The organism is Micromonospora sp. NBRC 110009, from assembly GCF_030518795.1.
Classification (GTDB): Bacteria; Actinomycetota; Actinomycetes; order Mycobacteriales; family Micromonosporaceae; genus Micromonospora.
Map to the genome: position 1 here is coordinate 3,776,216 of NZ_CP130427.1, position 55,118 is coordinate 3,831,333.

The 55,118-nt window shown below is 73.5% G+C and carries 55 protein-coding genes and 1 riboswitch (2 of these 56 running past the window's edge); of the genes, 31 read left to right on the forward strand and 24 right to left on the reverse strand.

Annotated features, from left to right (window positions below; all coding sequences use genetic code 11):
- Both era and Q2K19_RS18135 read left to right on the forward strand, forming a co-directional pair.
- A protein-coding gene (gene era, locus Q2K19_RS18130) for a GTPase Era (RefSeq protein ID WP_302772604.1) crosses the window boundary here: on the forward strand, positions 1–155 show its end. Its footprint begins 748 nt before the window's first position; the window shows 155 of its 903 coding nt (coding positions 749–903); the start codon falls outside the window, past its left edge; the stop codon is at positions 153–155.
- A gap of 189 nt (positions 156–344) precedes the next feature.
- A complete protein-coding gene (locus tag Q2K19_RS18135) occupies positions 345–1,511 on the forward strand; it encodes an acyltransferase family protein (RefSeq protein ID WP_302762479.1) in 1,167 nt (388 codons plus the stop codon).
- Between the two features lie 35 nt (positions 1,512–1,546).
- Here Q2K19_RS18135 and Q2K19_RS18140 read toward each other — a convergent pair whose 3' ends face one another.
- The gene (locus Q2K19_RS18140; protein WP_302762480.1) at positions 1,547–2,344 is read right to left on the reverse strand and encodes a DUF4097 family beta strand repeat-containing protein; all 798 of its coding nucleotides are present in this window, start codon (positions 2,342–2,344) and stop codon (positions 1,547–1,549) included.
- 102 nt (positions 2,345–2,446) lie between these two features.
- Here Q2K19_RS18140 and recO point away from each other — a divergent pair, with 102 nt between their 5' ends.
- The 5 genes from recO to Q2K19_RS18165 all read left to right on the forward strand — a co-directional run bounded on the left by recO (position 2,447) and on the right by Q2K19_RS18165 (position 5,515).
- Positions 2,447–3,322 (forward strand): DNA repair protein RecO, encoded by an 876-nt coding sequence (gene recO, locus Q2K19_RS18145; protein WP_302762481.1) that lies wholly within the window; start codon positions 2,447–2,449, stop codon positions 3,320–3,322.
- A gap of 8 nt (positions 3,323–3,330) precedes the next feature.
- Positions 3,331–4,131, forward strand: coding sequence for an isoprenyl transferase (locus Q2K19_RS18150; RefSeq protein WP_302772606.1), 801 nt, complete (start codon positions 3,331–3,333; stop codon positions 4,129–4,131).
- A gap of 69 nt (positions 4,132–4,200) precedes the next feature.
- A complete protein-coding gene (locus tag Q2K19_RS18155) occupies positions 4,201–4,386 on the forward strand; it encodes a hypothetical protein (RefSeq protein WP_091269936.1) in 186 nt (61 codons plus the stop codon).
- Positions 4,387–4,526: 140 nt separating this feature from the next.
- Entirely contained in the window at positions 4,527–4,751 is a 225-nt protein-coding gene (locus Q2K19_RS18160; protein WP_302762482.1) for a thioredoxin reductase, read from the forward strand.
- Positions 4,748–5,515 (forward strand): pirin family protein, encoded by a 768-nt coding sequence (locus Q2K19_RS18165; RefSeq protein WP_302762483.1) that lies wholly within the window; start codon positions 4,748–4,750, stop codon positions 5,513–5,515. Before Q2K19_RS18160 ends, Q2K19_RS18165 begins: the two co-directional genes overlap by 4 nt.
- Positions 5,516–5,581: 66 nt before the next feature.
- On the opposite strand, the gene gndA is transcribed toward Q2K19_RS18165, so the two are convergent.
- Positions 5,582–7,024, reverse strand: a complete 1,443-nt coding sequence (gene gndA / locus Q2K19_RS18170; protein ID WP_302762484.1) for an NADP-dependent phosphogluconate dehydrogenase — start codon at positions 7,022–7,024, stop codon at positions 5,582–5,584.
- A gap of 108 nt (positions 7,025–7,132) precedes the next feature.
- Complete coding sequence (locus Q2K19_RS18175; RefSeq protein WP_302762485.1) at positions 7,133–7,429, reverse strand: MTH1187 family thiamine-binding protein; 297 nt, start codon at positions 7,427–7,429, stop codon at positions 7,133–7,135.
- A gap of 239 nt (positions 7,430–7,668) precedes the next feature.
- Between Q2K19_RS18175 and Q2K19_RS18180 the strand changes: the two genes are divergently transcribed.
- On the forward strand, positions 7,669–7,911 hold the full coding sequence (locus Q2K19_RS18180; RefSeq protein ID WP_302762486.1) for a hypothetical protein: 243 nt from the start codon (positions 7,669–7,671) through the stop codon (positions 7,909–7,911).
- 97 nt (positions 7,912–8,008) lie between these two features.
- On the opposite strand, the gene Q2K19_RS18185 is transcribed toward Q2K19_RS18180, so the two are convergent.
- Positions 8,009–8,698, reverse strand: coding sequence for a hypothetical protein (locus Q2K19_RS18185; protein ID WP_302762487.1), 690 nt, complete (start codon positions 8,696–8,698; stop codon positions 8,009–8,011).
- Positions 8,699–8,853: 155 nt separating this feature from the next.
- On the opposite strand from Q2K19_RS18185, the gene Q2K19_RS18190 reads away from it, so the two are divergent.
- Together Q2K19_RS18190 and Q2K19_RS18195 are read left to right on the forward strand one after the other, a co-directional pair.
- Positions 8,854–10,053, forward strand: coding sequence for a sensor histidine kinase (locus Q2K19_RS18190; RefSeq protein ID WP_302762488.1), 1,200 nt, complete (start codon positions 8,854–8,856; stop codon positions 10,051–10,053).
- The gene (locus Q2K19_RS18195; RefSeq protein ID WP_302762489.1) at positions 10,050–10,700 is read left to right on the forward strand and encodes a response regulator; all 651 of its coding nucleotides are present in this window, start codon (positions 10,050–10,052) and stop codon (positions 10,698–10,700) included. The genes Q2K19_RS18190 and Q2K19_RS18195 overlap by 4 nt, the downstream gene beginning before the upstream one ends.
- Before the next feature lie 9 nt (positions 10,701–10,709).
- Here Q2K19_RS18195 and Q2K19_RS18200 read toward each other — a convergent pair whose 3' ends face one another.
- From Q2K19_RS18200 to Q2K19_RS18210, 3 genes are all read right to left on the reverse strand, one after another.
- Complete coding sequence (locus tag Q2K19_RS18200; RefSeq protein ID WP_302762490.1) at positions 10,710–11,510, reverse strand: energy-coupling factor transporter transmembrane component T family protein; 801 nt, start codon at positions 11,508–11,510, stop codon at positions 10,710–10,712.
- Complete coding sequence (locus Q2K19_RS18205) at positions 11,507–12,922, reverse strand: ABC transporter ATP-binding protein (protein WP_302762491.1); 1,416 nt, start codon at positions 12,920–12,922, stop codon at positions 11,507–11,509. Before Q2K19_RS18205 ends, Q2K19_RS18200 begins: the two co-directional genes overlap by 4 nt.
- Before the next feature lie 100 nt (positions 12,923–13,022).
- Positions 13,023–13,607, reverse strand: a complete 585-nt coding sequence (locus Q2K19_RS18210; RefSeq protein WP_302762492.1) for an ECF transporter S component — start codon at positions 13,605–13,607, stop codon at positions 13,023–13,025.
- Between the two features lie 74 nt (positions 13,608–13,681).
- A riboswitch (TPP riboswitch) is annotated at positions 13,682–13,788 on the reverse strand.
- A 116-nt stretch (positions 13,789–13,904) separates the two neighbouring features.
- On the opposite strand from Q2K19_RS18210, the gene Q2K19_RS18215 reads away from it, so the two are divergent.
- The 4 genes from Q2K19_RS18215 (at position 13,905) to Q2K19_RS18230 (ending at position 18,426) form a co-directional block, all read left to right on the forward strand.
- On the forward strand, positions 13,905–14,729 hold the full coding sequence (locus Q2K19_RS18215) for an alpha/beta fold hydrolase (RefSeq protein WP_302762493.1): 825 nt from the start codon (positions 13,905–13,907) through the stop codon (positions 14,727–14,729).
- Between the two features lie 115 nt (positions 14,730–14,844).
- The gene (locus Q2K19_RS18220; RefSeq protein ID WP_302762494.1) at positions 14,845–15,594 is read left to right on the forward strand and encodes an SIS domain-containing protein; all 750 of its coding nucleotides are present in this window, start codon (positions 14,845–14,847) and stop codon (positions 15,592–15,594) included.
- A gap of 149 nt (positions 15,595–15,743) precedes the next feature.
- Positions 15,744–16,247, forward strand: a complete 504-nt coding sequence (locus tag Q2K19_RS18225) for a DUF6328 family protein (protein WP_302762495.1) — start codon at positions 15,744–15,746, stop codon at positions 16,245–16,247.
- A 118-nt stretch (positions 16,248–16,365) separates the two neighbouring features.
- A complete protein-coding gene (locus Q2K19_RS18230) occupies positions 16,366–18,426 on the forward strand; it encodes an acyl-CoA dehydrogenase family protein (protein ID WP_446839641.1) in 2,061 nt (686 codons plus the stop codon).
- Between the two features lie 57 nt (positions 18,427–18,483).
- On the opposite strand, the gene Q2K19_RS18235 is transcribed toward Q2K19_RS18230, so the two are convergent.
- The 8 genes from Q2K19_RS18235 to Q2K19_RS18270 all read right to left on the reverse strand — a co-directional run bounded on the left by Q2K19_RS18235 (position 18,484) and on the right by Q2K19_RS18270 (position 23,017).
- Entirely contained in the window at positions 18,484–18,651 is a 168-nt protein-coding gene (locus Q2K19_RS18235) for a hypothetical protein (RefSeq protein ID WP_302762496.1), read from the reverse strand.
- Positions 18,652–18,660: 9 nt separating this feature from the next.
- The gene (locus Q2K19_RS18240; protein WP_302762497.1) at positions 18,661–19,266 is read right to left on the reverse strand and encodes a hypothetical protein; all 606 of its coding nucleotides are present in this window, start codon (positions 19,264–19,266) and stop codon (positions 18,661–18,663) included.
- 47 nt (positions 19,267–19,313) lie between these two features.
- Positions 19,314–19,706: a Fur family transcriptional regulator gene (locus Q2K19_RS18245; RefSeq protein ID WP_302762498.1), complete on the reverse strand. Its 393-nt coding sequence runs from the start codon at positions 19,704–19,706 to the stop codon at positions 19,314–19,316.
- Positions 19,703–20,005, reverse strand: a complete 303-nt coding sequence (locus Q2K19_RS18250) for an ArsR/SmtB family transcription factor (protein ID WP_302762499.1) — start codon at positions 20,003–20,005, stop codon at positions 19,703–19,705. The genes Q2K19_RS18245 and Q2K19_RS18250 overlap by 4 nt, the downstream gene beginning before the upstream one ends.
- Positions 20,006–20,048: 43 nt before the next feature.
- Positions 20,049–20,933 carry a metal ABC transporter permease gene (locus Q2K19_RS18255; protein ID WP_302772610.1) on the reverse strand — a complete coding sequence of 295 codons (885 nt, stop codon included), beginning with the start codon at positions 20,931–20,933 and terminating at the stop codon, positions 20,049–20,051.
- A complete protein-coding gene (locus tag Q2K19_RS18260) occupies positions 20,933–21,694 on the reverse strand; it encodes a metal ABC transporter ATP-binding protein (protein ID WP_302762500.1) in 762 nt (253 codons plus the stop codon). The genes Q2K19_RS18255 and Q2K19_RS18260 overlap by 1 nt, the downstream gene beginning before the upstream one ends.
- 56 nt (positions 21,695–21,750) lie before the next feature.
- A complete protein-coding gene (locus Q2K19_RS18265) occupies positions 21,751–22,692 on the reverse strand; it encodes a metal ABC transporter substrate-binding protein (RefSeq protein WP_302762501.1) in 942 nt (313 codons plus the stop codon).
- Between the two features lie 67 nt (positions 22,693–22,759).
- Positions 22,760–23,017 carry a DUF6703 family protein gene (locus Q2K19_RS18270; protein ID WP_302762502.1) on the reverse strand — a complete coding sequence of 86 codons (258 nt, stop codon included), beginning with the start codon at positions 23,015–23,017 and terminating at the stop codon, positions 22,760–22,762.
- 27 nt (positions 23,018–23,044) lie between these two features.
- Here Q2K19_RS18270 and Q2K19_RS18275 point away from each other — a divergent pair, with 27 nt between their 5' ends.
- The 3 genes from Q2K19_RS18275 to Q2K19_RS18285 all read left to right on the forward strand — a co-directional run bounded on the left by Q2K19_RS18275 (position 23,045) and on the right by Q2K19_RS18285 (position 25,466).
- Positions 23,045–23,386 carry an antibiotic biosynthesis monooxygenase family protein gene (locus Q2K19_RS18275; protein ID WP_302762503.1) on the forward strand — a complete coding sequence of 114 codons (342 nt, stop codon included), beginning with the start codon at positions 23,045–23,047 and terminating at the stop codon, positions 23,384–23,386.
- Between the two features lie 25 nt (positions 23,387–23,411).
- Positions 23,412–23,972, forward strand: a complete 561-nt coding sequence (locus Q2K19_RS18280) for an Rv0361 family membrane protein (RefSeq protein ID WP_302762504.1) — start codon at positions 23,412–23,414, stop codon at positions 23,970–23,972.
- 114 nt (positions 23,973–24,086) lie between these two features.
- Positions 24,087–25,466, forward strand: coding sequence for a glycine--tRNA ligase (locus Q2K19_RS18285; protein ID WP_302762505.1), 1,380 nt, complete (start codon positions 24,087–24,089; stop codon positions 25,464–25,466).
- 52 nt (positions 25,467–25,518) lie between these two features.
- On the opposite strand, the gene Q2K19_RS18290 is transcribed toward Q2K19_RS18285, so the two are convergent.
- Complete coding sequence (locus Q2K19_RS18290; RefSeq protein ID WP_302762506.1) at positions 25,519–26,496, reverse strand: type IV toxin-antitoxin system AbiEi family antitoxin domain-containing protein; 978 nt, start codon at positions 26,494–26,496, stop codon at positions 25,519–25,521.
- A gap of 257 nt (positions 26,497–26,753) precedes the next feature.
- Here Q2K19_RS18290 and dusB point away from each other — a divergent pair, with 257 nt between their 5' ends.
- Positions 26,754–27,845 (forward strand): tRNA dihydrouridine synthase DusB, encoded by a 1,092-nt coding sequence (gene dusB / locus Q2K19_RS18295; protein WP_302772612.1) that lies wholly within the window; start codon positions 26,754–26,756, stop codon positions 27,843–27,845.
- Positions 27,846–27,913: 68 nt separating this feature from the next.
- Here the strand turns inward: dusB and Q2K19_RS18300 are convergent, their stop codons facing one another.
- Positions 27,914–28,570 carry a C39 family peptidase gene (locus Q2K19_RS18300; protein WP_302762507.1) on the reverse strand — a complete coding sequence of 219 codons (657 nt, stop codon included), beginning with the start codon at positions 28,568–28,570 and terminating at the stop codon, positions 27,914–27,916.
- 655 nt (positions 28,571–29,225) lie between these two features.
- Positions 29,226–30,932: a beta-N-acetylhexosaminidase gene (locus tag Q2K19_RS18305; protein ID WP_446839640.1), complete on the reverse strand. Its 1,707-nt coding sequence runs from the start codon at positions 30,930–30,932 to the stop codon at positions 29,226–29,228.
- Positions 30,933–31,245: 313 nt separating this feature from the next.
- Here Q2K19_RS18305 and ppdK point away from each other — a divergent pair, with 313 nt between their 5' ends.
- The 4 genes from ppdK (at position 31,246) to Q2K19_RS18325 (ending at position 36,559) form a co-directional block, all read left to right on the forward strand.
- A complete protein-coding gene (gene ppdK / locus Q2K19_RS18310; RefSeq protein ID WP_302762508.1) occupies positions 31,246–33,954 on the forward strand; it encodes a pyruvate, phosphate dikinase in 2,709 nt (902 codons plus the stop codon).
- Between the two features lie 127 nt (positions 33,955–34,081).
- A complete protein-coding gene (locus Q2K19_RS18315) occupies positions 34,082–34,432 on the forward strand; it encodes a VOC family protein (RefSeq protein ID WP_302762509.1) in 351 nt (116 codons plus the stop codon).
- Positions 34,433–34,435: 3 nt separating this feature from the next.
- Entirely contained in the window at positions 34,436–35,680 is a 1,245-nt protein-coding gene (locus tag Q2K19_RS18320) for a deoxyguanosinetriphosphate triphosphohydrolase (protein ID WP_302762510.1), read from the forward strand.
- Positions 35,681–35,722: 42 nt separating this feature from the next.
- Positions 35,723–36,559, forward strand: a complete 837-nt coding sequence (locus Q2K19_RS18325; RefSeq protein WP_302762511.1) for a siderophore-interacting protein — start codon at positions 35,723–35,725, stop codon at positions 36,557–36,559.
- 5 nt (positions 36,560–36,564) lie between these two features.
- Here the strand turns inward: Q2K19_RS18325 and Q2K19_RS18330 are convergent, their stop codons facing one another.
- The gene (locus tag Q2K19_RS18330; protein WP_302762512.1) at positions 36,565–38,565 is read right to left on the reverse strand and encodes an acyltransferase family protein; all 2,001 of its coding nucleotides are present in this window, start codon (positions 38,563–38,565) and stop codon (positions 36,565–36,567) included.
- A gap of 103 nt (positions 38,566–38,668) precedes the next feature.
- Here Q2K19_RS18330 and Q2K19_RS18335 point away from each other — a divergent pair, with 103 nt between their 5' ends.
- The 5 genes from Q2K19_RS18335 (at position 38,669) to Q2K19_RS18355 (ending at position 43,253) form a co-directional block, all read left to right on the forward strand.
- The gene (locus tag Q2K19_RS18335; protein WP_446839639.1) at positions 38,669–39,643 is read left to right on the forward strand and encodes an ABC transporter ATP-binding protein; all 975 of its coding nucleotides are present in this window, start codon (positions 38,669–38,671) and stop codon (positions 39,641–39,643) included.
- Positions 39,640–40,491: an ABC transporter permease gene (locus Q2K19_RS18340; RefSeq protein WP_302762513.1), complete on the forward strand. Its 852-nt coding sequence runs from the start codon at positions 39,640–39,642 to the stop codon at positions 40,489–40,491. Before Q2K19_RS18335 ends, Q2K19_RS18340 begins: the two co-directional genes overlap by 4 nt.
- 9 nt (positions 40,492–40,500) lie before the next feature.
- Positions 40,501–40,749: a helix-turn-helix transcriptional regulator gene (locus Q2K19_RS18345; RefSeq protein WP_302762514.1), complete on the forward strand. Its 249-nt coding sequence runs from the start codon at positions 40,501–40,503 to the stop codon at positions 40,747–40,749.
- Between the two features lie 78 nt (positions 40,750–40,827).
- A complete protein-coding gene (dnaG, locus tag Q2K19_RS18350) occupies positions 40,828–42,720 on the forward strand; it encodes a DNA primase (RefSeq protein ID WP_302762515.1) in 1,893 nt (630 codons plus the stop codon).
- Complete coding sequence (locus Q2K19_RS18355; protein ID WP_302762516.1) at positions 42,720–43,253, forward strand: hypothetical protein; 534 nt, start codon at positions 42,720–42,722, stop codon at positions 43,251–43,253. The genes dnaG and Q2K19_RS18355 overlap by 1 nt, the downstream gene beginning before the upstream one ends.
- A 4-nt stretch (positions 43,254–43,257) precedes the next feature.
- Here Q2K19_RS18355 and Q2K19_RS18360 read toward each other — a convergent pair whose 3' ends face one another.
- The 5 genes from Q2K19_RS18360 to Q2K19_RS18380 all read right to left on the reverse strand — a co-directional run bounded on the left by Q2K19_RS18360 (position 43,258) and on the right by Q2K19_RS18380 (position 50,286).
- Entirely contained in the window at positions 43,258–44,202 is a 945-nt protein-coding gene (locus tag Q2K19_RS18360) for a TAXI family TRAP transporter solute-binding subunit (protein WP_302762517.1), read from the reverse strand.
- Positions 44,203–44,222: 20 nt separating this feature from the next.
- A complete protein-coding gene (locus Q2K19_RS18365; RefSeq protein WP_302762518.1) occupies positions 44,223–44,615 on the reverse strand; it encodes a roadblock/LC7 domain-containing protein in 393 nt (130 codons plus the stop codon).
- Positions 44,612–47,023, reverse strand: coding sequence for a sensor histidine kinase (locus Q2K19_RS18370; RefSeq protein ID WP_302762519.1), 2,412 nt, complete (start codon positions 47,021–47,023; stop codon positions 44,612–44,614). The genes Q2K19_RS18365 and Q2K19_RS18370 overlap by 4 nt, the downstream gene beginning before the upstream one ends.
- Before the next feature lie 66 nt (positions 47,024–47,089).
- The gene (locus Q2K19_RS18375) at positions 47,090–48,109 is read right to left on the reverse strand and encodes a TAXI family TRAP transporter solute-binding subunit (RefSeq protein WP_302762520.1); all 1,020 of its coding nucleotides are present in this window, start codon (positions 48,107–48,109) and stop codon (positions 47,090–47,092) included.
- Positions 48,106–50,286 (reverse strand): TRAP transporter permease, encoded by a 2,181-nt coding sequence (locus Q2K19_RS18380; protein ID WP_302762521.1) that lies wholly within the window; start codon positions 50,284–50,286, stop codon positions 48,106–48,108. Before Q2K19_RS18380 ends, Q2K19_RS18375 begins: the two co-directional genes overlap by 4 nt.
- A 413-nt stretch (positions 50,287–50,699) precedes the next feature.
- Between Q2K19_RS18380 and Q2K19_RS18385 the strand changes: the two genes are divergently transcribed.
- From Q2K19_RS18385 to Q2K19_RS18400, 4 genes are all read left to right on the forward strand, one after another.
- Positions 50,700–51,632: an ABC transporter ATP-binding protein gene (locus Q2K19_RS18385; protein WP_302762522.1), complete on the forward strand. Its 933-nt coding sequence runs from the start codon at positions 50,700–50,702 to the stop codon at positions 51,630–51,632.
- 951 nt (positions 51,633–52,583) lie between these two features.
- Positions 52,584–53,378, forward strand: coding sequence for an ABC transporter permease (locus Q2K19_RS18390; protein ID WP_302762523.1), 795 nt, complete (start codon positions 52,584–52,586; stop codon positions 53,376–53,378).
- A 12-nt stretch (positions 53,379–53,390) separates the two neighbouring features.
- Positions 53,391–54,197, forward strand: coding sequence for an ABC transporter permease (locus tag Q2K19_RS18395; RefSeq protein WP_302762524.1), 807 nt, complete (start codon positions 53,391–53,393; stop codon positions 54,195–54,197).
- A gap of 64 nt (positions 54,198–54,261) precedes the next feature.
- Positions 54,262–55,118, forward strand: the 5' portion of a protein-coding gene (locus Q2K19_RS18400) for a YihY/virulence factor BrkB family protein (protein WP_302762525.1). The gene runs 160 nt beyond the window's last position; 857 of the gene's 1,017 nt are visible here — the first part of the coding sequence; the start codon lies at positions 54,262–54,264; its stop codon lies beyond the right edge, outside the window.

The following is a 55,118-nucleotide window of genomic DNA, read 5'->3' on the forward strand; positions in this document are numbered from 1 at the left end:
TCGGCCACCGGGGCAGCCGGCTCAAGGCGGTGGGCACCACCGCCCGCCGGCAGATCGAGGAGCTGCTCGGCACCCGGATCTACCTGGACCTGCACGTCCGGGTCGCCAAGGACTGGCAGCGCGATCCGAAGCAGCTGCGCAAGCTCGGTTTCTGACCGTACGTCCGCACCGCCGGCCCCGGATCCCGGGGCCGGCGGTCCGCGTTCCGGGGTCCGGACGGCTGGTCGGAATCAGCCAGCTTTATGGGAAGTTTCACTTTTGACCCCCGCCTGTGAACCGTTTCGTCGCGCCGGGTCGGAGGGTAGGGGAACGTGGAACCCGCCCCCGGACATAGATGCAGGCTGATGCGAAACCGATACCTTGACCTGCTCCGCTTCCTGGCCATCGTCCGAGTCGTCGTCTATCACGTGACGGGCTACGCCGCGCTCACGCTGGTGTTCCCGGCCATGTCGGTGATGTTCGCGCTCGCCGGCTCGCTGATGGCCGCCTCGCTGGACCGGACCGGGGTACCGGCGGTGCTGCGCCGGCTGCGTCGCCTGCTGCCGTCGCTCTGGGTGCTCGCCGCCATCTTCGTGCCGGCCATGCTGCTCACCGGGCTGCCGCTCACCCCGAAGGTGCTGCTCTGGCTCTTCCCGGTCAGCGACCCGCCGGCCAACTACTGGGGCGGCCTGGCCCTGAGCCCGATCTGGTACCTGCGGGACTACCTCTGGTTCGTGCTCGCCTCGCCGCTCGTCCTCTGGCTGTTCCGGCGGGCCCCGCTGCCCACCCTCCTCGCCCCGTACGCGCTGCTCGCGACGATCGAGTTCGGCATCTTCCCGGACGCCCCAACCGTGCTCCGCGAGTTCGGCCTGTACTTCGGCGCCTGGCTGCTCGGCTTCGCCCACCACGACGGCCTGCTGCGCCGGATGCGCAACCGGGTGCTGGTGCCCACCGCGCTGGTCCTCGGCGCCGCCGGCCTGTCCTGGATCTTCACCCACCCCGGCCCGCGCGGCTACGACCTGAACGACATCCACCTCGGCAACGCGCTCTGGTCCGCGGCGTTCATCCTGGTGGCGATCGGCCGGGCGCCGGCCGAGGCGGCCTGGGTCGACCGCAACCGGGTGCTGAGCCGGGCGGTCACCGTGCTGAACCGGCGCGCGCTCACCATCTACATGTGGCACATGCCCTTCGTGGTGGCGCTCACCCCGCTGGTCGGCCTGGTCGGCTGGTCGCCGCGCTACCCGCTCGGCCTCGCCATCCGGGTGGTGCTGGTGTTCGCGCTCGTCGGTGTGGTCACCCTGCTGGTCGGCTGGGTGGAGGACATGGCCGCCCGGCGTACCTCGGAACTGGTCCCCGGCCGGGCCCGGCGGACGCTGGCCGAGCGGGCGGCGGCCGCCCCCGCCAGCCCCGCCCCGGCCGGCGCCGAGACCGAGCTGGTCGCCGCCGGCGCGGGAGCCGCCCGTGCCGCCGCCCCCCACATCCCCGCCCCGCGCATCCCCGCCCCCGCCGACCACGCCCCCAGAGGGGCCTGATTCCGTGCCTCAGCGCGGATCTTGGGGCGGGTGGGTCAGCGCCGGATGATGGTGACGTTGCCGCTGGTGGTGGCCACATCCAGCAGCAGGGACGCGGTCGGGTCGTCGCGTACGCCGCCGAGGTCGGTGTCGCCGGACTGGGCGCTCGCGCGCACCTGGTACCGGTCCTCGGGCACGGCCAGGTCGATGTCGCCGCTGGCGGCCCGCAACCGCACCGGGGCCGGCTGGTCCAGCTCGACGGTGACGTTGCCCGAGGTGACCTCCGCGTCCACCGCCGCGACCAGCCGCCGCGCGTCCACGTTGCCGGAGGTGGCCCGCAGCCGGACCGCACCGGCGGCGTCGACCACCTCGATGTTGCCCGAGGTGGTCGCGGCGCGGACCTCGCCGCGCGCCCCGCTCACGCTGATGTCACCGGAGCGCAGGGTGTAGTCCACTGTGCCGACCTGCACCAGATCGACGTTGCCGGAGCTGCTCTCGCCGCGTACCGCGACGCCCTCGGGGGCGGTCACCTCGTAGGAGACGCTGCACCGGGGGCCGCAGTCGGTGTCGAGGACCAGCTCCTCGCCGCTGATCTCGTAGCGGGTGTCGGGCTGCGCGCCCTGGTAGCGGACGACCCGCTTGATCCGCACCTGCGGCGCGGTGCCGGAGGCGTGGACCGTGACGTCGCCGGAGCCACCGGGGCGGACCGTGATCCGGGTGATCTTCACGGCCTCGGTGTTGTCGTAGTCGAGCCGGCGGAACGACAGGGTGTCACACCCGGCGAGGAGGATCAGGGTGGTTGCCGCGCCGACGGCGACGGCGCTCCGGTGTGCAGCCTTGGGGTGTGCAGCCATGGTGAGCACCGTAGGACCGGTCGGCCCGGCCGCACATCGGGGTTTGTCCGTTGGTCCACCCCGAACCGACCCTGAGATCGCACCCCGAGGGAGAATGACCGAGTGGCCGGATACCGCCGACAGCTCTACCGCGACGACGCGGTGGTGCTGCGCGTGCAGAAGCTGGGCGAGTCCGACCGGATCATCACCCTGCTCACCCGCCGGCACGGCCGGCTGCGCGCGGTGGCCCGCGGCGTACGGCGCACCACCAGCAAGTTCGGCGCCCGGCTGGAGCCGTTCGGGCACGTCGACCTCCAGCTCGCCGGCGACCCCAAGGGCAACCACGGCAGCTCGCTGCACACCATCAGCCAGGTCGAGGGGATCGACCTCTACGGCAAGCGGTTCCTCGGCGACTACCCCCGCTACACGGCGGCCAGCGCGATCGCCGAGACCGCCGAGCGGCTCACCCCGATCGAGCGGGAGCCCTCGCTGCGGCTGTTCCAGCTCACCCTCGGCGCGTTGCGCTCGCTGGCCCGCGGCGATCACGCCACCACGCTGGTGCTCGACGCCTACCTGCTGCGCGGGATGGCGTTCGCCGGCTGGGCGCCGGCGCTGACCGCGTGCGCGGTCTGCGGCACCCCGGGAAAGCACCGGGCGTTCTCCGTGCCGGCGGGCGGCGCGGTCTGCCCGGACTGCCGCCCGCCCGGCGCGGCCCACCCCGCCCCGGCCACCATCGACCTGATGTCCGCGCTCACCACCGGCAACTGGGCGTATGCCGACGCCACCGAGACCGGCGTACGCCGGGAGTGCAGTGGCCTGGTCGCGGCGCACCTCCAGTGGCACCTGGAACGCGCGCTACGCTCGCTGCCGCTGGTCGACCGGGGTGCCCCGGCGTCCGGCGCGGTCCCGCCGCCCGGCGGCGCGGGGCCGGGTGTGGTCCCGCCGCGCACCGGCGCCGGGCCCGCCGCCGCTGGTGTGAACAGGGAGATGACCGAGTGATCCGATCGATGAGGGCCGGCCGGCGCGAGCCGGTGCCACCGACCCCGCACCCCTCCGGCGCCCGGCCGCCGGCGCTGCCGTCCGACGCGTTGCCGAAGCACATCGCCGTGGTGATGGACGGCAACGGCCGCTGGGCCAAGGAGCGCGGGCTGCCCCGCACCAAGGGTCACGAGCAGGGCGAGCACAGCCTCTTCGACACCATCGAGGGCGCCATCGAGATGGGCATCCCCTACCTGTCGGCGTACGCCTTCTCCACCGAGAACTGGCGCCGCTCGCCGGACGAGGTCCGCTTCCTGATGGGCTTCAACCGGGACGTCATCCGGCGCCGCCGCGACCAGCTCGTCGACCTGGGCGTCCGGGTGGTCTGGTCGGGCCGGGCCGGGCGGCTCTGGAAGAGCGTCATCGCCGAGCTGCAGACCGCCGAGGAGATGTCCCGCGGCAACTCGACGCTGACCCTCCAGTTCTGCGTCAACTACGGCGGCCAGGCGGAGATCGCCGACGCCGCCGCCGCGATCGCCCGCGACGCGGCGGCCGGCCGGATCGACCCGGGCAAGGTCACCGAGAAGACCATCGCGAAGTACCTCTACCACCCGGAGGTCCCTCCGGTGGACCTCTTCCTGCGCCCCTCCGGTGAGCAGCGCACCTCCAACTTCCTGCTCTGGCAGACCGCCTACGCGGAGCTGGTCTTCCTCGACACCCTCTGGCCGGACTTCGACCGCCGCCACCTCTGGTACGCCTGCGAGCTCTACGCCCAGCGGGACCGCCGGTTCGGCGGCGCGCTGCCCAACCCGGTGGCCCCCGAAGTCTGAGGTCAGGCTTACCGAAGCGATGTGCTGGGTACGAATACGGACAGCAGACGATCGCGGAGGTGAACCCACATGATTCAGAAGCGGATCGCGCAGTGGGCGGTCATGGCGGTCGCCGTGCCGCTGGCGGCGGCCGGCGCGCGCCGGCTCAGCCACACCCTGGAGGCCCGTCGCGGCCCGACCGGGGTCAGCCGACTGCTCACCAAGGGCGCCGACATGCTCCGGCCGCAGAAGGCGAAGCGCCGTCGGTTCTGGTGACGCGACGGCCCGCCGCAGCGTCGCGGTGGACCGTTCCGCGGGCGCCCCGCATCCGGCTTTTCGGCCGGGGGCGGGGCGCCCGCGCGTACGATCGGGCGCAGGGCGCGCCGCCGGGACGCGCCCGCCACGGGGGTGGAGGAATGCACGATCTCCGGTACAAGATGATCATGGCGTTGAACGCGGCCGACCTGGGCGACCCGATCTGCGAACAGGTCGCCGAGATCTGCGCGGAGATCGCCGAGCAGCACTGCGCCGAGCTCGGGCACCAGCCCGCGGTGCGCTCCGGCGAGATCGCCGAGCTGGGGGCCACCGGCGAGCCGGCGCTGACCTGGGCCCCCGTTGAGACCGGGCAGCGTGCCTGGTGACGGGGGTCGCCCCCGCTCCGGCGGTGGACGTCCGCCGGTCCGCGGACCGATTTCACACCCGGCTCTCCTGGCTCGATTCGAAGCACTCCTTCTCGTTCTCCCGGCACTATGACCCGGCCAACGTTCATCACGGCCTGCTGCTGGTCAACAACGACGACGTGGTGCACCCGGGCACCGGCTTCGAGACCCATCCGCACGTCGACATGGAGATCGTCACCTGGGTGCTGCGCGGCTCGCTGGTGCACCAGGACTCGACCGGCCACTCCGGCGTGATCTATCCCGGGCTGGCCCAGCGGATGAGCGCCGGCACGGGCATCCTGCACTCGGAGAAGAACGACTCCTGGCGGCTGGAGGGTAGCGCCCCGCACAGCGATCCGGTCCACTTCGTCCAGATGTGGGTGCTCCCCGACGAGGAGGGTGTCGACCCCGGCTACGAGCAGCTGGAGATCGGCGATGAGCTGCTGCGCGGCGGACTCGTCCCGGTCGCGTCCGGCATGGACCGGTACGACGGCGCCTCCGCCATCCGGATCCGCAACCGGTACGCCACCCTGCACGCCGCCCGGCTCGCCCCCGGCGACGAGGTGAACCTTCCCGACGCGCCCTTCCTGCACCTCTACGTACCCAGCGGAGCGGTGAGCCTCGAGGGGCACGGGCGGCTCGGCGAGGGGGACGCGGCCCGGATCACCATGACCGGTGGCCAACGGGTGTCCGCCAGCGAGCCGGCGGAGATCCTGGTCTGGGAGATGCATGCCACCCTCGCCTGATGTCGCCGCGACGGCACGCTGAGCCGATGTCCGGCCAGCGTCGCAGGCCCGTCGGGCGGCTGCGCCTCACGCCTCCACTTCGGAGCGGTCGCCCGCCCACAACGTGTGGAACGACCCCTCTCGGTCCACCCGCCGGTAGGTGTGCGCCCCGAAGTCGTCCCGGAGGCCCTGGATCAGCGCGGCCGGCAGCCGCTCCGCGCGCAGGCCGTCGAAGAAGGCCAGCGACGACGAGAAGGCCGGGGCCGGCACGCCCGCCCGGGCCGCGTCGGCCACCACCCGCCGCCAGGCCGGCACCCCGGCGTTGACCCGGTCGGCGAACCACGGGGCCACCAGCAGCGTGGGCAGCTCCGGCTCGGCGTCGTACGCCTCCCGGATCCGGTCCAGGAAGCGGGCCCGGATGATGCAGCCGCCCCGCCAGATGGTAGCGGTGCCGCCCAGGTCGATGTCCCACTCGTACTCCCGGCTGCCGGCCCGGATGTGGTCGAAGCCCTGCGCGTACGCGACGATCTTGCTGGCCAGCAGCGCGCGCCGGACGTCCTCGACGAAGGTCTCCCGGTCGTCGACCTGCCACTTCTCGCCCGCGTCGGGGAAGGCGCGGCGGGCGGCCGCCCGCTGGTCGGCGTGCCCGGACAGCGACCGGGCGAAGGTGGCCTCGGCAATGCCGGTGATCGGGATGCCCAGGTCGAGCGCGCTCTGCACGGTCCACCGGCCGGTGCCCTTCTGCTCGGCCTGGTCGAGCACGACGTCTACGAAGGGGCGGCCGGTCGCCGCGTCGGTGTGCGCCAGCACGTCGGCGGTGATCTCGATGAGGAAGGACTCCAGCTCGCCGCCGTTCCACTCCCGGAAGATCTCCGCGAGCTCCGCCGGGCTCGCCGACAAGCCGGCCCGCAGCAGGTCGTACGCCTCGGCGATGAGCTGCATGTCGGCGTACTCGATGCCGTTGTGGACCATCTTCACGAAGTGGCCGGCGCCGTCCGGGCCGATGTGCCGGCAGCACGGGACGCCGTCCACCTGCGCCGCGATCTTTTCGAAGATCGGGCCGAGCTTCCGGTAGGACTCGGCCGAGCCGCCCGGCATGATGCTCGGGCCGTGCAGCGCGCCCTCCTCGCCGCCGGAGACGCCGGTGCCGACGAAGTGCAGCCCGTGCCCGCGCAGCGCCTCCTCCCGGCGGCGGGTGTCGGCGAAGTGCGCGTTGCCGCAGTCGACCACGATGTCCCCCGCCTCCAGCAGCGGAACCAGTTCGTCGATCACCGCGTCGGTGGGGGCACCCGCCTTCACCATGACGATCACCGCGCGGGGCCGCTCCAGCGAGGCGACGAAGTCCGCGAGGGACTCCGACGGCACGAAGGCGCCCTCGTCGCCGTGCTCGGCCATTAGGCGGCGGGTGCGTTCGGGCGAGCGGTTGTGCAGCGCCACGGTGAAGCCGTTGCGGGCCAGGTTCCGGGCCAGGTTGCGGCCCATCACCGCCAGCCCGGTGACCCCGATCTGCGCCGTCGCCTGCTCTGCCATGCGTACCGCCACCTCTCCTCGGGCTGCCCGTGCTGCGACCGTATCGCGGCCGGTGCGGGGCCGGGCCCGGACGTCGACGCCGGGTGAGGCTGCGGTGGCGGCGTGTCCTCAGCCCTCCGCGAGGCGGGCCTCGACGTGGGCGACCTTCGCGGTCATGGCGTCGGTGACCCCGGGACGGAGGTCGGCCTTGAGCACCAGGCTGACCCGGGGCGCCTGCGCGGCGACCGTGTCCACCGCCCGCTTCACCACGGCCATCACCTCGTCCCAGTCGCCTTCGACGGTGGTGAACATGGCGTCGGTCCGGTTGGGCAGGCCGGACTCGCGGACCACCCGGACGGCGTCGGTGACCAGGTCGCCGACGGACTCACCCACGCCGAGCGGGGTGATCGAGAACGCGATCAGCATGCCGCCGATCGTGCCAGTAATTCGGCTGCGGGTGGCGGCGGCGATGGGTTAGCGTGCCGGTATGCGTAACTGACGCCCCTCTTCCGAGCCCCGGTCCGCCGCCCTTCGCGCTGCGGACCCGTCCGCTCCGGGCGTCCGCATCCTCCGCCGCCGTCATCGCGTCGTCTCTCCTGATCGGACCGCCCAGGGCCTGCCCGCTCGCCGCGCCACCCGGCGCCCAGACAGTCAGGAGGCAGCGTATGCCCGCCAAGCGCAATCCGAAGAAGTCCCGCAAGGTCTCGTCGACGCCGGCCCTGGTGGACGTCACCCCACCGGACCTCGACATGGTCCCGCCGGTCACCGTGCCGGCGTCGACCCGGCCGGCGGCGACGCCCGCCGCGCCACCGAAGGCCGGCCCGCCGCCGACCGGCCAGGACGCCCGCTTCGCCGGGCGCGGCCAGCGTGCCGGCCAGACCCGCCGGTACGCCTTCCGTCGCAGCTGACCGGGCCGGTCCGTCCGGCTCGGCAGTCGACCAGCCTCGGGTGCGGTTGTGGCAGCTCCGGCCACCACAGCCGCACCCGGAGCGGGTGACCCCGGGGTCAGGCGTGGGCGGTCGCCGGCGCGGCCGTCTCGACCGGCGTGGCGACCGATCGCTCGACGCCGAGCGCCAGGCCGGCGAACCCGGCGACCATCAGCACGCTCACCGCGACCTTGACCGGGACCCCCTCGGTGGTCAGGTCCAGCACCTGGCCGGCGGTGAGGACCAGCGGGACCCAGAGCGCCACCAGCCGGGCCCGCCAGGCGCCGAAGGCGAGCACCAGGAGGCCGACCAGCCAGCCGAGCAGCCACGCCGCGAACGAGGCCAGCACGAACGGGTCACCGTCGAGGGCGTTCGTCACCGGCCGCGCCGCGTCGGCGTCGACCCCGCCGGCGGCCAGCGCCCCGAAGAAGGCGTTGTACTGCCAGAGGTGGACGGCGGAGAAGTAGAGCCCGAGCAGCGCCGTGGCCCCGCCGACGGTGGCCGCCACCGGCTTCCGTCCGCCCAGCACGGCGGCCAGCCCGAGGGTCGCCGGCAGCAGCACCAGGTGGGCCAGGGCGAACAGGACGGTCTCCACCCGCCACGCACCGAGGTTGCCGGCGGCCACCGCCACGTTGCCGGCGCTCTCCGACACCTCGTCGGGGAACATCACCCAGTAGAAGGCGTTCGCCACGCCGTACAGCAGGCCGCCTGCGAGCAGGGCGACCGCCGTGGGCCGCCGGCCCCACTGCCGTCCGGTCCGGTCATCCATCTGAATCTCCCTCCGAGAAGCTGTGCGAGGGACGCTAGGAGGCCGGACGGGCCAGGTCGTCGGCCGCGAAGTTGATCCCCGGGTGGAGCGCCGGCCGCCGTCGCTACACCCGTGGGTGGACGCGGAACTCCGCCCGCCGTGGATACCCTGCCGGCATGTCAGCCGTCCTCCGCCTGCGGGCCCGGTGGCGCGAGGTGGCCACCACGCTCGCCGGTGCCGCGCTGCTCGCGTTCGGTCTGGCCGAGCTCTACGTCCCGCTGGCCGGCTACGTGGCGGGGCAGGGGCCCGACCTGGCCGCGCTCTCCACCGGCTGGCTCGCCGTGCTCACCGTGCTGCTGGTGGGCTACGTCCTCGCGGTGGCCGGCTGCACGGCGTACCCGCGGGCGGCCGCCGTCCTCGCCGGTGTCTGCTTCACCGCGCAGAGCTTCACGCCCGTGCTGCCGGAGTGGCCGGTCGTGCCGCTGCTGGCGCTGCTCGCCGCCGGCTTCGGCTGTGTCGCTGTGGGCGGCCGGGCCGCGCCGGCGGTCGCCGTGGTCGGTTACCTCGTGCCGCTCGGGATCGAGAACGCCATGGCCGGTGATTCCGACTGGGCGTTCATCCTGTTCGTCGGGCTGGCCGTGTTCGGCCCCGGGTACGCGGTGCGGATGCGGCGGGCCCAGGCGCAGCGGCTGGTCGCGCTGGCCGCCGAGCGCGAGGCGGCCGCCCGGACGGACGAGCGGCTGCGGGTGGCCCGGGAGCTGCACGACATCGTCTCCCACGGGGTCTCGGTGATGGTGCTGCAGGCGGCCGCGGCGCAGGCCGTGCTCGACTCGGACGCCGGTCAGGCCCGCGCGTCACTCGACGCCGTGCAGGACGTCGGCCGCGAGGTGGTCACCGAGCTGCGCCGGCTGCTCGTCATCCTCCGCGGCGCGGAGGCGGCCCCGGAGGGGCTGCCGTCGCTGCGCCGGATCGACGCGTTGACCGCCGGGGTACGCCTCGCCGGCGGCCGGGTCGAGGTGACCGTCACGGGTGACCTCGGCACGATCCCCGCCGCCGCCGACGTCAGCGGGTACCGCATCCTCCAAGAGGCGCTGACTAACGTCGCCCGGCACGCGCCGGGCTCGACCGCCCGCGTCTCGATCGAGGTGGCCGGCGACGCCGTCCGGCTGGCGGTCGTGGACGACGGGGCGCGGCCGGCGCGGCGGAGCACCGGCACCGGTCACGGGCTGACCGGCATCCGGGAGCGGGCGGAGCTCTTCGGCGGCACCGTCACCGCGGGTCCGCTGCCGCCGGGTGGCTTCGCGGTACGGGTCGAGCTGCCCTTCGACGCCGAGGCGTCGACGGCCCTGCTCGCCCCGACCGGGGGCGGCCGGTGACCCGGGTCCTGATCGCCGACGACGAGGCGCTGGTGCGCGGCGGCCTCCGCCTGATCCTCACGGCACAGCCCGACATCGAGGTGGTCGCCGACGCGGCCGACGGCGCGGAGGCGGTGCTGCTCGCGAGCCGGTTCGTGCCGGACGTGGTGCTGATGGACATCCACATGGCACCGCTGGACGGGATCGCCGCGACCGAGCGGATCCTGGCCGCGCGGAGCGAGACCCGCATCATCATGCTGACCACCTTCGACCTCGACGAGTACGTCTACCGGGCGCTGCGCGCCGGCGCCTCCGGCTTCATGCTCAAGACCACCCCGCCCAGGGAACTGGCCGACGCGGTACGCACGGCGGCCCGGGGCGACGCCCTGCTCTCCCCGTCGATCACCCGTCGGCTGATCGACCACTACACCGCGACGGCCACGGTCGCCGGCAATCCGGGCCTGATGGAGCTGACCGCCCGGGAGACCGAGGTGTTGCGGATGATGGCGCTCGGCCTGTCCAACCGGGAGATCGCCGGCCGGCTCTTCGTCGGGGAGGCCACCGTGAAGACGCACGTGAACCGCATCTTCGCCAAGCTCGGGGTGCGGGACCGGGTGCAGGCGGTCGTGCTGGCGTTCCAGAGCGGGGTGGCCCGGCTCGGGCGGTAGCGGGCGGCGTCAGCCGATGAGCGGGCGGAAGGTGCCCAGCACCACGCTGACCGTCAGCGCCGCCCCCGCCAGCGCCACCGCACCGCCGACCAGCAGCGCGTCCGCCCGGTCGAAGCGCTGCCGCCGGGCGACCGTACGCGGGGTGCCGGCGTCGAAGCCGCGGGCGTCCATCGCCACGGCCAGCCGGGTGCCCCGCCGGATCGCCCCGACCAGCAGGGCGAACGCCGTGGAGACGAAGAGCCGCAGCCGGACCAGCGGGTTGCGGCCGGCGTCCACGCCCCGGGCCCGCCGGGCCATGCTGATCATCCGCCACTCCTGTTCGAGGAGCGGCACCAGCCGGAACGCGGCCAGCGCGCCGATGGCGAACCGGGCCGACGCCTTCGCGTTCTGGATCAGCGCGTCGGCTAGGTCGGTGGCGTCGGTGGTGGCGAAGACGATGATCCCGGGCAGTGCCACCGCGAGCATGCGCAGCACCAGGCCCAGCGCGGTGACCAGCACTCCCTGGGTGATCAGGACCGGGCCGGCCTCGACCAGCACCGGGCCGGACCGGTCGGCGGCGAAGAGCACCAGGGTGACCAGGATGCCGCCGGCGCCGGCCAGCAACGGCCAGGCCCGCCGGGCCAGCACCCGGTAACGGACGCCGAACAGCGGCAGCACGGCCAGTTCGACCGCGATGGCGATGGCCGGGGCCACCGGGTCCAGGGTGGCGATGAGGATGAACGAGAAGAGCAGCGCCGCGGCCAGCTTCGCGACCGGGTTGCGCCGAGCCAGCGGCGCCCCGGACCCGGCGACCGGCTCCACCGCGATCATGCCCGCTCCAGGGTGACCGTGCGATCCGCGAGGGCCGCGACGAAGTCCGGGTCGTGGGTGACCGTGACGACGCCGTGGCCGGCGTCGCGCAGCTCGGCGAAGAGGTCGACCAGCTCCAGCCAGGTCCGCCGGTCCTGCCCGAAGGTGGGTTCGTCGCAGATCAGCAGGCGGGGCGCGGTGGCCAGGGCGGTCGCCACGCTCAGCCGCCGCGCCTCGCCGCCGGAGAGGGTGTACGGGTTGGCCCCGGCCAGCCGGGCCAGGCCGAGCCGGTCCAGGAGCCGGTCGACGGTGGCGCGGACCGCCGGCTCCGGCTGGCCGGTCCGGCGCGGGCCGAGCGCCAGTTCGTCGCGGACGGCGCCGGTGACGAACTGGTGCTCCGGGTCCTGGAAGACCGAGCCGATCCGCCGGGCCAGGGCCGGCGCCCGCCAGCGGTGCGGGGGAGTGCGGGCGTCCCGGCCGGCCAGCGCCTCGGTGGCGGTCACCGTGCCGGTGCCCGGGCGGAGCAGGCCGCCGAGGAGCAGCGCCAGGGTGGACTTGCCGGCGCCGTTCGGGCCGAGGACGGCGAGCGCTTCCCCGGCGCGTACCTGAAGGTCGGTGGGGGCCAGCCGGGGCGGCAGGCCGAGCCGGTCGGCGGTGAGCAGCCGGTCGCCGGGCGGCGCGGCGGCGTGCCGCGGCGGCACGGTGCGGCCGGGCACCCAGACGCCGGCCGCGGCGAGCGCTTCGCCGTGCACGGCGAAGACCGCCTCCGGCGGCCCGTCGGCCCGCACCCCGCCGCCGGCCTCGAGCACGACCACCCGGTCCACCAGCGGCAACGCCTCGGCCACCCGGTGCTCGACCAGGATCAGGGTGGTGTCGGCGTCGAGGGCGTCCGCGACGGCCCGACGGATCAGGGTGGCGCCGGCCGGGTCGAGGTTGGCGGTGGGCTCGTCGAGCAGCAGCAGCCCCGGGCGCAGGGCGAGCGCCCCGGCCAGCGCGAGGCGCTGCTGCTCGCCGCCGGAGAGCGCCGCGGTGGGCCGGTCCCGGTGGTAGGGGAAGCCGACCCGGCGCAGCGCCTCGTCCACCCGTGGCCAGATCTCCTCGGCGGGTACGCCCCGGTTCTCCAGCCCGAACGCGACGTCGTCGCCGCAGCGGGCCATCACCAGCTGGCTCTCCGGGTCCTGGAAGAGGATGCCGACCCGTTCCCGGGCCTTGCGCGGGTCGAGCCCGTCGATCTCGACGGTGCCCTCCTGCTCGCCGGAGTCCTCCGGCAGCAGGCCCGCGAGCGCCGCCAGCAGCGTGCTCTTTCCGGCCCCCGAGGGCCCGAGCAGCAACACCCGCTCGCCCGGCTCGACGCGCAGGTCCACCCCGCGCACCGCCCAGCCCTTCCGCCCGGCGTGCCGCCAGCCGAACCCGCGCAACTGCACCGCGCTCACCGCGCCACCCCCTTCCGTCCGTTGATCATGAAGTTGGCGGCAGTTTCAGAGGTCCACATCACCGTCAACCTCATGATCAACAGGACGAGCGTGGTGGTGGTCAGACCGTGGCGCGCTCGCGGCCGGCGGGGAAGCGGTCGAGGACACCCGTGTCGGCCAGGGCACGGGTGAGGGCGACGCTGCCCAGGCCGGCGATGACCGTGGCGCTGACGATGGTCAGCAGGGCGTACGGGATGCGGTAGCTGACCAGGTCGGTGGCCTTGTTCCAGTAGACGAAGTCGAAGATCGCGGCGGTCAGGCCGGTGAGCGCGCCGGCCAGCAGGGCGGCCGGCAGCCGGTAGGAGCGGTAGCGGAACGCGGCGAAGGCCAGCTCGGCGCCGACGCCCTGCATCAGCCCCTGGACGATGACGATGCCGCCCCACTGGCTGCCCAGCAGCGCGGAGACGATCGCCGCCACCAGCTCGCAGTAGAGCGAGGCGCCGGGCTTGCGGATGACCAGGCCGCCGAGGACGGCCGGCACCAGCCAGACGCCGTAGATGAGGGTCTGCGCCGGCGGGAAGAAGGCGAAGGCGGCGTCGGTGGCGCCCCAGACCAGGCCCCAGGCCCAGAAGATGACGCCGAAGGCGACCGCGATCACCGAGGCGACCACGATGTCGATGGTGCGCCAGCGGTTGTTGTTGTCCATTGGTGAACTCCCAGTTCTGCAGGGCGAACCAGGAGAAGACGCACGCCGCGTCCGGATCACCGGACGGCGGCGCGGCTGGAGGTCGACCGAACTCCCTGCGCTGGCATTACCCAGATCAGGTTCGAGGGTCTGCGGGCACCGGCCCGCACTCTCAGCGCTGTGCGCTCCCCTGTCGGATGTGAAGTTGTCTCTGTCAGACGCTAACACCAGGTCACCCATCCGGGGGAGGGGGTATGCCCCCGGTGCCCGGACCGTCGGCCCCGACGCGGGGTCGCCCGGCTGGGTAGGCTGCCGATCATGCGGGTCGACGCGCGAGGTCTGACGTTCGAGGTACGCACCGGCGGCCCGGAGGGCGGCGAGCCCGTCCTGCTGCTGCACGGATTCCCGCAGCACGGCGGCGAGTGGGACGACGTGGTGCCCGCGCTGCACGCCGCCGGCCTGCGCACGTACGCCCTGGACCAGCGGGGCTACTCGCCGGGCGCGCGGCCGACGGCGGTCGAGGCGTACCGGATCCCGGAGCTGGTGGCGGACGCCGCCGCCGTGCTCGACGGGCTCGGGGTGACCTCCGCGCACCTGGTCGGCCATGACTGGGGCGCGATCGTGGCGTGGGGCCTCGCCGCGGCCCACCCGGAGCGGGTCCGGACGCTCACCGCGGTCTCGGTGCCGCACCCGGCGGCGATGGGCCACGCGCTGGCCACCGACCCGCAGCAGAAGGCCCGCTCCTCCTACATCGCGCTGTTCCGCAGGCCGGGCAAGGCGGAGAAGGTGCTGCTGGCGTTGCGTGCCGCCACCCTGCGCCGGATGCTCGGCGGGGTCGGCGACGCCGCGCGGGTGGCCCGGTACGCCGACCCGATGCGCGAGCCGGGCACGCTGACCGCCGCGCTGAACTGGTACCGGGCCATGTCGGGGGCGGACATGAAGGCCGTCGGGCCGGTGGCCGTGCCGACCACCTTCGTCTGGAGCGACCGGGACATCGCGATCGGCCGGACCGCCGCCGAGGCGTGCGCCACCCATGTCGTCGGCGACTACCGCTTCGTCGAGCTCAGCGGCGTCACCCACTGGATCCCCGACGAGGCGCCCGGTCCGCTGGCCGAGGCGATCCTCGCCCGGGTGGCCGGGTGATCGCCGCGGTGCGGCTCGGGCCGGTCGGCGCCGGGACCGGGCGGTTGATGAGGCAGCGGGCGGCGGTCGACTTCGCGGTGGACTGGCTGGCCCGGAACCGACGGACGGAGGCAGCATGACGGTGAGCGCTGAGGCGTACCTGGCGGTGGTGACCGAGACGATCGGGCGGGTGGCCGCCGGGCAGCGGGACAACGTGGGCCGGGCGGCCGACCTGCTCGCCGAGTCGCTGCGCGCCGGCGGCGTCGTCCACGCGTTCGGCACCGGGCACTCGGAGGCCCTCGCCATGGAGATCGCCGGCCGGGCCGGCGGGCTGGTCCCGACCAACCGGATCGCCCTGCGCGACCTGGTGCTGTACGGCGGTGAGCCGGCCGACGTGCTCGGTCCCAAACTGGAACGCGAGCCCGCCGTGGCGCACCGCCTCTACGAGCTGGCCCCGGTCCGGCCGCAGGACGTCTTCGTGCTCGCCTCCAACTCCGGGGTGAACGGCGCCATGGTGGAGTTCGCGGCCATCGTCAAGGAGCGGGGGCACGGCCTGGTGGCGATCACGTCGGCGGCGCACTCCGCCCGGATGACCTCGCGCCACCCGTCCGGGCGCAAGCTGGCCGACTTCGCCGACGTGGTGCTGGACAACGGTGCCCCGTACGGCGACGCCACCCTGCCGCTGCCCGCCGGGGGCGCGGTCGGCGCGGTCTCGTCGATCACGGCGGCGCTGCTGGCGCAGCAGATCGTGGCGGAGGTGGTGGCCCGGCTGCTGGCGGCGGGGGAGCGGCCCCCGGTCTACCTGTCGGCCAACATCACCGGTGGCGACGAGCACAACGCGGAGCTGGAGGCCCGGTACGCCGGCCGGATCCGCCGGGGAGCGTGAGCGCGAGGAGCGAGCCGGGTTTGCGAGCCCCGCAGTCGCGAACGAAGGGCGGCACCGGGAACCGGTTTCCCGGAAAGCCGGACCGGGCACAAGCGTTGCTGCCGACGGGTGACCCCCGCCGGCAGTAGCGTCTTCCGGGGGGGTACTGCGTGTCCAGGGAAACCGAGAAGCAGCGCTGGCAGCGCAACTTCGCCGACCTGCTCCAGGAGCTGCGGGTGGCGCAGACCGGCGTGCAGATCCTCTTCGCGTTCCTGCTCACGCTGCCGTTCAGCAACGGCTTCACCCGGACCACGCCCTTTCAGAAGGACGTCTACATCGTCGCCCTGCTCTCCGCCGCCGCGGCCACCGCGATGATCATCTCGCCGGTGGCCTTCCACCGGGCGCTGTTCCGGCAGGGCCGAAAGCCGGAGCTGGTCCGCTTCGCCCACCACATGGCCACCGGCGGGCTCGCCGTCATGCTGATCTCGATGGTCAGCGCGGTCCTGCTCATCACGGACTTCGTGCTCAGCCGGCCGCTCGCCGTCGTGCTCTCCGCGGCCACCGCGCTCTGGTTCCTGACGTTCTGGCTGATCCTGCCGTTCGGTCGCCGCAACTGGGGTGAGGACGACATCGACGACGAGGACGACGATCCCGCGGTGCTGCCCGGCGACTGACCACCCCGGAACCGCCAAATCGGACGTGCGCGGAACGCTACCCCTGGGTAACACCCGGGGGTAACGTCGTTTTCGTCGCACGTCGACGCAGCCGGACCGAGGTCTCCAGGAGGCAGCCGTGACCACGACACAGAACAGCCGTCCCGACCCCGCGAACGTGCCCGGCGCGGGCGGCCCCACCGGTCGGGTGGCCCCGATCGACGACGCCCCGCGGCCCGGCAGCGCCGCCGCCGTCGACGCGGCCGGCGGGGTCGGGCCGCTGCCCACCGAGGCCGGCCAGGTCTCCGAGAAGGAGGCCCGCCAGGTCGCCGAGGCGGCCCGCGAGGCGGCCTGGGACCGGCCCAGTTTCGGCAAGGAACTCTTCCTCGGCCGGTTCCGGCTGGACCTGATCAACCCGTGGCCGCGGTCCGACCCCGCCGACGTCGCGCGGGCGGAGGAGTTCCTCGGCGCGTTCGGGGCGTACCTGGACGCCGAAGTGGACGGCGCGGCCATCGAGCGCGACGCGCGGATCCCCGACGAGGTCTTCCACGGGCTGTCCCGGCTCGGCGCGTTCGGCATGAAGATCGACCGCAAGTACGGCGGCCTCGGGCTGAGCAACCTGCACTACTGCCGGGCGCTGATGCGGGCCGGCTCGGTCAACCCGGCGATCGGCGCGCTGCTCTCCGCGCACCAGTCGATCGGCGTGCCGCAGCCGCTCAAGATGTTCGGCACGCCGGAGCAGAAGCAGCGGTTCCTGCCCCGGCTGGCCGCCGGCGAGGTCTCCGCGTTCCTGCTCACCGAGCCCGACGTCGGCTCCGACCCGGCGCGGCTCGCCACCACCGCCGAGCCCACCGCCGACGGCACCGGCTACCAGCTCAACGGGGTGAAGCTCTGGGCCACCAACGGCACCGTCGCCACCCTGCTGGTGGTGATGGCCCGGGTGCCGGCGGCCGAGGGGCGGCGCGGCGGGATCACCGCCTTCGTGGTGGAGGGTGACAGCGAGGGCATCACCATCGAGCGGCGCAACGCCTTCATCGGCCTGCGCGGCTTGGAGAACAGCCTCACCCGGTTCCACGACGTCTTCGTGCCGAAGGAGAACGTGATCGGCGGCGAGGGGAAGGGCCTGAAGATCGCCCTGACCACGCTGAACACCGGTCGGCTCTCGCTGCCGGCCATGTGTGTCGGCGCCGGCAAGTGGTCGCTGAACGTGGCCCGGGAGTGGGCCGCCGACCGGGTCCAGTGGGGACGGCCGGTGGGCGAGCACGAGGCGGTCGCCAAGAAGCTGGCCTTCATCGCCGCCACCACGTACGGCATGGAGAGCATGCTCGACCTCTGCTGCCTGCTCGCCGACGACGACCGCAACGACATCCGGATCGAGGCCGCGCTGGTGAAGCTCTACGCCAGCGAGATGGCCTGGAAGATCGCCGACGAGCTGATCCAGATCCGGGGCGGGCGCGGCTACGAGACGGCCGACTCGCTGGCGGCCCGGGGCGAGCGGCCGGCCGCCGCCGAGCAGATCCTGCGCGACCTGCGGATCAACCGGATCTTCGAGGGCTCCACCGAGATCATGCACCTGCTGATCGCCCGGGAGGCGGTCGACGCGCACCTCTCGGTGGCCGGCGACATCATCGACCCGGACGCCGGGCTGGGCCGCAAGGCCAGGGCGGGGGCCCGGGCCGGCGCCTTCTACGCCAGGTGGCTGCCCACCCTCGCCGTCGGCAAGGGCCAGGCCCCCGGGGCGTACCACGAGTTCGGCCCGCTCGCCGGCCACCTGCGGCACGTCGAGCGGACCTCCCGCAAGCTGGCCCGGTCCACCTTCTACGCGATGTCCCGCTGGCAGGGGAAGATGGAGCGCAAGCAGGCGTTCCTCGGCCGGGTGGTGGACATCGGCGCGGAGCTGTTCGCGATGTCTGCGGTCTGCGTCCGGGCGATCGCCGAACGGGCCGAGCACCCGGAGAACCTGGAGCTGGCCGACCTGTTCTGCCGGCAGGCGCGACTGCGGATCGACGAGCTGTTCACCGGGCTCTGGTCCAACACCGACTCGGTCGACGTGGCGGCCGCGAAGCGGATCCTCGCCGGCCGGTACGCGTCGCTGGAGGAGGGCGTCGCCACCCCGCCGGCCGACCGGCCGTGGGTGGCCCGCTGGCAGCCCGGCCCGTCCACGGCACAGGACGTCCGCCGCCGGATCCCACCCGCGTGAGAGGAAGGGCCCCCTGTTAACGCCTCCGGCATAGCAGGGGTCCCCTCCTAACCAGGGTCAGCGGGCGACGGCCCAGGCGATCACGCCGGCGAGGATGAGGCCGTTCAGCCCGGCCAGCACGAGGTACGCGGCCGGCGGAATCCGGCGACCCTTGCGGACGTAGCTCACCAGGACGCCCGCGTAGATCAGCAGCAGGATTGCGACGACGATCAGGAAGTACAGCACCGCCACACCTTAGCGGCCCGCCTTCAGCCCGAGCCTGCGCAGCTCCAGTGCGGCGAGCGCGTCGACGGTCGCGTCGTCGCCGCGCCGCCACGCCTCGGCCACGTCGGGGGCGATCCGGGTCAGCCGGCCCAGCGGCTGCCCGGCCAGCGCCCGCAGCGCCAGCAGGTCCCGCCCGGCCGGGGCCGTGGCCAGCGCCTTCGCCGCGCCCGCCCGGCGCATCCAGCGCACCCGCAACGGCAGCCAGCCGAAGAGCACCAGGCCGAGCGGGAAGACCAGCACCGCGATGCTCAGCCCGAGGGCCAGCTGGCCGACCAGCTCCTGCTGGTCGTGGCCCGCCTCGGCGACCGCCCGGGCGGCGTCGGCGGCCCTGGTGAAGGGGGCGGTCAGCTCGTCGCCGACCAGCGGGACCCGGCCGACCTTGCCGCCGGCCTCGGCCAGGTTGTCGGCGAGGCCGGCGCCGGCCCCCTCCAGCTTCTGTCCGGGTACGGCGAGCTTTTCGATCAGGTCGTGCAGCCAGAGCGCGAAGCGGATCGCCGCGTAGACCCAGACGACCACGAGCAGATCGGTGAGGAGCTGACGGAGGGCGGTCGGAAAACGATCAGCGTAGATCTTCACGCCGGACAGCGTGCCACGGCCGGGCCGCGCCGGCACGGTGAGGATGCTCAGCCGACGCAGGCCGGGCAGGAGCCGAAGATCTCCAGGGTGTGGCTGACCTCGGCGTACCCGTGCTCGGCGGCGACCCGCTCGGCCCAGCTCTCCACCGCCGGCCCGGCCACCTCCACGGTCCGCCCGCAGTGCCGGCAGACCAGGTGGTGGTGATGCCCCACGCTGCACCGCCGGTAGAGGTGCTCCCCGCCGGGCGGCCGCATCACGTCGATCTCGCCGGCGTCGGCGAGCCCCTGCAACGTCCGGTAGACCGTGGTCAGGCCGACCCGCTCGCCGCGCTGGCGCAGCATGGCGTGCAGCTCCTGCGCGCTGTGGAAGCCCTCCACCTCGGCCAGCAGCGCGCTCACCGCCGTCCGCTGCCGGGTGTTCCGCAGCACGCCTTCGCTCATGACGGCCCCTCGCCGGCGTGGCTGACCGCGTCCGCGACGATGTGCGCGACGTGCTCGTCCACCAGGGCGTACGCGATCTCGCGGCCGCGCCGGGAGCCGCGGACCACGCCCGCGCCGCGCAGCACGCGCAGGTGCTGGGAGACCAGCGGCTGCGGGGCGCCGAGCTTCTCCACCAGCTCGTGCACGCAGCGCTCGCCCTGGGCCAGTTCGCTGACGATGGCCAGCCGGATCGGCGCCGACAATGCGCGCAGCAGGTCACCCGCGCCCTCGAAGGCGTCGTACCCGTTCGTGGCGGTCACCCCGTAACGATAACCAGTGCCAGCAGAGCCGGCGGTGGGTGGTTCACCGGAGGACGACCTCGTGCTCCGGCGGGTCGGCGACCGGCTCGGCCGCCGGGCCGGCCACCGGTCGGGCCCGCCGGCGCAGCGCCCGCCAGCCGGCGGCGGCCAGCGCGACCACCAGGAACGAGGCGATGGCCAGCAGCACCACCGAGGCGCCCGGCGCGGTGTCGGCGGAGGCCGCCACGACGACCCCGGCACCGGCGGCGAAGAGGCCCAACGCCATGGCCGCCGCCATGGTGCTCCGGAAGCCCCGGGTCACCTGCTGCGCGGTCGCCACCGGCACCACCATCAGCGCGCTGATCAGCAGCACCCCGACGGCCCGCATGGCGATGGTCACGGTCACCGCGGTGGTCACCGCGAGCAGCAGGTTGAGCGCCCGGACCGGCAGGCCGGAGACCCGGGCGTACTCCTCGTCGTGGCAGACCGCGAAGAGCGCCGGGCGCAGCGCCAGCATGACCACCAGGATCACCACGCCGAGCACCAGGATGGTGGTCAGGTCGCCCGCCGACGTCGTGGTCAGCGACCCGAAGAGGTACGAGTTGAGCGACGCGCTGCTCGCGTCGGAGAGCCCGACCAGCATCACGCCGCCGGCGATGCCGCCGTAGAAGAGCAGCGCCAGGGCGAGGTCGCCGGAGGTGCGCCCGCGCGAGCGGACCAGCTCGATGACGATCGCGCCGAGCGTGGCCGCGACCACCGCCACCAGCACGGGGGAGCGGTTGAGCAGCAGCCCCGCGCCGACGCCGGTGAGCGCCACGTGCCCGATGCCGTCGCCGATCAGCGCCAGCCGCCGCTGCACCAGGTAGATGCCGAGCGCCGGGGCGGCCAGCCCGATGACCAGCGCGCCGACCAGGGCGCGCAGCATGAAGTCGTACTGGAAGAGGTCCATCACATGCTCCACAGCCCGGCGGGCTCCTCGTCGCAGTGCGGGTGCACGTGGTCGTGGCCCGGCTCGGCGTGGTGCCCGGCCGGCTCCGGCACCGCGCCGTCGTGGCAGATGCCGCCCTGGTGGACGACGACCGCGCGGCTGATCAGCGGGCGCAGCGGCCCCAGCTCGTGGGCGACCAGCAGGACCGTGCCGCCACCGGCGACGAAGCCGCGCAGCGCGGCGGCGAACGCCTCCTGGCTGCCCGCGTCGACCCCGGCGGTCGGCTCGTCCAGCACCAGCAGCTCCGGCCGGCCGGCGAGGGCCCGGGCGATCAGCGTGCGCTGCTGCTGGCCGCCGGAGAGGGTGGCCACCGGGTCGCCGGCCCGGTCGGCGAGCCCGACCGCGTCCAGCGCCGCGGCGACCGCCGCGCGGTCGGCCCGCCCCGCCGGGCGCAGCACGCCCCGGCGGGCCAGCCGCCCCGACGCCACCACCTCGCCCACCGTGGCCGGTACGCCGCTGCCCGCGCCGAGCCGCTGCGGGACGTACCCGATGCGGTGCCACTGCCGGAAGCGGCGCTGCGGGGCGCCGAAGAGGGTGACCGACCCGGCGCCGAGCGGCACCAGGCCCAGCACGGCGCGGATCAGGGTGGACTTGCCGGAGCCGTTGGCGCCGAGCACGGCGACCACCTCGCCGGCGGTGACGGTGAGCGAGACGTCGCGCAGCACCGCCCGGCCGTCGTAGCCCACGGCGGCGTGCGCGACCTGGACCACAGGTGCGCTCATGCCGCCGCCGGGAAGTTGTCCGGCGCGGTGCTGATGGTCGGTTTGCTGAAGCTTGCTCATGAGCAGTCCAAGGCGGTCCGCAGGGTCTGGAGGTTGGTACGCATCGCCGAGAGGTAGTCGCCGTCGGCCGGGGCGCTCTCGACCGGGTCGAGCACGGCGGTCCTCGCCCCGACCTCCCGGGCCACGGTCTCGGCGACCTTCGGGCTGACCAGCGTCTCGAAGAAGATGGTGGTGGCGTGGTGCTCCCGGGCCTCCGTCGCCACCTCGGCGAGGCGCTGCGGGGAGGGCTCGGCGTCCGGGCTGAGGCCGGTGATGCCGACCTGTTCGAGCTGGTAGCGGGCGGCCAGGTAGCCGAACGCCGTGTGGCTGGTGACGATCTCCCGGCGCTGGCAGGTCCGCAGGCCCTGCGCGTAGTCGGCGTCGAGCCGCTCCAGCTCGGCGCGGAGCGTCTTCGCCCGGGCGGTGAAGTCGGCGGCCCGGTCCGGGTCGGCCTTGCCGAGCCGCTCGGCGAGCCGGTCCCCGATGGTGGCGAGCCGGGTCGGGTCGAGCCAGACGTGCGGGTCCTTGCCGCCGCTCTCCTCCTCGTGGCCCGCGTCGCCCTCGTGCTGGTGACCGCCGTCCGTCGCGTCCCGCAGCGGCTGCACGGTGGCCACGTCGAACGCCCGGTCGCCGGCGTTCTGCTCGACCGCCTCGTCCACGGCCGGCTGGAGGCCGGCCAGGTAGACGATCAGCTCCGCGTCGCTGACCTGGCCCACCTGGCGCGGGTTGAGTTCCAGGTCGTGCGGCTCGGCGCCGGGCTTGGCGAGGCTGGTGACCCGGACCGCGTCCCCGCCGACCTGCTCGGCGAGGAACTGGAGCGGGTAGAGGGCGGCCACCACGTCGACCCGCTGCGGGTCGCTCCCGCTGCCGTCGTCGCCCGTGCAGGCGGCCGCGCCGCCCAGGGTGAGCAGGGCGGCGGTGCTGGCGGCGAGGACGCGGGACGGGCGACGGGCGGTCATGCCGTCAACTGTCCGCGATAACGAAATTGATTGTCAAAAACGCATGATTGCATGTTCGGTGCGCTGCTCAGAGCAGCTTGGCCAGGGCGGCCGCGAGCAGCAGCGTCAGCACCACCAGCCGCAGCACCCGGGTGGCCGGCGTCTGCACCGGCCAGGTGACCGCCATCAGCCACACCAGCCCCGCCGCCAGCAGCAGCAACACCACGCCGCCGGCCGGGCCGGGGGCGAAGAGCGCCACCAGCACCAGGACCAGGGTGGCCAGGAACACCACCGTCGGGTTGAGCCGGGCCAGCCGGGCCAGCAGGGGAGTCTGCGTACGCTGCATTCCACAAACTCTACGAGGAGGACGCCGGTGCTGGTCACCAACCGGTTCGTGGTGGACGCCGAGGTCGCGCCCGACTTCCCCGAACGGGCGCACGCCGCCCTGGCCGCGCTCGCCGCCCGCCCCGGCTACCTGCGCGGGGAGCTGCTGCGGGCGCTGGACGACCCGACCCACTGGTGCCTGCTCACCGAGTGGGAGTCGGTCGGGGCGTACCGGCGGGCGCTGGGCGGTTTCGATGTCAAGGTCACCGCGGTCCCGTTGCTCGCCCAGTCGGTGGACGAGCCCTCCGCCTACGAGACACTCGCCAGTGCCGCGCCGGAGGGCGAGATCGTCGTCGTCGCCAGTGATCGGGCCGCAGGTCCTTACCGCTGAGGCCGGGGGCACTACCCTCTGCCGTATGACCGCACCCGGCCCGGCCGCCCCACCCCCGCACCCCGTGCCGCCCGACGTGCCGGCGGTACCGGGCCCGCCGGCCGAACCCGGCGTCCCGGCGCCGCCGCCCGGCCCCGGGGTCGCCCCGCCGTTCGCCGCCCCGCCCACCGAGGGCGGCCGGGCCCGGCTCTGGCTCGGCCTCGGCGTCGGCGCGCTCGCCGTGCTGCTCTGCTGCGGCGGGGGTGGCGCGGCCGTGGTCGGGCTGGCGGTGAGCAACGTCCAGGCCGTCGAGGAGCAGGGCCGGGCGGTCACCGACGACTACTACCAGGCCCTCGTCGAGAAGGACTGGTCCAAGGCCTACGACCAGCTCTGCGACGACGCCCGGCGGCGCGAGTCCCGGGCCGAGTTCGAGCAGCGGGTGGCCACCGAGCCGCAGGTCTCCGGCTACCGGGTGGGCAAGGTCGACCCGCAGACGCTGACCGTGCCGGTGGACGTGACCCTGACCGGCGGCAAGCACGAGGCCCAGACGGTGACGCTGGCGCCGGACCAGCAGACGGGTGGCATGGAGGTCTGCGGGGTGAGCTGAGCGCGCCCCCGGTATTCTGCTGGGCTCGGGAGCGCGGTGGTCGTACCGTTGTCCCGAACCGCCCGGTTCCATCCACAGCACCCCCGCCGACCGCCAGCCGGCGTAGGAGGAAACATGCCAGCCGACCGTATCGACGCCGTCGTCAGCCTCGCCAAGCGCCGAGGCTTCGTCTTCCCCTCCAGCGAGATCTACGGGGGCACCCGGTCGGCGTGGGACTACGGTCCGCTCGGCGTGGAGCTCAAGGAGAACGTCCGCCGGCAGTGGTGGAAGACCATGGTCCAGCAGCGCGACGACGTCGTCGGCCTGGACTCCGCGGTCATCCTGGCCCGCCAGGTCTGGGAGGCCAGCGGCCACATCGCCGAGTTCGTCGACCCGCTGACCGAGTGCCAGTCCTGCCACAAGCGGTTCCGCGCCGATCACCTGGAAGAGGCGTACGAGGCCAAGCACGGCCGGCCGCCGACCTCGCTCAGCGAGATCAACTGCCCGAACTGCGGCAACAAGGGCACCTTCACCGAGCCGAAGATGTTCAACGGCCTGATGAAGACCTACCTCGGCCCGGTCGAGAGCGACGAGGGCCTGCACTACCTGCGCCCGGAGACGGCCCAGGGCATCTTCGTCAACTACAAGAACGTGGAGACGGTCGCCCGCAAGAAGCCGCCGTTCGGCATCGCGCAGACCGGCAAGTCGTTCCGCAACGAGATCACCCCGGGTAACTTCATCTTCCGGACCCGCGAGTTCGAGCAGATGGAGATGGAGTTCTTCGTCGAGCCGGGCACCGACGAGGAGTGGCACGAGTACTGGCTGCGCGAGCGCTGGAACTGGTACCTCGACCTGGGCCTCTCCGAGGAGAACCTGCGCTTCTACGAGCACCCCAAGGAGAAGCTCTCCCACTACTCGAAGCGCACCGTCGACATCGAGTACCGGTTCCAGTTCGGCGGCACCGAGTTCGCCGAGCTGGAGGGCATCGCCAACCGCACCGACTTCGACCTGTCCACGCACAGCAAGCACTCCGGCGTCGACCTGTCGTACTTCGACCAGACCAAGAGCGAGCGCTGGATCCCGTACGTGATCGAGCCGGCCGCCGGCCTGACCCGCGCGGTGCTCGCCTTTCTGCTCGAGGCGTACGACGAGGACGAGGCGCCGAACACCAAGGGCGGCGTGGACAAGCGCACCGTCATGCGCTTCGACCCGCGGCTGGCCCCGGTCAAGGTGGCGGTGCTGCCGCTGTCCCGCAACGAGGCGCTCTCGCCGAAGGCCAAGCAGCTCGCCACCGACCTGCGCAAGCGCTGGGTGGTCGAGTTCGACGACTCGCAGGCGATCGGTCGCCGCTACCGGCGGCAGGACGAGATCGGCACCCCGTTCTGCGTCACCGTCGACTTCGACACCCTCGACGACAACGCGGTGACCGTGCGGAACCGGGACACCATGGCCCAGGAGCGCATCTCGCTGGACCAGGTCGAGCGCTACCTGATCGAGCGCCTGCCCGGCTGCTGAGCTGTAAGGAGGGGCCCCTTCTTAACGTCTGCGGTAGAGAAGGGGCCCCTTCTCACACCCCTGACCCGGGGTCGGGGCGTGGTTCGACGCGGACACCGGCGGGGGCGGCTGTGCCGCGTCGGGTGGCATATGCGTCCTCCACGGCCCGGCGCACTCCCGACGGGTCCCGGCGGATCTGTGCCGGGGTGAAGTGCAGGACCAGCACGCCGAGCCGGCTCAACTCGTTGTGCCGGTCCAACGTGCGCGCCCAGTCCTCCGGACTGAAGTGGTACTCCTGCGAGTCGACCTCCAGCGCCACGCCCGCCTCGGCGAGGTACCCGTCCGGCGTGGGCAGCCTCCGCCCCGCCGCGTCGACCAGGCGGGGATTCCACTGGATCGCCGGCAGAACAGGGCTGCCGGCCAGCGACTCCCGCAGCTCCGCCTCCGGCGCCGAACGGGTGCCGGCGACCACCTCGGAGAAGGCCTTCCTGATCAGTGCGGTACGGCTACGCCGGGCACGATTGATCTCCTCCTCCAACGCGGCCAGGCCGGTGAAGCCGCGCTGGACGGCCTCGGCGACGATGGCCCTCACCGGACGCAGTTGCCGCAGGTCCCGGGCGGCGTCAACAACGGCCCGGGCAGGCGAGCAGACCGGATAGTTCGCAGTCTGCCGAGCCCTGGGGTCGAGGGTCAGCGCCCGCGAGATCACGGCGTGGCCGGCGGACTTGCGCCGTGCGTGATGCGGCACGACCAGCTGCACGTTCTCGGTCCGGGGGCTGTACCGGAAGCCGTACCAGGCAAGTGCGGCAAGTCCGGTCAGCTGCGCGTCGGGTCCGGCGTAGATGACGGCGGAGATCAGCCGCTGCTCACCCGTCATCGTGCCGCTGAACAGCGCGTAGGTGGCCGGCAGCACCCGTTGCCAGAGGCCCCGGCGGGTCTGCCGGTAGAGGAACATGTCGTCAAAGCCGGCGGCGAGGAGTTGGGTCCTGGTCAGGATCTGGTGCTGACGCTGCGCCGCCTCTTCGAGCGTGGTGGCTCGGTGCTCGATCATGACCGCAGCCTCCACCGCACGGGACGACCGCGCCGCCGCCGCGAACCCGCCTGTGTACCGCCGCGCCCCCTGTGCACAACCCCCGCCAAGCCCGCCCCTGTGATATGCGCCCTGTTAACAGGGGGCCCGTGCTATGCAGAGGGCGTTAAGAAGGGGCCCCTCCTTACACTTGTCCGGTGACCGCCCCGACCCTGCCCGCGCTGCGCCCGTTGACCATCGGGCGGCACCAGGTGTGGCCGCCGGTGGTGCTCGCGCCGATGGCCGGCATCACCAACGTCGGCTTCCGCCGGCTCTGCCGCGAGCAGGGCGGCGGCATCTACGTGTGCGAGATGATCACCACCCGGGCGCTGGTCGAGCGGAACCCGAAGACGCTGCGCATGATCGCCTTCGGCGCGGAGGAGCAGCCGCGCAGCCTGCAGCTCTACGGCACCGACCCGGAGATCACCGCCGCCGCGGTGCGGATCGTGGTGGAGCAGGACCTGGCCGACCACATCGACCTCAACTTCGGCTGCCCGGTCCCCAAGGTCACCCGGCGCGGTGGCGGGTCGGCCCTGCCGTGGCGGCGCCGGCTCTTCGCCCGGCTGGTCAAGGCCGCGGTGGACGCCGCGTCACCCGCCGGGGTGCCGGTCACCGTCAAGATGCGCAAGGGCATCGACGACGACCACCTGACGTACGTCGAGGCCGGGCTGGCCGCCCAGGATGCCGGCGTCGCGGCGGTCGCCCTGCACGGGCGTACGGCCGCCCAGCGCTACTCGGGCACCGCCGACTGGGACGCCATCGCCACCCTCAAGCAGGCGCTGAACGTGCCGGTGCTCGGCAACGGCGACATCTGGGAGGCGGACGACGCGCTGCGGATGGTCGCGCACACCGGCGTCGACGGCGTGGTGATCGGGCGCGGCTGCCTGGGCCGGCCGTGGCTCTTCGCCGACCTGGAGGCCGCCTTCAACGGCCGGACCGAGCGGCGGCTGCCCAGCCTCGGCGAGGTCGCGGTGACCATGCGGCGCCACGCCGAGCTGCTGGTCGAACAGTTCGTGGCCGGCGCGCGCAACCCGGCCCGCGGCGAGCGGGACGGCTGCACCGACTTCCGCAAGCACGTCGCCTGGTACCTCAAGGGCTTCCCGATCGGCAGCGAGCTGCGCCGCTCCCTGGCGATGATCGACAGCCTGGCCCAGCTCGACGACCTGCTCGGCAAGCTGGACCCGGACGTGCCGTTCCCGGTCGAGAACCTGGGTCAGCCGCGCGGCCGGACCAACTCGCCGGGCAAGGTCTTCCTCCCCGACGGCTGGCTGGCCAGCCGCGACGACGACACCCCGCCGGACGGCGCCGAGCTGGACGACTCCGGCGGCTGACCCGGATACGCCGAAGGGCCCGACCCCTGGTGGGGTCGGGCCCTTTCGTGTTGTTGCCGGTCGGATCGTCAGGAGGTGCTGTAGCCGCGGGTGGCGATCCAGTCGGCGAGGTTGTCGACGGTGATGCGGTAGGAGGCCATGTTCGGGTCGGCGGAGTCGGCGATGGTCACGGTGTGGCCGTTGTCGCGGTAGCCGACGACGCTGATGTAGTGGCCGCCTTCGAAGGAGTGGGTGTTGCCGTCGGTGTCGGTGGTGGTGCCGGCGATGTTGGCGACCACGGCCCGGCCGTCGTCGATGGTGCGGACGATGTCGGCGCGCAGGGTGTCGGTCTGCTTGTCGTCGGCCTTGGGGGTGCGGATTTCCACCGAGTGGTAGGCGTTGGTCTTGCCGGTTTCCTTGTTCAGGACCGGGGTGATGTCGTTGATGCTGTTGGTGCCGTTCTCGGTGGTGCCCATTTCCTTGGCCATGGCGTCGACGTTGATGTTCTTGCCCTGCACGGACAGGGCGTTGCGGGTGGCGGCGGGGCCGCAGTAGTAGAAGTTCGGCTGGGCCTCGTAGCGGACGTTGAGTTCCCGCTCGCCGTGGCCCTTGCGGTCGGTGCTCACCTGGGCGGCCTTGTCGGCGGGGGCGGCGTGGGCGGCGATGGCGGGGCCGGCGATGCCACCGGCGGTGGCGGCGACACCCGCAGCGGTCAGGACGGTCTTACGCAGAATGTCGGTACGCATGATGAAGTCACGCCTTCCGGTTGGGGGTATTGCGGCCATCGCACAAAGGGGGGGTGTGCGGGTGGCCGCGAACAAGAAGTCTTTCGGGGTTCGCCCGGCGATCAGGGGGTGACCTGCTCGGGCGGCCCGGGGATGTAACGACCGGTGGCGGGGAGTGATTCCCTCGGCTCATCCGGCACGGACCAGGTGCGGCGCGGTCCGGGGATGTAACGACGGGGGCCGGGAGGTCATTCCCACCGGCTCACCCGGGGCGGGCCTCGCGGCCCGGGGATGTAACCACGACCGGCGGCCAGTCATTCCGCCCGACCCGAGGGCCGGACTGGTTGCCGCGCGGTCAGCCATGTACAACGACCCCGGCCCCGGCATCATTCCGCCGCCGACGTGGCCGCGACCCCGGGACGCCGGGCCCAAACCCGGACATCGGGGCATCGCGGGCGATCCGAGAAACGGACACCGACCCCAACCGGGCAGGCACGCTCCATTCGCCGACCGCATGACGACCATGCCGCTGCGTCATGAACGCGACGCAGCGACATACCGATCTCAGGTGGTCCCGGCCGCTGCGGGCCGGGGAAGCCGCTGCCCGGCTCATGGAGTCAGCCCGGGCCCGCGGATCCACGCGGATCCTGGCCCGCGGGGCGCGAGCCCCGAGGGGTCAGTGGGTATCGGTGACGGCCGTTCGGGACGGTTGGGCGGGGATGGGGTGGGTCGGCATCGCCGGCCAGGGGATGTCCGGGGAAGGGTGGAAGGTGATGCCGGCGGTGGTCCAGCGCGGGCCGTGGCCGGCCAGCCGGTCCCGGAAGGCGTCCCAGTCGTGCGTCGCGCGAGGTGACCAGCCCAGCTCGGCGACGGCGGGCAGGCGCGGGAAGAGCATGAACTCCACCTCGGCCAGCGTGGTGACCGACTCGGTCCAGAGCGGCGCCTCCACCCCCAGCACGGCGTCGGCCGGGACGCCGGTCAGGTGGCTGCCCGGGTCCCAGTCGTAGGCCCGGTGGACGTCGATGAGGCCGGCCCAGTCGTGCCCGATCGGGGTGTCCGGGGCGTACTTCATGTCCAGGTAGACCCGGTTGCCGGGGGAGAGGATCAGCCGGGCGCCGCCGCGTACCGCGGCGGCGGTCTCCGGGTCGTCGCCGTTGGTGCCCCACCACTGGAGCACCCGCCCGTCGACGTGCCCGGCCGGGGCGAGCTGGTGCCAGCCGACCACGGTCTTCCCGGTGGCCGCCACGATCCGCTGCGCCCGCTCCACGAAGCCGGTGTACGCCGCGCCCTTGACCTTGAACGCCTCGTCGCCGCCCAGGTGCAGCCACGGCCCGGGGGTCAGTGCGGCCACCTCGCCGACCACGTCGGCGACGAAGTCGTACGTCCGCTCGTCGGCCGGGTCGACGTAGCTGAAGCCGACGTCGGTGCCGGTGTACGGCGGCGGGGCGATCTTGCCGGGGGCCAGCTCGGGGTAGGCGACCAGCGCCGCGTTGGTGTGACCGGGCAGGTCGATCTCCGGCACCACGGTGACGTGCCGGCGGTCGGCGTACGCGACGATGCGCCGGTAGTCGGCCTTGGTGTAGCAGCCGCCGGGGCCGCCACCGACCTCCGTGGCGCCGCCCACCTCGGCGAGCCGGGGCCAGGAGTCCACGGCGATCCGCCAGCCCTGGTCGTCGGTGAGGTGCAGGTGCAGGTGGTTGAGCTTGTACCGGGCCAGGTGGTCGACCACCCGCAGCACCTCGTCGACGGTGAAGAAGTGCCGGGCCACGTCGAGCATCGCGCCCCGGTAGGGGAAGCGTGGCCGGTCGAGGATGCTGCCGCCCGGCATCACCCAGCGCTCGGCGACCGGGGTGGCGCTCTCGATCGGCGCCGGCAGCAACTGCCGCAGGGTCTGCGCGCCGTGGAAGAGCCCGGCCGGGGTGGCCGCGCTGATCCGGACCTCGTCCCGGGTCACGTCGAGGCGGTAGCCCTCGTCGCCCAGCGCCTCGACCGGCTCCGCGCCGGCCGGGCGGGCGGACGCCGCCGCGCCGGACAGGGTGAGCAGGAGTGAACCGTCGTCCCCGGCGTCGGTGACCGGGAGCGGGTAGCCGGTGGCGGGGCGCAGCCAGTCGGCGAGCTGCTCGGCGACGTCCCGGGCGGGCGGGCTGACCAGGATCACCGCGTCCTCGGGCAGTAGGAAGTCGGCCGCCGGCTCGGGCGTGACCCGTTCGGGGGCGGGGACCACGTCGGCCAGCCGGACCGGCGCGGGCGGGGCGAGCAGGTCGCCGGCCGCCCGGGCGGCGGTGCGGGCGAGTTCGGCGGCGGCCGGCTGCCGGGTGGGCAGGTCGGCCGGGTCGAGCGGCTCGGGTCCGCTCTCGGCGGGGGCGGCGGGGATGGTCGACACGGCGACGGCTCCGGAGGGTGTATTTGCGCGCGATATGGCAAAGGTCAGGTTCAGCAGAAGCAGTCTCCCAAGAGTACGAGGGGAATCGGAATTGCGTGATCCTGCGCGTGGAAGCGTTCCCAAAAACCGGTACGGACGCGGATAGTGGTGACGGTTGTGCCGATTGTCACCGAACGGTCCCAGCCCACTCGATGTTCGCTTAACCTTCGCCCACCGATCGCTGACGGCACCGGGATTACCGGTGGTTGGTCTCGGGGTATGTCCGAACTGAACCTTCGTTAAGTGTCAATCCCGGCGCGCGTGGGAGGCTCTGGTGGCAACGCAAGAGACGGTCGATCACAAGTACGTCTACGACTTTGCCGAGGGCAACAAGGACCTCAAGGACCTGCTCGGTGGCAAGGGGGCCAACCTCGCCGAGATGACGAATCTCGGCCTGCCGGTCCCGCCCGGCTTCACCATCACCACCGAGGCCTGCAAGGCGTACCTGGCGACCGGCCGGGAGCCGGACGGACTGGCCGGCCAGATCGAGGCGCACCTGGAGTCCCTGGAGGGCGGCATGGGTCGCCGGCTGGGCGACCCGGACGACCCGCTGCTGGTCTCGGTCCGCTCGGGCGCCAAGTTCTCCATGCCCGGAATGATGGAGACCGTCCTCAACGTCGGTCTCAACGACCGCAGCGTGGTCGGGCTCAGCCGGCAGGCCGGCGGCAACGACCGGTTCGCCTGGGACTCGTACCGCCGGCTGATCCAGATGTTCGGCAAGACCGTCTGCGAGGTGCCGGGCGAGGAGTTCGAGCACGCCATCGACGACGCCAAGCGGGCCAAGGGCACCGACAACGACCTCGACCTGGACGCGGACGACCTGCGCGGGCTGGTCGACGCGTTCAAGAAGATCTTCGCCAAGCACACCGGGCGGGAGTTCCCGCAGGAGCCGCGCGAGCAGCTCGACCTGGCCATCCGCGCGGTCTTCGAATCGTGGAACGCCGAGCGCGCGGTGGTCTACCGCCGCCAGGAGCGCATCCCGGCCGACCTGGGCACCGCGGTCAACGTGGTGGCCATGGTCTTCGGCAACCTCGGCCCCGACTCCGGCACCGGCGTCGCCTTCACCCGCGACCCCGCCAGCGGGGCGCAGGGCATCTACGGCGACTACCTGGCCAACGCGCAGGGCGAGGACGTGGTCGCCGGCATCCGGAACACCGTGCCGTTGCAGGAGCTGGAGCGGATCGACAAGAAGTCCTACGACGAGCTGCTCGACTACATGGCCCGGCTCGAGGAGCACTACAAGGACCTCTGCGACATCGAGTTCACCATCGAGCGCGGCAAGCTGTGGATGCTCCAGACCCGGGTCGGCAAGCGGACCGCCGCCGCCGCGTTCGTCATCGCCGGGCAGCTCGTCGACGAGGGCCTGATCGACCTGAACGAGGCGCTGCACCGGGTCAACGGCGCGCAGCTCGCCCAGCTGATGTTCCCCCGGTTCAAGCTGGACCACGAGTTCGAGCCGGTGGCCAAGGGCATCGGCGCCTCCCCGGGCGCCGCCGTCGGCAAGGTGGTCTTCACCTCGGCCCGGGCGGTCGAGCTGGCCGCCGAAGGGGAGCCGGTGATCCTCGTCCGGCGGGAGACGAACCCGGACGACCTCAACGGCATGATCGCCGCCAAGGGCATCCTCACCTCGCGCGGCGGCAAGACCAGCCACGCCGCCGTGGTGGCCCGGGGCATGGGCAAGACCTGCGTGTCCGGCGCCGACGAGCTCGACGTGAACATTCCCGCGAAGAAGTTCACCGTGGCCGGGCGCACCGTCAACGAGGGCGACGTGGTCTCCATCGACGGCACCACCGGCAAGGTCTACCTCGGCGAGGTCCCGGTCATGCCGTCGGAGGTGGTGCAGTACTTCGAGGGCACCCTCGACGCGGAGCGGACCGACGACCCGCTGGTCCGAGCCGTACACCGGATCATGACGCACGCCGACGCCACGCGGCGGCTGCGGGTCCGCACGAACGCCGACACCGGCCCGGACGCGGCGCGGGCGCGGCGGTTCGGGGCCGAGGGCATCGGCCTGTGCCGCACCGAGCACATGTTCCTCGGCGACCGGCGGGAGCTGGTCGAGCGGCTGATCCTGGCCGCCGACGACGCCGAGCGGGAGGCGGCCCTCGCCGCCCTGCTGCCGCTGCAGCGCGAGGACTTCATCGAGATCTTCCGCGAGATGGACGGCCTGCCGGTCACCGTGCGGCTGATCGACCCGCCGCTGCATGAGTTCCTGCCCCCGCTGGAGCAGCTCGCGGTCAACGTGGCGGTCGCCCAGGAGCGCGGCGAGGACGTGGCCAAGGAGGAGGCGCTGCTCGCCGCCGTCCGGCGGATGCACGAGGAGAACCCGATGCTCGGCCTCCGCGGCGTCCGGCTCGGCCTGGTCATCCCCGGCCTGTTCGCCATGCAGGTCCGCGCGATCGCCGAGGCCGCCGTCACGGTCGCGCGGGGCGGCGGGGCGGCCTGCCCGGAGATCATGGTCCCGCTGGTCGGCGCCGTGCAGGAGCTGGAGACGGTTCGCGCCGAGGCCGAGAAGATCATCGCCGAGGTGGTCGGGGACAGCGGCGTCGAGGTGCTGATCGGCACCATGATCGAGGTGCCCCGGGCGGCGCTGACCGCCGGGCAGATCGCCGAGGCGGCGCAGTTCTTCTCCTTCGGCACCAACGACCTCACCCAGATGGCCTGGGGCTTCTCCCGCGACGACGTCGAGGGCGCGTTCTTCTGGCGCTACCTGGAGCTGGGCATCTTCGGCATCTCGCCGTTCGAGTCGATCGACGCCGAGGGCGTCGGCCGGCTGGTCCGGATCGCCGCCGAGGAGGGCCGGGCCGCCCGGCCCGGGCTGAAGCTCGGCGTCTGCGGCGAGCACGGCGGCGACCCCGACTCGGTGCACTTCTTCCACGAGGTGGGGCTCGACTACGTCTCCTGCTCGCCGTTCCGGGTCCCGGTGGCCCGGCTGGAGGCCGGCCGCGCGGCGATCACCACCACCGGTTCCGACTCCCGCTGACCGTGATACGAGCGGGGCCGCCGGCGCTTACGTCGTCGACGGCCCCGCGCTCGCCCGGTGCGCCGTCTTCGGTCGGCGGGCGTAACCTGGGCTCGCCGCGTTCGCGTTGATCAGGAAGGGTGGCCGCATGACCATCGTCTGGGAGAACCTGACCGTCGACGCCGAGGACCCGTCCCGGCTGGCCCACTGGTGGGCGGAGGCGCTCGGCTACCAGGTGGTCGCGGACAAGCCCGACGAGGTGGAGATCCGCCGTTCGCCCGACGAGCTGCCCGGCATCGTCTTCGTCCCGGTCAGCGCGCCCAAGGAGGGCAAGAACCGGCTGCACATCGACCTGCGCCCGGACGACCAGGAGGCCGAGGTCGAGCGGTTGGTGGACATGGGGGCCCGGCACGTCGACATCGGCCAGGCCGACGCCGCGTGGACGGTGCTGTCCGACCCCGAGGGCAACGAGTTCTGCGTGCTGCGGCAGCGGGGATGACGGTTGAGCGCGGGTCCCGGCGCTGACGACGCGGCGCGCCTCGCCGTCGAGGCGCCCAAGGACTCCGGGTACGGGCGGTCGCCGTACGAGCGGGACCGGGCGCGGGTGCTGCACTCGGCGGCGTTCCGCCGGCTCGCCGCGAAGACCCAGGTGCACACCGCGGGCACCAACGACTTCCTGCGCACCCGGCTGACCCACTCGCTGGAGGTGGCGCAGATCGCCCGGGAGATGGGCGCCCGGCTGGGCTGCGACCCGGACGTGGTGGACACCGCCGGGCTGGCCCACGATCTCGGTCACCCGCCCTTCGGGCACAACGGCGAGGACGCCCTGGACGGGCTCGCCGCCGCCTGCGGCGGCTTCGAGGGGAACGCGCAGACGCTGCGGGTGCTCACCCGGCTGGAGGCCAAGGTGCTCGACCCGTCCGGCCGCTCGGCCGGGCTCAACCTCACCCGGGCCTCGCTCGACGCGGTCGGCAAGTACCCGTGGGAACGCCGCCCCGGCCGGCGCAAGTTCGGGGTGTACGCCGACGACCGCCCGGTCTTCGACTGGGTGCGCGCCGGTGCCCCGCCCGGCGACCGGCGCTGCCTGGAGGCGCAGGTGATGGACTGGGCCGACGATGTGGCGTACTCGGTGCACGACGTGGAGGACGGCATCCACGGCGGGTACGTCAGCCTGCGCCCGCTGCTGGCCGACGAGGACGAGCGGCGGGCGCTCTGCGCCGACGTGGCGGCCGCGTACTCCGGGGAGGCCCCGGAGGACCTCGGCGAGGTGCTGGCCGAGCTGCTCGCCGAGCCGGTGCTCGCCCCGCTCGCCGCGTACGACGGCAGCCACCGCGCCCTCGCGGCGTTGAAGACCACCACCAGCGTGCTGACCGGCCGGTTCGTCGCCACCGTGGTGGCCGCCACCCAGGACCGCCACGGGCCGGGACCGCACCGCCGGTATGCCGCCGACCTGGTGGTGCCGCGCCGGATCCGGGCGCAGTGCGCGCTGCTCAAGGGCATCGCGCTGCGCTACGTGATGCGTCGGCCGGGCGCCGACACCCGGTACGCCCAGCAGCAGCAGATCCTCGCCGAGCTGGTCGCGGCCCTGCTTGACCGGGCGCCGGACGCGCTCGACCCGGTCTTCGCCCCGCTCTGGCGGGACGCCCCCGACGACGCCGCGCGGCTGCGGGTGGCGATCGACCAGGTGGCCTCGCTCACCGACCCGGCCGCCCTGTCCTGGCACGCCCGCCTGGTCCCGACGCCCTGACCGGTTGGGGGAACGGCGGCGACTTAGGCTAGCCTAAGTGACATGACGCAGCGCCCGAAGAAGCTCACCGCCGCCACGGTCGTCCGGACCGAGCGGCCCACCCCGCATCTGATCCGGCTGGTGCTGGGCGGGGCGGAGCTGGCCGGCCTGCCGGTGGGCGCGTACACCGACCACTACGTCAAGTTCGTCTTCCCGCCCGCCGGGTTGACCTACCCGCACCCGACGGACCTGGCCACCATCAGGCGGGAGTTCCCGGCCGAGCAGTGGCCGCGGCTGCGGGCGTACACGGTGCGCCGCTGGGACGCGACGGCCGGCGAGCTGACCATCGACGTGGTGCACCACGGCGACGAGGGCCTCGCCGGCCCGTGGGCGGCCGCGCTGCGCCCCGGCGACCCGGTGCTCTTCACCGGCCCCGGCGGGGCGTACGCGCCGGACCCGGCGGCCGACTGGCACCTGCTGGTCGGGGACGAGAGCGCGCTGCCGGCGATCGCCGCCGCCCTGGAGCGGCTGCCGTTCGGCGCGCAGGCGTTGGTCTTCGTCGAGGTCGACGGTCCGGCCGACGAGCTGCCGCTGGTCAGCCCCGGCGCGGTGGAGCTGCGCTGGCTGCACCGGGCCGGCCGCCCGGTGGGCGAGGCGCTGGTCGAGGCGGTCCGGGCGCTGGACTTCCCGGCCGGTGCGGTGCACGCCTTCGTCCACGGCGAGGCCACCTTCGTCAAGGAGCTGCGCCGGCTGCTGCGGGTCGAGCGGGGGGTGCCGCGCGCGGCGCTCTCCATCTCCGGCTACTGGCGCCGGGGCCTGGACGACGAGGGCTGGCGCGCCACCAAGCCCGCCTGGAACGCCCAGGTCGAGGCCGAGGAATCGGCCACCCTCCCGGCCTGAGGCGCTCAGCCGCCGCGCAGCGCCAGCCGGTAGAGCTGGGGGAGCAGCCACGGGGCGATCCACTGCTGCACCCCCTCGGGGGTGAAGTGCAGGCCGTCGCTCCGGACCCGTACCCCGCCGGCGTACCAGGTGAACCGCCCATCCGGGCAGGCCCGCCGGTTCAGGTCGAGCACGGTGGCCGCGTGCCGGTCCGCCGCCGCGCGCACGAGCCGGTTCCACGCATCCACCCGCCCGGCGTCGTCCTCCGGCCAGAGCCCGCCGTCCGGGCGCTCCGCCCGGCGCGTGTAGGGCGCGGTCAGCAGCGTGACATGCGCGCCGCTGGCGGCCGCGACGTCGATGGCCCGGTCGAGTTCACCGGTCAGGTACCGGTCGAACGCGGGATCGCCGACGTGCTGCCAGCGTCCGTCGAGCTTGCGGTCGATCAGCTCCCAGCGGTCCAGCAGGATCACCGCCACGTCCGGGTCGTCGGCGCGCACCCCCCGCCGCCAGCGATCGTCCCAGTGCTCGCAGCCGGGGTAGTTGGGGTGCGGCTCGCCGAGGTAGCGCAGCTCGGGCAGGCGGGCGATGCCACAGCCCTGCACCGCTCGCACGCTGACCGTCAGCTCCCGCTGCTGTGGCAGGTAGGTGCCGAGCGACCAGGAGACCGAGTCGCCGAGGAAGGCGATCCTCGGCGGTCCGGGCCGGCGCCCGGGCCGGTGTATCGGGGGCGCCGCGGCGGCGGAGCCGGGCGACGCGCTGGCCGCGGGCGTCGGGGCGCCCAGGGCGATCGGCGCCCGGGGCGGCGTGGCCGGCGGGACGGTGCCGAGCACGGCGACGGCGGCCACCCCGCTGACCGCCGCCCCGGCCAGCGCCGGCGCCGCGCGCGGCAGCCGCCCGGCCCGCCGGATCGGCCGCTCCACCAGCAGGTACGACCCGGTGGCGGCGGCCAGGGTGACCAGGCACCGGGCGGCGAGCAGGAGCCCTCCGGTCAGCCCGGTCCGCTCCGCGGTCAGCCACTGGAACAGCGGCCAGTGCCAGAGGTAGACGCCGTACGAGATCCGGCCCAACCAGACCAGCGGGGCCAGGGCGAGCAGCCGGGCGGTCGAGGAGGCGGGGCTGACCGTGGCGTGGGCGATGACGGCCGCGACCGCCAGGGCGGCGACCGTGAGGCCACCCCGGTAGAGCCAGCCGTCCCCGCCCTCGGCGGTGGTCCAGAGCCAGGCCGTACCGGCGGCGCCGACCAGCGCGAGCGCGCCGAGCACGGGGTGCCGCACCCGGCGGCCGGTGCCTGCCGAGGCGTCGTCGGCCCCGGGCCGCGCGGCCGACGACCGGCGGGCCAGGAGCACGGCGAGCGCCGCCCCGACCAGCAGGGCCACCGCGCGGGTGTCGGTGCCGTAGTAGACCCGGTCCCCGGCGTCCGGGGCGAACATCGCCGCCGCGCCGAGCGCCGAGGCGGCCGCGCCGGCCAGGACGACCAGCAGCACCGCGGCGAGCCGGCGGCGCACCGGCCGGGACCGCAGCGCCGCCGCGCCGAGCAGCGCCGTCAGCAGCAGCGGCCAGAGCAGGTAGAACTGCTCCTCGATGCCGAGCGACCAGCTGTGCTGCAACGGCGAGGGGCTGCCGGTGGCGGCGAAGTAGTCCCCGCCCCGGTGCGCCATCCGCCAGTTGGCGACGTAGCCCAGCGCCGCGAGGGCGTCCCAGCGCAGCGCGCCCAGCTCGGTCGATGGCATCAGCCGCCGGCCGACCAGCAGCACCGCGAGCAGGACCAGCAGCAGCGCCGGGAGGAGCCGGCGGATGCGGCGGGCCCAGAACGCGAGCAGGTCGATCCGTCCGGTGTCCTGGTGCTCGGCGAGCAGCAGCGAGGTGATCAGGTAGCCGGAGAGGACGAAGAAGGCGTCCACGCCGAGGAAGCCGCCGGGCAGGGCCGCCACCCCGCCGTGGAACGCCAGGACCGCGGTCACCGCGAGGGCGCGGACACCGTCCAGCGCCGGCTGGTACGGGATGCTCGCCCTGCGCGTACCGGACATGGTCGTCTGTCCCCATCGGTGACCGGCTTACACCCCGCCTGTCGGGTCCTCGACCGAGAGCGGGTGTGCCGCAAGATGTAGTAGAGGTGCTACATTTCGCGGTATGACTGCGGTCGAAGTACCGGGAGTCGCCGAGACTCCGCACCCACCCGACGAGAACCTGGCCCTCGACGTTCGCGACCTGCGCATGCGGTACGGCACGACGGACGTGCTGCACGGGGTCGACTTCACCGCCCGGCGCGGCGAGGTGCTCGCCCTGCTTGGACCCAACGGCGCCGGCAAGACCACCACCATCGAGATCCTGGAGGGCTTCCGGCTGCGCTCGGCCGGGGACGTCCGGGTCCTCGGCGTCGACCCCGGCCGGGGCGACGAGCGCTGGCGCGCCCGGCTGGGCGTGGTGCTCCAGTCGTGGCGGGACCACGGCAAGTGGCGGGTCCGGGACCTGCTCGTCCACCTGGGCGCCTTCTACCTGCCCTACGCCACCGACCGGATCCCCCGCCCGTGGCCGGTCGACGAGCTGCTGGACGCCGTCGGCCTGACCCCGCACGCGGGCAAGCGGGTGCACCAGCTCTCCGGCGGCCAGCGCCGCCGGCTCGACGTGGCGGTGGGCATCGTCGGCCGCCCCGAGCTGCTCTTCCTGGACGAGCCGACGGTCGGCTTCGACCCGGCGGCGCGGCGCGAGTTCCACGAGCTGGTGCACCGCCTCGCCGACCTGGACGAGACCACCATCCTGCTCACCACGCACGACCTGGACGAGGCGGAGAAGCTGGCCGACCGGATCCTCATCCTGGCCGGCGGCCGGATCATCGCCGACGGCTCGCCGGACGAGCTGGCCCGTCGGGTCGCCGGGGACGCGGAGATCCGCTGGACCCGCGCCGGCGAACGCTTCGTGCACTCCGCGACCGACGCCACCGGCTTCGTCCGGGACCTGCTCCGGCAGTACGGCGACGAGGTGCAGGAGCTGGAGGTCCGCCGGGCCAGCCTGGAGGACGCGTACATGGCACTGGTCTACGAGCAGGAGTCCGGGGTCCGGGCCGGCGGGGCCGCCCGGGTGTGGCAGCAGGGGAGCGACCGATGAACCCGACCACGGCGGCCGTCCGCGCCGGCCTGCAGCGCGGCCTGATCGAGCTGCGCAACACCTTCACCAACGGCCAGGACCTGTGGAACTACTTCTTCCCGACCGCCGTCCTGCTGGTGACCACGTTCTTCATGCGCGGGTCCACCGTGCCCGGCACCACCTTCTCGCTCGGCGCCCGTACGCTGCCCAGCGCGCTCGGCATGGGGCTGGCCTTCGGCGGCCTGATGGTGCTCGCCTCGCAGCTGGTCGTCGAGCGGGAGGACGGCACCCTGCTGCGCGTCAAGGCCACCCCGAACGGCATGCTCGGCTACCTGATCGGCAAGATCGTCCTGCTCTCCACGGTGGCGCTGCTGAGCATGTTCCTCCAGCTGCTCCCCGCGGTCTTCTTCCTGGACGGGCTCGAGCTGTCCCGCCCGGGCGCCTGGCTCACCCTGCTCGCGGTGGCGCTGCTCGGCCTGGTCGCCACCCTGCCCATCGGCGCGGTGCTCGGCTCCCTGATCGAGAACCCGCGCAACCTCGGCCTGGTCATGCTGCCGACGATGGGGCTCATCGCGCTCTCCGGCATCTTCTACCCGATCAACGGCTACCCCGGCTGGTTGCAGGCGATCGCCCAGGTCTTCCCGATCTACTGGCTGGGCCTGGGCATGCGTTCGGCCCTGCTGCCCGGCGACCTGGCCGCGGTCGAGCTCGGCGGGTCGTGGCGGCACGTGGAGACCGTCGGGGTGCTCGGCGCCTGGGCGGTGCTCGGGCTCGTCCTGGCCCCGGTCGTGCTGCGCCGGATGGCCCGCCGGGAGTCCGGTTCCCGGATGGCCGCCCGCCGGGAACGCGCCATCCAGCGGGTCGGATGAGCGGCGCCGATGAGTGAGACCGTGCACAACCGGATCGCGGTGCTGCGGGCCGAGCGGAGCATCTCCCGGCGACAGCTCGCCGACGCGCTGGGCGTGCACTACCAGACGGTCGGCTACCTGGAACGGGGCGAGTTCCGGCCCAGCCTGCACCTGGCGCTGCGGATCGCCGCCTACTTCGAGGTGCCGGTCGAGGTGGTCTTCTCCATCGAGCCGTTCCCGCGGATCGGCGACGCCACGGGAGCCGGCCGCTCGGCCTGACCGGTCGGACGGGGCACGGGCGGTGTCCGCCACACGCCCGTGCCCCCGACCGCCGGATCGTCGGTCCGGCAGGGCAGGATGTACGCCGAGGAGGTGGCGGAGATGGCGGGGCGGATCCGGGACGAGGACATCGCGCTGGTCCGCGAGCGCAGCTCGATCGCCGAGGTCATCTCCGACACGGTGACCCTCAAGTCGGCCGGCGGCGGCAACCTCAAGGGGCTCTGCCCGTTCCACGACGAGAAGAGCCCGTCGTTCAACGTCTCGCCGGCCCGCAACGTCTGGTACTGCTTCGGCTGCGGCGCCGGCGGCGACGCGATCAAGTTCCTGATGGACGCCGAGCACCTGAGCTTCGTCGAGTCCGTCGAGCGGCTCGCCGCCCGCGCCGGCGTCCAGCTGCGGTACGTGGAGGACGACCGCTCCGCCCCGCGTACCCGGCCGCAGCAGGGGCAGCGGCAGCGGCTGGTCGCCGCGCACGCCGCCGCCGTCGAGTTCTACCGCGCGCAGCTCAGCACCGCCGGCGCGCGGCCCGCCCGGGAGTTCCTGGCCCAGCGGGGCTTCGACCGGGCCGCCGCCGAGCGGTACGGCTGCGGCTTCGCCCCGGACGCCTGGGACCTGCTCACCAAGCACCTGCGCCAGCAGGGTTTCACGCACGACGAGCTGGTCACCGCCGGGCTCTCCCGGCCGGCCCGCTCGGGCAGCCTGATCGACCGGTTCCGCCGGCGGCTGCTCTGGCCGATCCGCGACCTCACCGGCGACGTGATCGGCTTCGGCGCCCGCAAGCTCTTCGACGACGACGACGGCCCGAAATACCTGAACACCCCCGAGACGCCGATCTACAAGAAGTCGCACGTCCTCTACGGCATCGACCAGGCCAAGCGGGAGATCGCCAAGCAGGGCAAGGTGGTCGTGGTCGAGGGCTACACCGACGTGATGGCCTGCCACCTGGCCGGCGTGCCCACCGCCGTGGCGACCTGCGGCACGGCCTTCGGCACCGACCACATCGGGGTGCTGCGCCGGCTGCTGATGGACACCGACGCGGTGGCCGGCGAGATCATCTTCACCTTCGACGGGGACGCCGCCGGCCAGAAGGCCGCGCTGCGCGCCTTCGAGGACGACCAGCGCTTCGTCGGGCGTACCTTCATCGCGGTCAGCCCGGACAGCATGGACCCGTGCGAGCTGCGGCTGGCCAAGGGCGACCTGGCGGTCCGCGACCTGGTCGCCCGCCGCGAGCCGCTGGTCGACTTCGCGCTCCGCCATGTGATCAACCGGTACGACCTGGACACGGTCGACGGCCGGGTGGAGGCGATGCGCCGGGCCGCCCCGCTGGTCGCCAAGATCAAGGACCGGGAGAAGCGCCCCGAGTACGTCCGCAAGCTCGCCGGTGACCTCGGCATGGAGATCGAGCCGGTGCAGCGCGCGGTGCTGGCCGCCGGGTCGGGGCAGCTGGCCGGCGAGGCGTCCGCCCGGGCCCGCTCCGGCCCGGTCGCCCCGACCGTGGACAGCCCGCGGTCGATGGTCGAGCGGGAGGCGCTGAAGCTCGCCCTCCAGGAGCCGGTGCTGGCCGGCCCGATGTTCGACGCGGTCGAGGCCGGCGAATACCGGCACCCGGTCCACCAGGTGGTCCGGGCGGCCGTCGCGGCGGCCGGCGGGGTGGCGACCGCCACCGGCGGCGCGGTCTGGATCGAGCAGGTCCGGGACGCCTGCGACGACCTGGCCGCCCAGGCACTCGTCGGCGAGCTGGCCGTCGAGCCGCTGCGCATCGACGGCGACCCCGACCCCCGGTACGTCTCGGTCACCATGGCCCGGCTCCAGTGGGGCTCGGTCACCGGCCGGATCAAGGACCTCAAGTCGAAGATCCAGCGGATCAACCCGGTGAGCAACAAGGACGAGTACTTCGCGCTCTTCGGGGAACTGCTCTCGCTGGAGCAACACGCGCGGGCGCTGCGCGAGCAGGCCGCCGGAGGGCTCTGATGGGACTGTTCAACCGCAAGCCGAAGCTGCCCCCGGCCGACCGGCCGCCCCTCGCCGCCGAGGAACGCGTGCTCGCCTGGGCCGCGGCCGGCAACGGCGAGGGCGACGGCGTGGTGGTGGCCAGCAACCTCGGGCTCTGGCTGCCCGGCCGGGGAGAGCGCATCGGCTGGCACGACATCCTCAAGGCGGTCTGGTCCGGCCGGGAGCTGACCGTCACGCCGGCCGACCGGGTCGCCGAGCGGGACGGCTACCTGGTGGTGGCGGACTGCCCGGCGGAGACCTACCTGCTGCTCGACCCGGGCGACCTGCCGCACCAGGTACGGGCCCGGGTGACCCGGTCGGTGGCGTACACCGCGCACCACCCGGTGCCCGGCGGCGCCGGCCGGATCGCCGCCCGCCGGGTGCCCGGCGTCGACGGGCTGACCTGGACGGTCCGCTACGACCCCGGCACGCCCGCCGACGAGGCGGTGGCCGCCGAGACCGACCGGCTCGTCGCCGCGGCCCGGGCCGCCACCGCGCCCGCCGACGTCTAGCCCGTCACCGCCGCTGGTAATACCGGGCCGCCCCCGGGTGCAGCGGGATCGGGTCCGTCCCCGCCGCGCTGTCCCGGTTGAAGTTCGCCGCCTCCGGGTGCACCCTGATCAGGTCGGCCTGGTAGGTGAAGAGCATCCGGGTCAGGTCGTACGCCAGGTCCTCCGGCATCTCCGCGCTCACCAGGATCACGTTCGCCACGGTGATGGTCGGGGTGGCGGCCGGCGTGCCGTACACCTCTCGGGGCAGGGTCGCGGTGGTGTAGACCGAGCCGAAGCGGGCGGCGAGCGGCTCGATCAGCTCCGCCAGGGGGAGCATCCGGAACATCCCGGGCGCGCTGGACAGCAGGTCCTTGATGCCCGGGGTGGGCAGGCCGCCGGAGAAGAACATGGCGTCGAGGCTGCCCGCCCGCATCCGCTGCACCGTCTCCGGCAGGGACAGGTTGACCCGCTGGATGTCCCGGTCCGGGTCGATCCCGGCGGCGGTCAGCAACCGGCCCGCGATGATGTCCGTGCCGGACTTCGGCGAGCCGGTGGAGATCCGCTTGCCGCGCAACTGGGCGAAGGAGTCGATCTTCCCGTCGGCCCGGACGATCAGGTGGGTGTAGTTGCTGTAGATCCGGGCCAGTGCCCGGACCGGCTGTGGCTGCCCCTCGAACGCACCCCGCCCGGTGACCGCGTCCGCCGCCGTGTCGGCCAGGCTGAAGGCGATCTCCATGTCGCCGCCGGCCAGCCGGTTGATGTTCTCCACCGACGCGCCGGTCGGCTCGGCGCGCGCCTCGTAGCCCGGCAGGTGCCGGCTGATCACGTCCGCGTACCCGCCGCCGAGCTGGTAGTAGACGCCGGTGGTGTTGCCGGTGGCCAGGAAGATCCGCCCGCCGTGCCAGGCCTGCGGCCCGGCCTCCGCCTCGCCGCAGCCGGCAACCAGGACGGTCACCAGGAGCGCAGCCACCAGCCGAAGCGGGCGGCCGATCACGGGCGGACCGCCGGTTCCAGCGCCTCCGCCACCCGCTGGACCAGCGTCGCCGTCTCGTAGCCGATCTGGCCCAGGTCGCACCCGGGCGCGGCGAGCACCCCGAGCAGCGCCCGCTCGCCGACGGCCATCACCAGCATGACGCCGCCGTCCATGTCGACGATCTGCTGGCGTACCCGGCCGGCGGACATCAGCCGGGCGGCGCCCACCGTCAGGCTCGCCAGACCGCTGATCACCGCGGCGAGCTGATCCACCTGGTCGGAGGAGAGGTCCGGCGAGGCGGCCAGTCGCAGCCCGTCCTCGGACACCGCGAGGGCGTGCGACACGTCCGGCACCTGCTCGGCGAAGTTGGCCAGCAGCCAGTCGAGTCCGGCGGTCACGGATGAGGTCATTCGGTTCTCCCGTCGGGTGTGGGGTGCGGGGCACGACGCATCGCGCTGGCCACGCCCTCGGCGAGGGCGGACAGGCGGGCGCGTACCACCTCGGGGTCGAGCAGGTCCGCCTCGGGGCGGGGTGGCGTCCCGGTGGTGGGCACGGATGCGGGGAGCTGGCCGCCCCGGGTCCGGCGGGGCAGCCCGGCCGGGGTGAGGGCGGGGGCGTCGGGTGGCCGTGCCCGGGCGGTGCTGGGCGATCGCACGCTGGCGACGCCCCGGACCGGGCCGGCGGCGGGCGCCGGGCCCGCCCCGAGCACCGGCACGGCGACGGTCGGGCTGTGGTGCAGGGCGGCCGGGCCGGGCGCGGTGGTCACCAGTTCGCGCGTCCCGGCGGCGGCCGCCCGGACCGCCCCCGGTCCATCGGGGCCGGGCCGGAACCAGGGCGCACCCCGGCCGGCCGGCGTACGCCGTTCGCCAGCCGGCCGCCGGGTGACCGACTCGACCCGGGTCAGCGCCGTCTCCGGCACCTCGACCTGGGCTACCGTGCCGCTGCCGGTGTGGTGCAGTTGCACCCGGATGCCGTGCCGGGCGGCCAGGTGCGCCACCACGTGCAGGCCCATGCTGCCGGCCGCGGCGCTGGAGAGCGTGGCCGGCGAGGCGAGCCGCTCGTTGATGGTGCTCAGCCGGGTGTCGCTGATGCCGATGCCCTGGTCGTGCACGCGCAGGGTGAGGCCGTCGACGGTGCGCCGGCCGTCCACCAGCACCGGCGCGTCCGGCGGCGAGTAGACGGTGGCGTTCTCCAACAGCTCGGCCAACAGGTGCACCAGGTTGCCGACCGCCGCGCCGTGCACCGCCGCGGTCGGCACGGCCACCTCCACCCGGGGATAGTCCTCGATCTCCGAGGCCGCCGCCCGGACCACGTCGTCCAGCAGTTGGGCGCCCTCGTACCCGCGGCCCGGCTCGCCACCGGCGAGGACCAGCAGGTTCTCGCCGTTGCGGCGCAGGCGGGCGGCGAGATGGTCCAGCGCGAAGAAGCGCTCCAAAGCGTCCGGGTCGGTCTCCTCGCGTTCGAACTCGTCCAGCAGGCGCAGCTGACGGGTGATCAGCGTCCGGATCCGTCGGGCCAGCGCCTCCGCCATCCGGGTCACGTCGAGCCGCAGCTCGGCCTGCTCGCCGGCGAGCCGCAGCGCGGCCTTGTTCACCGTGTCGAACGCCTCGGCCACCTGGGCCACCTCGTCCCGGCCCCGCCGGATGCCGGCGGTCAGCCGGGTCGCCGTGCCGCCCCCCGGGGAGCCCTCGCCGGCGGCGATCGCGTTGATCCGCTCCGGCAGCTCCCGGTTCGCCATGGTGAGCGCGGCGACGCGCAGCCGGCGCAGCCGCCGGCTGGTCCGCACCGCGAGCAGCACGGCGGTGATCAGCGAGCCGAGCGCCACCGTGCTGGTCGCCCCGGCGGTGACCAGGGCCCGCTGCCGGGCGGTGCGGGCCAGCGCAACGGCCTCGTGGTCGAGCTCCTCGGAGAGTTCCCGGCCGAGCAGGTTGTAGCGGCGGATCGTCCCGCTCTGCGCCACGTACCAGGCGTCGCCGTCGGTCTTCAACGACTCCGCCCCACCGTCGGTGTCCAGTACCGCGTCGCGCATCCGGCGGGCGGTCTCCACGTCGCCGCCCGACACCAGTCGGTACCAGGCGGTGTTCGCCGGGCCGGTGGCGATCCGGAGGAACTCGGCCTGGCGCTGCTCCCGGGCGCCGCGCAGCCGGCCGAGCCCGGCCACCTCGCCCGCGGCGAGCGTGCCGCGGACGAAGACCCCGCGCAGCAGGTCGCGTTCCAGGGCCGCCAGGTGTTCCTGGGCGGCCACGGCCGCCACCTGCTGGGCCCCGCTGGCCAGGTCGCGGTCGCGTAGCTGGGCCGGGAGGGCGTCGGCGACGGCGAGCAGCGACTCGACCATCGTCACGTACGCCGGGTCGGCGCGCTCCCCGCCCAGCGCGAGCCCGCGGGTCGGGTCGAGCTGGTCGAGTCGGCCGTCCGCGTCGTTCAGCACCGGTCTCAGGTCCGGCGCGGTGTGCCGGGCCGCGGCGCTGGCCGCCCGGTACCGCTCGACGGCGGCGTCCACCCGTCGCCGCTGGGCGTCCACCAGCGGCCGGCCGGACGTGCCGCCGCGCTGGCGCAGGGCCGCCGTCTCGCCGAGTTCCCGCTCCAGCTCGTGCACCAGCCGCACGGTGGCGGTGGCGGTGCCGGCGAGCACGCGGGCCCGGTCGGCGTCGGCGGACGCGGCCAGCGCGGCGTCGGTCTGGGCGGCGCCGAGTACCACCAGGCCGACCGTCGCCACCAGGATCGGCGCGAGCAGCTGGGTACGGACCGACCAGAGGTGTTCGGTGCGGTCGGTGGAGCGGTGGTGCCGGCGTACGCGGGCGGGGTTGGGGAGCGGCACGGGGGTCTCCCGGATCGGGTCGGTGTGCCGGGCCCGGACCGGTTGTCCGGGCCCGGCGTCGTCGGCTCAGCTCGCGCCCAGGTCCTTGAGCGCCTGGTCCGCGCCGCGGTGCAGCTTCACCGGGTCGGTCTTGCGGGAGTTCTCCAGGGTGATGCCCTTGGCGGCCGGGTTGGCCTGGCCGAGGACGTCCTTCTTCTCGAAGACCGTCCTGGTGATCGCACAGGCCACGTTGGCGTCGAGGTTCTCCCGGACCAGCAGCACGTTCGGCACCACGATGGTCGGGGTGTCCGCCGCCGTCCGGTAGACGTCCTTCCCGATGGTGCCGGCCTGGTACGCCGGGTTCAGCTCGGTCAGCTTCGGCAGCAGCGGGCTGATGTCGATGAACTTCACCTTGTCGCCGGCCGTGGTGAAGAGGTCGGTGACGCCGCCGGTGGGCACCCCGCCGGACCAGAAGAAGCCGTCGATGCTGCCGTCCTTCATGCCGTCGACGGTCTTGGTCAGGTCGAGTCGCTGCGCCTGGATGTCCTTGGCCGGGTCGAGGCCGGCGGCGGTGAGCAGCCGGTTGGCGATGACCTCGGTGCCGGACTTGGGCGAGCCGGTGGAGATCTTCTTGCCCTTCATGTCGGCGACCGAGGTGATCCCGGCGTCGGCCCGGACCACCACCTGGGTGTAGTTGTCGTAGATCCGGGCGAGCGCCTGCACCGGCTGCGGGGAGCTGAAGCTCTCCTTGCCCTGCACCGCGTTGACCGCGGTGTCGAAGAGCGAGAAGGCGACGTCGTACTGGCCGGCGACGAGCTGCTCGATGTTCTGCACCGAGGCACCGGTCTCCGCGGCGGTCCCGGTGAGCTTGCCGCCGGTGGCCGCGGAGAGCTGGCCGGCCAGGGCGTTGCCGACGACGTAGTAGACCCCGGTGGCGTTGCCGGTGGCGATGCCGACCCGGGTGTCCTTGGTGACCTTGCAGGTGATCTCGCTGGCGGCATCGTCCGTCGCCGCCCCGTCCTGACGGCCCCCGCATCCGGCGGCGCCGGCCGCGACCAGGGCCAGCGCCCCGATACCCGCGGCGATCCGCACGTCGATCCGTCTCACTCTGTCTCCTCCCGATGGTCAACTTGTCGGACCGGCGCGGGGACGCCGGCCCGGCCGGCGGCTCCACGTCGGACGAACACACCCGCCACGGCCAGCGCGGCCAGGGCCGCCCCGATGGCGACGGGCACGGGTTCGAGCCAGAGCAGCACCAGCCCGGCGACCGCGCCGAGGATCCGCTCCGGCACGCCGGCCGCGCCGACGCCGGGCAGCCAGCCGCCCGCCGCCACCGCGAGCACGGTGACGCCGAGCGCGGAGACCAGGCCGGCGACCGCGATCCGTGCCACCCCGCCGATGCCGAGCAGCCCGAGGCCGGTCGGCGTGATCACGAAGGCGATCGGGATCAGGTACGCGGGCAGCGCGTACCGCAGGGTCTGCCACATGGTCGGCACCAGCCGGCCGCCGGTCACCGCGGCGGCGGCCACGGCGGCGAGCGCGGTCGGCGGGGAGACCTCGGACAGCACCGCGAAGTAGAAGACGAACATCGCCGCGGCGGGCGCGGCGACACCGAGGTGGAGCAGGGCCGGGCCGATGATCACCCAGCCGATCACGAAGGAGGCGGTGACCGGCACGGCCAGGCCGAGCAGGCTGAGCGCGACCGCGGCGAGCAGCGCGGTGAGCACCAGCACCACGGCGGGCTCGGAGCTGACCGCCTGCGCCCCGCTGACCAGCAGCGCGGCGGCCTGCGGGCCGAGCCCGGTCTTGGTGGTGGTGGCGGTGATGATGCCGGCCGCGGCGCAGACCGCGCTCACCGCGAGCACCCCGCGTACGCCGCCGCTGAGCGCCTCGACCAGGCGGGTCGGGGTGAGCCGGTGCCGCCGGTCCAGGAAGGACAGCGCGGCGGCCAGCACGGTGGCGATCACCACGGCCCGGGTCGCCGAGGCGCCGGTGGAGAGCACCACGATGATCACGATGAGCGAGAGGAAGTGGTAGCCGAACCGGGCCAGCAGCCGCCAGGCCGAACCGGTCTCGATCACCACCGGGCGTACGCCGGAGCGCCGGGCGTCGATCTCGACGGAGAGCAGGATGCCCAGGTAGTAGAGGATCGTCGGCACGGTGGCCCAGCCGAGCACCTGGAGGTAGGACACCCCCAGGTACTCGGCGATGATGAAGGCCGCGGCGCCCAGCGTCGGCGGCGAGAGGATCGCCCCGACGCCCGCGGCGGCCAGCATGCCGCCGGCCCGTTCGGGCGGGTATCCGGCCCGGCGCAGGATCGGCCAGGTGACCGCGCCGATGCTGACCGTGGTGGCCGCGCCGGAGCCGGAGACGGTGCCGAGCAGGAAGCCGGAGGCGACCGCGGTCCGCCCGGGGGCGGTGCGGGAGCGGCGGAAGGCGGCGGCGGACAGCTCCACGAAGAACCGGCCGGCGCCGGAGAGGTCGAGCACCGCTCCGTAGATGGTGAACAGCACGATGTACGAGGCGGCCACGTCCAGCGGGGTGCCGAAGAAGCCGCTGTCGGAGTTGTAGAAGGCGTCGACGAGCTGGCCGAAGTCGAGCCCGGCGTGCGCCACCGGCCAGGATTGCGGCAGCAGCCCGCCGTAGTAGCCGTAGCCGAGGAAGAGCAGGCACACCGCCGGCAGGATCCAGCCGGTGGTCCGCCGGCACGCCTCCAGCAGCAGGAGCAGCAGCACGGTGCCCATCAGCACGTCCAGCGGCACCAGCAGGCCCTGCCGGTCGAGGAAGGCATCGTAGCCGCCGCCGCCCGCGCCCAGGGTCACCGGCAGTACCGGGTAGAGGCAGCTCAGCAGGGCGGCGACGGCCAGCATCCAGTCGACCGGGGTGGGCCCGCCCCGCTCCGCTGGCCCGTCGGCCGCTGGGGCGGGGTCCGGCGGCTCGTTCCCCGCCGATGCTGTTGCCGCCCGCCGGGGCAGCCGCATCCCCGAGGGGTACGCCAGAAAGACCATCGGCAGTACGCCGGCCAGAAAAATGATCAGGTAGTACTTACTGCCCTGGGGAAGCGGGAAGAAGACCTGCCAGAGGGTGAGCAGGGCGATGGCGACGGTGACGCCGGTGAACAACAGGCCGACCGGTCCGGACAGGACGCGGCCCGGTTTTTCGTCCTCGAACCGGGCGGCGAGTTCCCGGGTGTCGTGGTGCCCGGCGACCGGGCCGTCGTCGGCCCAGACCGGATCGCCGGCCGTCCCCTGGTCGGGCGGGAGCGGCACCGGGGCGACGTCCACGTCGGACGGGGATGCCGGCGCCTCGTTACGCCGTGGCGTCGGAGGGGTTTCGTCGGAGGAACGAACGGACGACACGAGGGGGCACGATACGCGAATCGCGTACATCTTGGGAACATTGCTGATCATGATTGCGCTGGGTGACCGAAGGGGCTTCCCAATTACTCAGCGCGCTCATATTTCAGAACGACTCTCACCAATGTCGTCGAAAAGGAGTAGCCGAGTTCGGGAATTGAGTGGTGCCCGAAAGCGATCTGTTCACTATGACGGTATTGGTCCCGGTTGTCGGCCGGGTGAGTGTCGCCTCCGACGTGGTCACGCGGCGTAACCGGCATTACCGTCTGTGTTTCCCCGGTGCCACTCGTCGTGCGGGTTAACCGGTCGAGGCTGTCGGACCGGGCGGCTAGGGTCGGCCGGTGACCACTGCTCAACCACTCATCGAGGCGCGCGGGCTGGTGAAGCGGTTCGGCGACTTCACCGCCGTCGACGGCATCGACGTCGAGGTGCGCCCGGGCGAGGCGTTCGGCTTCCTCGGTCCGAACGGCGCGGGCAAGTCGTCCACCATGCGGATGATCGGCTGCATCTCCCCACCCTCCGGCGGCAGCTTGCGCATCCTCGGCATGGACCCGGTCCGCGACGGGCCGGCGATCCGGGCCCGGCTCGGCGTCTGCCCGCAGCTCGACAGCCTCGACCCGGAGCTCACCGTCCGGGAGAACCTCACCACCTATGCCCGCTACTTCGGCATTCCGCGCCGGGTGGCCCGGGAGCGCGCCGCCGAGCTGCTCGACTTCGTCCAGCTCACCGAGCGGGCCGAGAGCAAGGTGGACCCCCTCTCGGGCGGCATGAAGCGCCGGCTGACCATCGCCCGGGCGCTGGTCAACAATCCGGAGATCGTGCTGCTCGACGAGCCCACCACCGGGCTCGACCCGCAGGCTCGGCACCTGGTCTGGGAGCGGCTGTTCCGGCTCAAGCAGCAGGGCGTCACGCTGGTCCTCACCACGCACTACATGGACGAGGCGGAGCAGCTCTGCGACCGGCTGGTGGTGATGGACGGCGGCCGGATCGTGGCCGAGGGGTCGCCGCGCGCCCTCATCGAGCAGCATTCCACTCGGGAGGTGGTGGAGCTGCGCTTCGCCGCCGAGTCGCAGGAGGCGTTCGCCGGCAAGCTCGGCGGGCTGGGGGAGCGGGTCGAGGTGCTGCCCGACCGGATCCTGCTCTATGTGGCCGACGGCGACGCGGCGGTGGCCGAGGTGGCCGCCCGGGGGCTCGTGCCGGCCAGCGTGCTGGTCCGCCGCAGCAGCCTGGAGGACGTCTTCCTGCACCTCACCGGCCGCACGCTGGTCGACTAGTCGCAAGGCGCCGCGGCCGCTCCGGTGCGGCGGCGTCACGCGGAAGTACGAGCGCGGCTTGGAGGCGCTGCGACAGGCCGCCGGTGCCCGGGTGACGAAGCGATCGGCCAGCCCGCGGGCACGGGCGGTAGCGGGGCATCAGCGCATGCCCTCCTCGCCGCGACGCGGCGAAGGCACCCAGCGACCGCCGATTGCCCGCCATTCCTGCGCGCGGGTCAGCCGTCCCGGACGTCCCGGGCCGTCGACCGGGAAGGCCTCCGTCGGGGCGGTCGCCCACGTCGGCGCTCGTGGGGCGTACCCCGGGGGAGCGGGGCGGGCCGTGTCGGGCGGGTCGCCGAGCGGCCGTAACGGCGATCGGGTCCTGTTGCCCCTCCCAGGCGCCAGACCGATGCCCGTCCGTTGACGCAGAGTGACATAGCAGTGGTCGGTGCCGACTTGCACGCAGCGTGATCGGACGGCCCGCCAAGGAACCGGCCACCGTCCGGCCGCTCTGTCCGAGATCGCCGCTGAGCTGCCGAGTTTCCGGCCGGCCGCCGCCGGTCGGCACAACCCCCACACCCACTTTGCTCTGCAGCCACGGACGCACCAGGCATGCAGAGTGGCATGTTGCGTCCGTGGCTGCAGAGCAAAGGGAGCCACACCACCTGTCGTTCGCCGGCGTCCACGTGACGGACTGTGACCGACCGATGTCGGCCGTCCGAGGTGGTGTCCGTCGCCGCCCCGGGGCAGGCCGGACGGACGGTCGTTGGCGATGGTCGGCGAGCCAGGCCCCGACGGGCCCACTCGTCGGCTGAACCGGGGGTCCGAGGGAGCGGCCGTTCCGGCACCGGACGCGGCCCGCCGGGGAAAACCGGCACGACGGTTGCCGGGTGCCCGCCGTAGGGTGGCCGGCGGCCTGTCGTACCCGAGGGGTAGGAAGGCCGGGGTGGGCGGAGAGCGGGGGTGGTCGCGGTGAGCGTGGCGGAGCGGGCCGGGCCGGTGGCGCCGCGGATCCCGGCGGTGGCGGTGCTGGCGCACTACCTGGTCGGCTACCGGCGCACCTGGCGCGCGGGCGTCTTCTCGTCCTTCCTGCTGCCGGTGCTCACCGTGGTCGGCTTCGGGGTCGGCGTCGGGGCGTACGTGGACCGGGGCGTCGGTGGCGTGCCCTATCTGGACTGGCTGGTGCCCGGCCTGATCGCCTCGACCGCACTCCAGGTCGCGGTCGCCGAGTCGACCTGGCCGGTGCACAGCAACTTCAAGTGGATCCGGACCTACCACGCCCAGGTGGCGGCGCCGCTGCGGATCGGCGACATCCTCGCCGGCCACCTCGCCTTCGTGCTGTTCCGGGTGCTCACCAGCACGGCGGCGTTCCTGCTGGTGACGGCCCTGTTCGGGGCGCTCCGGTCACCCTGGGCGGTGACCGTCCTGCCGGTCAGCGTGCTGCTCGGCCTGGCGATCGCCGCGCCGACCTTCGCGTTCAGTGCCGCCGTGCCGAGCGACAGCTACCTGGCCCTGCTGTTCCGCTTCGCGATCATCCCGATGACGCTCTTCGCCGGGGTGTTCTTCCCGGTGGAATCGCTGCCGGGCGGCCTGCGCCAGCTGGCCTACGTCACCCCGCTCTGGCACGCCGTGGACCTCTGCCGGGCCGCCGCGCTGGGCGTCGCGCCGCAGTGGTCGGTCACCGGTCACCTGGTCTACCTCGCCGCCTGGGCCGCCGTCGGCTGGCTGCTGGCCCGGCGGGTGTTCCATCGTTCGCTCGTCGTCTAGGGGAGGGATGTCGTGGTCGGTCTCGTCCTGCCCCGGCTGGTCGGCTCCGCGGGGGTGCGCCGCTCCGCCTCGGTGGCCGAGCGAAACCTCGCCGCGCTGAAGAGCGCGTACTGGCTGGTGCTGCTCTCCGGCTTCCTGGAGCCGGTGCTCTACCTCTTCTCGATCGGTGTCGGGGTGGGCGCGCTGGTCGGCGACCTCACCCTGCCCGGCGGGCAGGTGGTGTCGTACGCGGCGTTCGTGGCGCCGGCCATGCTGGCCTCCTCGGCGATGAGCGGGGCGCTCTCCGAGACCACCTTCAACTTCTTCGGCAAGATGAAGTACATGAAGCTGTACGACGGGGTCATCGCGACTCCGGTGCAGCCGTTCGAGATCGCCCTCGGCGAGCTGGGCTGGGCGATGATCCGGGGCAGCCTCTACTCGGCCGCGTTCCTGATGATCATGGTGGTGATGGACCTGACCACCGCCGCGCGGGCCGTCGTCGCGTTCCCGGCCGCGGTGCTGGTCGGCTTCGCCTTCGGCGCGCTCGGCATGACGGTCTCCACGCTCATGCGCAGCTGGCAGGATTTCGACCTGATGGGGTCGGCCCAGTTCACCCTCTTCCTCTTCTCCGGCACCTTCGTCCCGGCCGAGGCGTACCCGGCCGTGCTGCGGTGGGTGGTCGAGCTGACCCCGCTCTACCGGTCGGTGCACCTGATCCGGGGGATCTCGGTGGCGGCGTCCGGCTGGTCGTGGCTGCTCGACGTGGCCTACCTGGTGGCGCTGACCGCCGGGATGCTGGCGCTGGCCTCCCGGCGGATGGGGAGGTTGCTCTACAAGTAGGTGGTTAAGCGCCCTTCCCGTCGGGGCATGTCGTGGGGACGACACAGACGACGAGGGAGGGGCGATGGCCGCCGACGAGTCTTCCGCTCGCAACGAGCGCGACCGCACCGGGCCGGTCGGGCCGGACGAGGGGCCGGACAGCCCCACCGAGCTACCGGCCACCGGTTGGGTGGCGACGCTCAAGCGCACGGTCCGGGAGTTCCAGGACGACAGCCTGACCGACTGGGCGGCTGCGCTCACCTACTACGGTGTGCTGTCGATCTTCCCGGGCATGCTGGTGCTGGTCTCCGTGCTCGGCCTGCTCGGGGACCGGGCCACCCAGGGGGTCAAGGACACCGTGGACCAGGCGGTTCCGGAGGAGAGCATCCAGAAGATCATCGAGAGCGCCATCGACCAGGCCGGCGCGTCCGGCGGGTTGGCCAGCCTCGCGGCGGTCATCGGTCTGCTGGCCGCGTTCTGGTCCGCCTCGGGCTACGTGGCCGCCTTCATGCGCGCCTCGAACAGCATCTACGACGTGCCGGAGGGACGGCCGATCTGGAAGACCCTGCCGATCCGGCTCGGCGTGACCGCGGTCATCGGCGTGATGCTGCTGGTCAGCGCGGTGATCGTGGTCTTCACCGGTGGGCTCGCCGAGCAGGCGGGCAACGCCATCGGGCTGGGCTCGACGGCCGTCACGGTGTGGAACATCGCCAAGTGGCCGGTGCTGCTGGTGCTGGTCAGCCTGATGTTCGCGATCCTCTACTGGGCCTCGCCGAACGCCCGGCACGGCGGCTTCCGGTGGATCAGCCCCGGCGGGATCCTGGCCGTGGTGATCTGGCTGGTCATCTCGGGCCTGTTCGCCCTCTACGTCGGCAACTTCGCCTCGTACAACAAGACCTACGGCGCGCTCGCCGGTGTGATCGTCTTCCTGGTCTGGCTCTG

What these genes read in the sequence shown, in the direction of transcription:
- Q2K19_RS18135 (WP_302762479.1), top strand. Translation starts at nt 345, where the DNA reads ATGCGAAACCGATACCTTGACCTGCTCCGCTTCCTGGCCATCGTCCGA.
- Q2K19_RS18140 (WP_302762480.1), bottom strand. Translation starts at nt 2,344, where the DNA reads ATGGCTGCACACCCCAAGGCTGCACACCGGAGCGCCGTCGCCGTCGGC.
- Q2K19_RS18150 (WP_302772606.1), top strand. Translation starts at nt 3,331, where the DNA reads ATGAGGGCCGGCCGGCGCGAGCCGGTGCCACCGACCCCGCACCCCTCC.
- Q2K19_RS18155 (WP_091269936.1), top strand. Translation starts at nt 4,201, where the DNA reads ATGATTCAGAAGCGGATCGCGCAGTGGGCGGTCATGGCGGTCGCCGTG.
- Q2K19_RS18160 (WP_302762482.1), top strand. Translation starts at nt 4,527, where the DNA reads ATGCACGATCTCCGGTACAAGATGATCATGGCGTTGAACGCGGCCGAC.
- gndA (WP_302762484.1), bottom strand. Translation starts at nt 7,024, where the DNA reads ATGGCAGAGCAGGCGACGGCGCAGATCGGGGTCACCGGGCTGGCGGTG.
- Q2K19_RS18175 (WP_302762485.1), bottom strand. Translation starts at nt 7,429, where the DNA reads ATGCTGATCGCGTTCTCGATCACCCCGCTCGGCGTGGGTGAGTCCGTC.
- Q2K19_RS18180 (WP_302762486.1), top strand. Translation starts at nt 7,669, where the DNA reads ATGCCCGCCAAGCGCAATCCGAAGAAGTCCCGCAAGGTCTCGTCGACG.
- Q2K19_RS18185 (WP_302762487.1), bottom strand. Translation starts at nt 8,698, where the DNA reads ATGGATGACCGGACCGGACGGCAGTGGGGCCGGCGGCCCACGGCGGTC.
- Q2K19_RS18190 (WP_302762488.1), top strand. Translation starts at nt 8,854, where the DNA reads ATGTCAGCCGTCCTCCGCCTGCGGGCCCGGTGGCGCGAGGTGGCCACC.
- Q2K19_RS18200 (WP_302762490.1), bottom strand. Translation starts at nt 11,510, where the DNA reads ATGATCGCGGTGGAGCCGGTCGCCGGGTCCGGGGCGCCGCTGGCTCGG.
- Q2K19_RS18210 (WP_302762492.1), bottom strand. Translation starts at nt 13,607, where the DNA reads ATGGACAACAACAACCGCTGGCGCACCATCGACATCGTGGTCGCCTCG.
- Q2K19_RS18215 (WP_302762493.1), top strand. Translation starts at nt 13,905, where the DNA reads ATGCGGGTCGACGCGCGAGGTCTGACGTTCGAGGTACGCACCGGCGGC.
- Q2K19_RS18220 (WP_302762494.1), top strand. Translation starts at nt 14,845, where the DNA reads ATGACGGTGAGCGCTGAGGCGTACCTGGCGGTGGTGACCGAGACGATC.
- Q2K19_RS18245 (WP_302762498.1), bottom strand. Translation starts at nt 19,706, where the DNA reads ATGAGCGAAGGCGTGCTGCGGAACACCCGGCAGCGGACGGCGGTGAGC.
- Q2K19_RS18255 (WP_302772610.1), bottom strand. Translation starts at nt 20,933, where the DNA reads ATGGACCTCTTCCAGTACGACTTCATGCTGCGCGCCCTGGTCGGCGCG.
- Q2K19_RS18260 (WP_302762500.1), bottom strand. Translation starts at nt 21,694, where the DNA reads ATGAGCGCACCTGTGGTCCAGGTCGCGCACGCCGCCGTGGGCTACGAC.
- Q2K19_RS18265 (WP_302762501.1), bottom strand. Translation starts at nt 22,692, where the DNA reads ATGACCGCCCGTCGCCCGTCCCGCGTCCTCGCCGCCAGCACCGCCGCC.
- Q2K19_RS18270 (WP_302762502.1), bottom strand. Translation starts at nt 23,017, where the DNA reads ATGCAGCGTACGCAGACTCCCCTGCTGGCCCGGCTGGCCCGGCTCAAC.
- Q2K19_RS18280 (WP_302762504.1), top strand. Translation starts at nt 23,412, where the DNA reads ATGACCGCACCCGGCCCGGCCGCCCCACCCCCGCACCCCGTGCCGCCC.
- Q2K19_RS18285 (WP_302762505.1), top strand. Translation starts at nt 24,087, where the DNA reads ATGCCAGCCGACCGTATCGACGCCGTCGTCAGCCTCGCCAAGCGCCGA.
- Q2K19_RS18290 (WP_302762506.1), bottom strand. Translation starts at nt 26,496, where the DNA reads ATGATCGAGCACCGAGCCACCACGCTCGAAGAGGCGGCGCAGCGTCAG.
- dusB (WP_302772612.1), top strand. Translation starts at nt 26,754, where the DNA reads ATGGCCGGCATCACCAACGTCGGCTTCCGCCGGCTCTGCCGCGAGCAG.
- Q2K19_RS18300 (WP_302762507.1), bottom strand. Translation starts at nt 28,570, where the DNA reads ATGCGTACCGACATTCTGCGTAAGACCGTCCTGACCGCTGCGGGTGTC.
- Q2K19_RS18315 (WP_302762509.1), top strand. Translation starts at nt 34,082, where the DNA reads ATGACCATCGTCTGGGAGAACCTGACCGTCGACGCCGAGGACCCGTCC.
- Q2K19_RS18325 (WP_302762511.1), top strand. Translation starts at nt 35,723, where the DNA reads ATGACGCAGCGCCCGAAGAAGCTCACCGCCGCCACGGTCGTCCGGACC.
- Q2K19_RS18330 (WP_302762512.1), bottom strand. Translation starts at nt 38,565, where the DNA reads ATGTCCGGTACGCGCAGGGCGAGCATCCCGTACCAGCCGGCGCTGGAC.
- Q2K19_RS18335 (WP_446839639.1), top strand. Translation starts at nt 38,669, where the DNA reads ATGACTGCGGTCGAAGTACCGGGAGTCGCCGAGACTCCGCACCCACCC.
- Q2K19_RS18340 (WP_302762513.1), top strand. Translation starts at nt 39,640, where the DNA reads ATGAACCCGACCACGGCGGCCGTCCGCGCCGGCCTGCAGCGCGGCCTG.
- Q2K19_RS18345 (WP_302762514.1), top strand. Translation starts at nt 40,501, where the DNA reads ATGAGTGAGACCGTGCACAACCGGATCGCGGTGCTGCGGGCCGAGCGG.
- dnaG (WP_302762515.1), top strand. Translation starts at nt 40,828, where the DNA reads ATGTACGCCGAGGAGGTGGCGGAGATGGCGGGGCGGATCCGGGACGAG.
- Q2K19_RS18355 (WP_302762516.1), top strand. Translation starts at nt 42,720, where the DNA reads ATGGGACTGTTCAACCGCAAGCCGAAGCTGCCCCCGGCCGACCGGCCG.
- Q2K19_RS18365 (WP_302762518.1), bottom strand. Translation starts at nt 44,615, where the DNA reads ATGACCTCATCCGTGACCGCCGGACTCGACTGGCTGCTGGCCAACTTC.